Source organism: Streptomyces sp. PsTaAH-137, from assembly GCF_003259365.1.
Taxonomy (GTDB): domain Bacteria; phylum Actinomycetota; class Actinomycetes; order Streptomycetales; family Streptomycetaceae; genus Streptomyces.
In genome coordinates this window covers 340,473-395,376 of the sequence record NZ_QLLY01000007.1, presented here as the reverse complement: position 1 = coordinate 395,376, position 54,904 = coordinate 340,473, and the positions used below count along the sequence as shown (strand labels likewise).

The following is a 54,904-nucleotide window of genomic DNA, read 5'->3' as shown; positions in this document are numbered from 1 at the left end:
TGCCGCGCGCCGACACGTGCACGAGCGAGGGCCCGTACTCGTCGACCAGCCAGAAGCTGCCGTCCGCGGCCCGCACGATGCCCTCGGTGTCCAGACCGTTCGGGTCGTACGAGAGCGGGGTCCGCGCGTCGTACGTGTACGGCTTCTCGTCGCGGCTCTCCTGGTTCGACAGGCCGGTGACGGCCTTGCCGGACCGGGTCGTGATCGGGATCGCGTCGACCACCTTCACCCGGTCGCCGGTGACGCGGATCTTCACGATCGCCGGGTCGAAGCCGGGCACGGGGAACGTGCGGCGCTTGCTGCCGTCGACCTTGATCTGCCCGTTGGGGCCGCGGTCCGTGACGGTCCAGAACTCGCCCTTGCGGCCCGTCGGGTAGATGTCGGAGCCGATGCCGCCGAGGTCGACCCCGCGGTCGTCGGCCACGGTGCCCGGCAGCAGCCTGTTGCTGAACCCGCCGAGCGGCAGATCGCCGAGCGTGGCGCTGCCGGTGACCTCGGCCGCCCTGCCGGACGGCTTGCCGGAACCGGCCGTGGCACCCGTCGCGGTCCCGGCGACGGCGAGCGCGGCCAGCGCGGCGAGCGGCACACCCGCGGCGACGGTGCGGCGCATGCCACGGGCGGCGCTGCGTGAACCGGGGACGAGCGGGGACATGGTGCCTCCTGAGGCGCGGGAACACGGAATGGCGGACAACTGCGCGATCGGGGTGATCTGCGCACACGGTCGACCCCGGCGCCGAACGCCCGGTGACGGCAGGGTGAATGGGGGAGGTGGGCACGGGTGAACGCGTGGTCCGTGACGCGCCCGTTCCCTGGACGAAGGTGATCGATACGATGACGCCGACCCCGGCGCCGCCCGCGCCGGTCCGTGCCACGGGGAGGCCCACGTCATGCGGCAGCACGTCGACCGACGGCACGCGATGGTCCTCCGACTGGTCCAGGAACACGGCACGTTGCGCGTCGCCGACCTCGCGCGCGAACTCGGCGTCTCGCCGGTGACGCTCCGCCGCGACGTGGAGACCCTCGCCGCTCAGGGCAGGCTCCGGCGGCTGCACGGGTCCGTCGTCCGGACAGAGGAGAGTGCCGAACCGCCTGTCCCTGAAGGCGTGTTGGGCCAGGGAGTCGTCGTCGGCATGGTCGTGCCGACCACCGAGTACTACTACGCGGAGGTGGTGCGCGGCGCCCGCGAGGCCGTCGAGGCGCGCGGCGCCCGGCTCGTCGTCGCCCTGTCGCAGTACCTGCCCGGCGAGGACAGCGCCCAGGCCGACCGGCTGCTGGCGTCCGGCGCGCACGGGCTGCTGCTCACCCCCAGCTGGCAGACCGGCAGCCCCGGCCCGGGGGAGGGACTGCGGATCACCGAGCGGCCCGTGCCGACCGTCCTCGTCGAGCGGACCGCGCCGCACGGCCACCCCGCCGCCGCCCTCGACCGGGTCCGCTCCGACCACGCCCACGGCGCCGCCGAGGCCGTGCGCCATCTTGCTGCGCTCGGCCATCGCCGCATCGCGCTGGCCGCCCAGGACTCGCCCACCACCGCCGAGCTGCGGCGCGGCCACGAAGCGGCCGTCGCGGCGCTGGGCCTGGACGCGGCGCCCGTGATGGCACGCCCGCCGCAGCCCGTCGGCGAGGCCGAGCGTTTCGAGCGGACCTTCGGCTACCTGCGGACGGCCGTCGAGGAGCACGGCGTGAGCGCCGCGATCCTGCACAGCGACGTCGACGCGATCGTCCTCGTGCCCCGGCTGCGCGCCCACGGCATCCGCGTCCCCGGCGACCTGGCCGTCATCACGTACGACGACGAGGTGGCCGCCCTCGCCGATCTGCCGCTGACCGCGGTCGCCCCGGCCAAGCGGACCGTGGGCCGGCGCGCCGCCGAACTGCTGCTGTCCCGGCTCGCCGAGCCGTCAGGCGCCCGCGAGCCGGGACAACACCTCGACATCCTGCCCGACTTGCGGGTCCGGGAGTCGTGCGGCGCGTCGCTCAAGCCAGCTTCACGGTGACCTTCTGGGTCTGCCCTCCGGTCCCGCCGAGATCACCGAACGTCAGCTTCAACTCCCGCCCCACCGCCGCCCCGGTCACCGAGCCCGGCTTCGAGATCACGGACGCGACCGGCCGCCGCCACACCAGCGTGGCCGCCTTCACCGCCCGGTTCGGATCGCTGACGCACACCGTCGCCGTGCCGTCGCGCTGCTCCCTGATCTGCACGATCAGCGGCGCGTCGACGGTGACCGGGCCCGCTGTCCCCGGCTCCCAGAAGACAGCCGACGTGAGGCCGAGCGACGGCACCCGGACGCCCTGCTGCGCGGCGGAGTTGGCGGTGATGCCGGCCCAGCCGCGATCCGCCGCCCGCGCCGCGGTGCGCGCCTCGCTCGCGCCCGGCAGCAGCAGGTACGCGTACGAGGCGCCGGCCGGGTCCGTGCCGTGGTCGGCGAGCAGGGTGACGTACCGGCGGGTGACCGGGTCGTCCGAGCCGCCGCCGTTGATGCTCTTCCACGTCGCCGTACGCTCCTCGCGCAGCGCCGTGAGCGCGGCACCGCCGGGGAAGACATAGCCGGCGTGCCCGTCCAGATGTGCCCAAAGAGCGCCCTGGACCGTCGACTTAGAGCCGAGGGCGGTCGCCCGGGTCCGGCCGTCCACCGTCAGGCGGGCCGTGCCCGACGCCCCGAGGTTGCGCGTGTCCACCACGCTCTCGACGCCCGCGCCGTCCGTACCCGTGATCCCGGCGCCCAGACACACCACCGCGTCGTCGAGGAAGAACCACGCCTTCCTCGCGCGCAGCGTCGACGACAGGCCGCGGGTGTCCTGGGCCACCGCCGCGAACGCCCCGTCCGTCGTCCCGCCGACCCAGGTCGTGTCCGGCCGGGCCGCGCCCCACGTGCCGCCCTCGCCGTCCGCGAGCGCCTTGCGCGAGACCGTCGTGCCGGGCAGCCGGTACGGGTCCACGGTCGGCCAGAAGCCGTCGCTGTACTGCCCGCCGCCCGCGCTGTCGCCGGCGGCCCACCAGTACAGCATTCCCGAACCGGTGTGCCAGCCGCGGATGTTCTCGCCGTTGCCGTTCTCGTAGAACGTGATCGCCTTCGACGACATGGACACCGACGCCGTGAACCGGTTCGTGCGATGGGTCGCCCGCGCCATCGACGGGAACATCCGGTGTCCGGTCGGCTCGGCCGCCGCCTTCACCCCCGTGTCGCCGAGCAGCGCCGTGACCCGGGAGAGCGCGGCGACCCCCAGCGTGCGGCCGCTCGTCACGTCGTTGTACCGGTCCCGCGTGAACCAGCCCTTGGCGAGCGCCCGCCAGCGCGCGTTCTCCTCGGCGCTCGCGCCCTGCCCGAGCAGCAGAACCGAGGCGATGATCCCGTGGCCCCGGGAGTGGTCGTCCTGCTGGACCTTCAGGGTGTCGGTGGCGACGAGACCGCGGCTGATCGCGCGCCCGGCCACGTTGTCCATCACCAGACCGTCGTGCAGGAACGGAGCGTAGGCGGCCTCCACCGAGTCCAGGAAGATCTGCCGCCTGCTGTCGGTGATCGCCCACGTCGACCCGCCGAGCAGCGCGAACAGCTTGCCGAGGCCGTCGATCAGGACCGCTCCGTAGGAGCCGGTGTACGGCACGTACGTGTGCTGGATCAGCGAGCCGTCGGCGTACAGGCCGTCGCCCGAGGTGACGTACGGGAACACCGGCGAGACGGCGTCACGGGCCAGCGCGATCTTCGCGGCCGTGCCGTCGAGGACACCGCGCAGCGCGAGGACCCGGCACAGGTCGATGCGGTTGGCGCCGGTGCTGGTCCCCGAGTACGACGCCACCAGCGAGTCCGGGACGAAATGGTCGACGGCCTCGATCGCCGCCGTCAGCTGCGCCGCGCTCAGGTGCTCGTACATGAGGACGCAGATGTCGAGCAGACGCTGCGGCGCGCCGATCTGGAAGTTGTACCAATTGCCGTACTGCTTCTGGGTCTTGTTGTAGACCTGTGCGCCCAGGTGGTCGACGGCCGCGAGTACGGCGGTCCTGAGCGACGCGTCGCCGGTGAGGCCCGTGCCGGGCTGGCAGAAGGCCTCGGCCATCGAGCGGACGCGCTCGTAACTCGTCTGGATCTTCTCGGAGTAGCCGTACGACTCGGTGTCCGTGTCGGGATCCGGGTCGCCGAACGCGGCGTCGGGCCACAGCGATCCGGTGGCCGGTGCCATCGCGTCCTGCCAGGCCTTCGCCTGCGTGCCGAGGGCGGCGAGCTTCGACTTGAACGGTTCGGCGGTCGGGCTGAAGCCCTCGCCGAGATACAGGGCCCGCCACTTGGCCCGCAGAGCCGCGAACTCGTCGTCCACGGCTGAGGACGCGTCCGCGGCGGCGGCCGCCGGGCCGGGCGTTCCGACGGTGAACGCGGCCCCGACGGCCGCCGAGGTGGCGAGGAAGGAGCGACGGGACCAGGGCAGGGACGGCGACGTCATGAAGAGCTCCGGGATGCTGGAGGGGCCGCTGGGAGTAAGCGGTTTCTAGCACCCGGAGATTCAAACGCTCAAGAGACACGACCAAGTTGAACGTTTTGATCGTTTGGAGGGTGGTGCGACCGGAACCACTCAGGCCCCGACCCACACCGTCGTGATGTTGCAGAACTCCTTGATGCCGTGGCCCGCCAGTTCACGGCCGTAACCGGAGCGCTTGGCGCCGCCGAACGGCAGTGCCGGGTGCGAGGCCGTCATGCCGTTCACGAAGACCCCGCCCGCCTGGCTGTCCTGGACGAACCGGTCGATGTCGGCCTCGTCGCCGGTCCACAGGTTCGAACTCAGGCCGAACGGCGTGTCGTTGGCGACCTGGATCGCCTCGTCCAGATCGGCGACCCGGTACAGCGTCGCGACCGGGCCGAACGTCTCCTCACGGTGGATGCGCATCTCGGGTGTCACATCGGCGATCACCGTGGGCTCGTAGAACCAGCCGCGGTCCGCGAAGTCCTTGGGCCGCTGCCCGCCGCACAGCACGGTCGCGCCGCTCTCCACGGCGTCGTCGACCAGCTCCTCCAGATCCTCGCGCCCCTGCTCGCTGGAGAGCGGCCCCACGTCCGTCGCCTCGTCCAGCGGGTCACCGACGCTCAGCTCCCGCATCCCCGCCACGAACGCGTCCCGGAACTCCTCGAAGACGTCGTCGTGCACGATGAACCGCTTGGCGGCGATGCACGACTGCCCGTTGTTCTGCACCCGCGCCGTCACCGCCGTCTTCGCAGCCTTGGCGACGTCCGCCGACGGCATGACCACGTACGGGTCGCTACCGCCGAGCTCCAGCACCGTCTTCTTCACCTCGTCGCCTGCGATCGCGGCGACCGAGCGGCCCGCGGGCTCGCTGCCGGTGAGCGTCGCGGCGGCCACCCGCTCGTCGCGCAGGATGCCCTCGACGGCGCCGGACCCGATCAGCAGCGTCTGGAAACAGCCCTCGGGGAATCCGGCGCGCCGGAACAGGTCCTCCAGGTAGAGGGCGGTCTGCGGCACGTTCGACGCGTGCTTGAGCAGGCCCACGTTGCCGGCCATCAGGGCGGGCGCGGCGAACCGGACGACCTGCCACAGCGGGAAGTTCCACGGCATCACCGCGAGCACCACGCCGAGCGGCCGGTAGCGGACCAGGGCGCGGGCGGCTCCGGAGTCCTTCACGTCCTGGTCGGACGGATGCTCGTCGGCCAGCAGCCCCTGCGCGTTCTGCGCGTACCAGCGCATCGTCTTCGCGCACTTCAGCGCCTCGGCGCGGGCCGCGGCCACCGGCTTGCCCATCTCCGTCGTCATGACACGGGCGATGTCCGGGGCGTCCGCCTCCAGCAGATCGGCGGCCTGCTGGAGCAGGCGGGCCCGGTCGAAGAACGTACTCGTGCGGTACGTGTCGAACGTGCGGGACGCCAGAGCGAGCTTCTCCTCGACGGCCTCGTCGGAGAGGGCGTCGTACGTTCGCAGCGTCTCACCCGTGGCGGGGTTGACCGTCGCGATGGGCATGGGGGCGACCTCCTGAGCGCGGTTCCTTCGACCTTCCCGCGCCGCACTGGGCCGCGCAACGCGGGGCAGCCCCGAGTACCCGGCGCGCCGCCCGTCAGACCTGGTCCGCGAGCCGGGCCAGGAACGCCGCCTGCGCCTGCACGATCACGGCCCGCGCCGCATCGAGGCCGAACCACGCCGCACGGTCCAGCTCCGGGAACTCGGCGGTCCGGCCGCTGCCGCGCGGCCACTCCATCGTGAAGGTGCCCGGCATCACGTCCGCCGGATCGAGATCGCCCTCCACCGCCCACACGGTCACGTGCTTGCCGCCGGACTGGACCACCTCCCCGAGCGACAGCGGCGCCCCGGCCGGCGCGGGGAGCCCCAGCTCCTCCTGGAACTCGCGCCGCGCCGCGTCCCAGGGCGTCTCGTCGTCCCCGTACTCACCCTTCGGGACGGACCAGGCGCCCGCGTCGCGGTGTGCCCAGAACGGGCCGCCCATGTGCCCGAGCAGCACTTCGGGCCCGTCCGGTGTCCGGCGGAAGAGCAGGATTCCGGCGCTGCGTCTGGTGACCATGCGATCAGTCCCGGGGTAGGGGTGGACAGGGGCAGGGGGGGGATCAGGAGGCCGGCAGGTGCGGCTGCACACCGCGTGCCGTGGCGTCGGCGAGATGCTGGCCGAGGCGCAGTTGCAGGGGTCCCGGCGGTCCCGTCCGCTCCGACAGCAGGCTGAGCGAGCCGACCGCCCGCTCCGCGGTGCGCAGCGGCACCGCGACCACGCACGCGAAACCCAGGGAGCGCGCCATCGCCGTGTACGACGGCCAGTTGGCCCGCGCGTACGGATGCGCGAGCGGCACTCCGCGGATCGGCTGCGCGGAGGCGCGGCAGTCGGCACCCGGGCCCTCGCCCCAGGACAGCGCGGCCCGCTCCAGACGCAACCCGCGGTTGTCGGATGCCGCCACCTCGACCCGCCCGGTGGGCGGCTTGAGCACGGCCGCGGCCGACTGCACCTCCAGCAGGGTGACACAGCAGGTGACCAGGGTCGCGAGGGCCTGCGGGCCGCCGCGCACCGAGGCGTCGGCCACTTCGACGAAAGCCGTCGCCAGCCGTTCGCTGTCCACCTGGTACACCTCGTACGGCACACCGCGCATGACGTCCCCCTCGCTCCACACCGAGCCCCGCCACCGCACCGCCGCCCGCCCGGTGCGCACCCGGGACGGGCGGACTTTGCAGAGGGGGTATGCCCAGTGAATGGAGTAGCCGAACCGTTCACCTGCCGGGTGAACGGCTCCCTACATGTGCACGGCGCCGCCGTCGCCGGACATCTGCCGGGGCGGCCCGGGATGGTAGAGCACCAGTGTGACCACGAAGCCCACCGCGAAGAAGATCGCGGACCATGTGTACGCGGTCGAGTAGCTCTCCATCGCGGCCTTCGCCTGCACCTGCGGGGTGGGCTGCTTGCCGACCAGGTAGTTCGTGGCGGCGCTCGTGGCCAGCGTGTTGAGCAGCGCCGTTCCGATCGAACCGCCCACCTGCTGGCTGGTGTTGACCATCGCGGAGGCGACGCCCGCGTCGTGCGCCGCGATCCCGGACGTGGCCAGGTTCATGGCGGTCGCGAAGATCAGACCGAGACCGACACCGGCCACGAGCAGCGGCGGCAGCACGTGCGGCGCGTAGCTGCTGTCGAGGTCGAGCGCCGTCAGCCAGGCCATGCCGGCGGCGGCCAGCGCCATGCCCAGCGGCACGATCGGCTTCGGGCCGAGCCGGGGGACGAGGTAGTTGGTGGCGATGACCGACGAGACGACCATGCAGGCCACCATCGGCAGGAACGCCACACCCGTGAGCACCGGCGAGTACTGCAGGATCTGCTGGAGGTAGTACGTCAGGAACAGGAACACGCCGAACATGCCCGCACCCGAGATGAACATCGCGAGATAGGACGCGCCGCGGTCCCGGTCCAGGATCACCCGCAGGGGCAGCAGCGGATGCGTGGCCCGCGTCTCCCACCAGGCGAACGCCGCCAGGAGCACCACGCCGACCACGAGGAAGCCCCAGGTCAGGACATCGCCCCAGTCGTGCGTCTCCGCGTTGCTGAAGCCGTACACGATGCAGAAGAGACCCACCGACACCAGGATCGTGCCGGGCACGTCCAGCTTGGGCCGGTCCGCGGGCCGGCCGCCGTGCAGCAGCCGTGCCCCGCCGAGCAGCGCGACGACGGCGAACACCAGGTTCACGTACAGGCACCAGCGCCAGTCCAGGTACTCGGTGAGGACACCGCCGAGCAGCAGGCCGACGGCGCCGCCCGCGCCCGCGATGGCGCCGTAGATGCCGAACGCCTTCGCGCGTTCCTTCGGGTCCGTGAACGTCGTGGTCAGCAGCGACAGCGCGGCCGGCGCGAGCAGCGCGCCGAACAGGCCCTGGAGCGCCCGCGCGAACACCAGCATCCCGAAGCTCGTCGCGGCACCGCCGAGCGCGGAGGCCGCGGCGAACCCGACGAGGCCGGTCAGGAAGATGGCCTTGCGGCCCACCAGGTCGGCGACGCGCCCGCCGAGCAGCAGCAGGCTGCCGAACGCGAGCGCGTAGGCGGTGACGATCCACTGCCGGTTGCCGTCGGAGAAGCCGAGATCCTTCTGCGCCGACGGCAGGGCGATGTTCACGATCGTCGCGTCCAGCACGACCATCAGCTGCGCGAGCCCGATGACTCCGAGGATCAGCCAGCGGTGCTCGTGGTTGCCGCCGCCTGCGTACGGAACCTGAGCTCCGCCCGCCGATGGTGTTCCTGTACCGGCCTCGGTGGTGGCACCGGCAGATTCGGGCGTGCGATCCATTGGTGGCCTCCAGACACCCAGGGACACCCCCCGACCTCGCCACCCACGCTAAGCGCCGCGCTCACGGACGGCGACCGGGGAGAGAACGAGCCCGTTCTCTCCCCGGTCGCCGTCCGTGCGGGCGGTCCCGTGTCAGCGGATCTGCTCGTCGACCTGGGTGGTCTCCTCGGCGGCCCGCGGCGCCGGCACGGTCACGGGCTCGGGCGTCCTCGCCCGGAAGAACCGCTGGGCGAGCGGCTGCGTGTACCGGGCGGTGAGCGGTCCGACGATGACGAGGATCAGGACGTACGCGGTCGCCAGCGGACCGAGCCGGGGCTCGATGCCCGAGGTCACCGCGAGACCGGCGATGACGATGGAGAACTCGCCGCGCGCCACGAGCGCGCCGCCCGCCCGCCACCGGCCCTTCACCGAGATACCGGCCCGCCGCGCGGCCCAGTACCCGGTGAAGATCTTCGTGCACGCCGTGACCACGGCCAGCAGCAGCGCGGGCAGCAGCACCGGCGGAATGCTCGCCGGATCGGTGTGCAGTCCGAAGAAGACGAAGAAGACGGCCGCGAACAGGTCGCGCAGCGGCAGCAGCAACTGGTGTGCGCCCTCGGCCACTTCACCGGAGAGCGCGATGCCGACGAGGAAGGCCCCCACGGCGGCGGACACCTGCAACTGCTGGGCGAGCCCGGCCACGAGGATGGTCAGGCCGAGCACCACCAGGAGCAGCTTCTCCGGGTCGTCGCTCGACACGAACCGCGATATCTGCCGCCCGAACCGGACGGCGCAGAACAGCACCACGCCCGCCGCGCCGAGCGCGATGGCGAGGGTGACCCCGCCGGCCGCCCAGCCGACTCCGGCCAGCAGGGCGGTGATGATGGGCAGATACACGGCCATCGCCAGGTCCTCGAGGACGAGGATGCTCAGGATGACCGGTGTCTCACGGTTGCCGAGCCGTCCGAGGTCGCCGAGCACCTTGGCGATGACGCCGCTCGACGAGATCCAGGTGACACCCGCGAGCACCACGGCGGCGACCGGGCCCCAGCCCATGAGCAGCGCGGCGGCCGCGCCGGGCAGGGCGTTGAACGTCATGTCGACGAGCCCCGCCGGGTACTGCGTCTTGAGGTTGTTGACGAGGTCGCTCGCCGTGTATTCGAGCCCGAGCATCAGGAGCAGCAGGATGACCCCGATCTCGGAGCCGATCTCCACGAACTCCTCGCTCGCGCCGAGCGGCAGCAACCCGCCCTCGCCGAAGGCGAGACCGGCCAGCAGATAGAGCGGGATCGGCGAGAAGCTCAGCCGTCCGGCCAGCCTCCCGAGCAGCCCGAGGGCCAGGATGATCGCACCGAACTCGATGAGGAAGACAGCGGAATGCATCCGATCACTCCCGCCCCAGGATCGCGGCCGCCGCCTCGACGCCCTCACGGGTACCGATCACGATGACGGTGTCCCCGCCCGCGAGCCGGAAGTCCGGCGCCGGCGACGGTATCGCCTCGGCGCGGCGCAGCACGGCCACGATGGAGGCGCCGGTCTCGGTCCGCATCGCGGTCTCGCCGAGCAGCCGGCCGTTCCAGTAGGAGGCCCCGGGTATCTCGATCCGCTCGGCCACCAGGCCCAGATCGGTGGTGTGGAGCAGATTCGGGCTGTGGTGCGAGGGCATCAGCGCGTCGATGAGATACGCCGCCTCACCCGAGGTCAGCTTCATCGACAGGGCGCACGCGTCGGGATCGTCGGCCTGGTACGCGCTGAGCGTCCGGCCCCCGTCCCGGTGCGCGACGACCGAAAGCCGGCGCTGTTCGCGGGTGGTCAGGTCGTAGCGATGGCCGATCCCTGGCAGTGGTGTCCTGCTGAGCCGTGAAGCGGGCACGTCTCTCCCCTTGTCCGTGCGTGCATCGTGTGAGGGCTGCTCGGGCCGCGGCCCGGCGCCCGTTAATTGGCGAATGCATCTTTCAATGTCGCAGTCACCTTATACGGCTCATCTTTTGGCAAAGAAAAAGTCAGGTATCGGTGCCCGCATCCGCGTCGAGCAGGTGCGGGTGGGCGGCGAGGACGGCGTCGACCGTGTCGGCCTGCTCGGCCGTCTTGTCGTCGCGGTACCGCACCACACGCGCGAACCGCAGAGTGACGCCCGCCGGATAGCGCGTCGACCGCTGGAGCCCGTCATAGGCGATTTCGACGACCAGCTCCGGACGGACGGTGACGACGTGCCCGTCGTCCTCGACGGCCAGTTCCCCCAGCCGCACGGTCTGCCAGGCCAACAGCTTGTCGGTGAGCCCCTTGAACGTCTTGCCGAGCATCGCGTACGAGCCGTCGTCGCGCCGGGCCCCGAGATGCAGGTTGGAGAGCTTGCCGGTGCGCCGCCCGTGCCCCCACTCGGCGCCGAGCACCACCAGGTCCAGGGTGTGCACGGGCTTCACCTTCAGCCAGGACGCGCCCCGGCGGCCCGCGCTGTAGGGCGCGTCCACCTCCTTGACGACGACACCTTCGTGCCCGCGGGCGAGGGTGTCGGCGAAGAACCGCCCGGCCGCGGCCCGCTGCCCCGCGTCGGCACCGTCCTCGACGACGTACCGGCGCACCCGCATCGGCTCCGGCACCAGCCGGACGAGGCGGTCGTGCCGCTCACCGAACGGCAGGTCCAGCAGATCGGGCCCGTCCGCCTCCGCTCCCGCCTCCGGTTCCGCGTAGAGCACGTCGAAGAAGACGGGGGAGAGGGGGAGCGCCTCGGCGGCGCGGGCCACGTCGACGCGTGAGCCGACCCGCCCGGCCACCTCCTGGAAGGCGCGCGGTCTGCCGGTGGCGTCGAGGGCGATGACCTCACCGTCGAGGATCAACCGCCGGCCCGCGAACTCCCGCACCGCGGCCGTCACTTCGGGCAGGCGCTCGGTGATGTCGTCGAGCGTGCGGGTGTAGACGTGCACGTCGTCCCCGTCCCGGTGCACCTGGACCCGGATGCCGTCGAGCTTCTCCTCGACCACGCACGCCCCGAGCTTGTCGAGCGCGGCCTCGACCGTCGCCGCGCTGTGCGCCAGCATCGGCTGCACCGGGCGGCCCACGGTCAGCCGGAACGCGTCGAGCGCGCCGGGCCCCTCCGCGAGCAGGGCCTGTGCCACCGGTTGCAGCCCGCCCGCGAGCATCACCGCCCGCCGCACGTCGGCCGAGGGCGCGTCCGTCGCCCGGGCGAGCCCTTCGAGCGCCACCGCGTCCAGCGCGCCCTGGCGCACCTCGCCGGTGACCAGGCCGACGAGGAACCGCTGCTCGTCCGCGGTGGCCGCGCCCATCAACTCGGCCACCAGCCGCTTGCGTTCCGCCTGTGATCCGGTGCCGGAGACATCGCCGACGGTGCTCAGTGCGGCGTCCACGTCCTGCACGCTGAGCCGCGGCTCCTCGGCGGGCGGGACCGGGTCGGCGAGCACCCGCCAGCCGATCCCGAGCCGTCCCTGCGGGAGGCGTCCCGCCAGGTAGGGGATGACGATCGGGACGTCGTCGGGCGAGGCGTCCCGGAACAGCTCGGCGAGCAGCGCGATCTTCCGCGTGCGGGCCGAGGTGGCGGCGACGTCCTGGGACACCTGAGCGAGCCGGGCGAAGAGCATGAAGCCATCGTGCAACGGGGTGGGGGGCGGCGCATGGCGCGCGCGTGATCGGTCTTCTCGGGCCGAGGAGTCGACCGCGGAGGGTGATTTATCCGCTCAGGCGACTTTTGTCGGATGATGGAGGGGTGAGTGGCGCAGGTCACATCGGCTTTTCGCCCAACGCCGTAACGCGTCTCCCGCCCGCCGCGTCGAACCGGCATCGGGAAGCCGCAGCGCAGCAGAAAGGGAGCCTGCCATGACGACCACCCTCCCCGTCACGCTGGAACAACCGACGCGCGCCCGGCTCGTCGCCGCCGGGAACACCGCACCGGAACGCGGCCTCACCGTCGCCCTGCGCTACGCCTCGGCCGACCCGCTGGCGATCAGCCTGGTGTTCCCGGCCGAGGTCACCCTCACCGGAACCGAGGTCACCTGGGCCTTCGCCCGCTCGCTCCTCGACGAGGGCCTGCGCGCGCCCTCGGGCGCCGGTGACGTGCATGTCTGGCCGAGCGGCCGGACCCGTACCGCCGTCGAGCTGCACGCGCCGCGGGGCCTCGCGGTCGTCGAGTTCGGCAGCTCGGCCCTGCGGCGCTTCCTGCGCCGTACGTACGCGCTCGTGGCCGCCGGTGACGAGGACCTGACGGACCAGGTCCACCGGGCGCTCAAGGCGTTCTTCGGGCCCGACGGCGGCGGGGCCGCCGGCTGAGCCCGGGCGCGCGGGCGAGGATCTGGACGCCGGTCGACCGGTGACCGTTCATCGTGGCCACGGGGACGGCCCGGGTGGCCACGACGTCGAAGGCGCCGAGCAGGGTGGTGAGCCACTCGCGCGAGTGGTGTCGGCAGACGGCCCCGTCGGAGGTCTCGAACACGCCGTAGCGGCCGTAGCGATCGGCGTCGCGGTCGTAGCGGGCGCGATCGCGTTCGTCGTCCTGGAACAGCAGGTCGCTGACGTAGAGGACTCCGCCCGGCCTGAGGACGCGGCGGAGCTCGCCGACCAGCCGGCGCTGGGCATCGTCCCCCGGAACGCAGGTCAGCACGGCGAACAGCAGGACCGCGTCGAAGGCGGCATCCTGAAACGGCAGCTCCGGCGGCGCGTCCAGGACGGCGAACCGCATCGTGAGGTGCAGGCGCCGGGCCCGTTCGATCATCCCGGGCGAGCTGTCCACACCCGTGAGGTCGCGGAAACCGTGTCCGGCCAGCTCACCCAGGGTGCGCCCGTAGCCGCATCCGTAGTCGAGCACGGCGGTGCGCCCGCTTTCATCACCGGTTCCGCCGAGCTCGTTGAGCCACGGTGGATGAAGGGGATGAGTGAACGTCTTCGAGGCGGCGACCCCGTCCCAGTACGGGACTTGGCTGTCGAGATCACGCATGGCGGACACCTCCCTGGAGCGGGCCGGGATCGTGCCGTGCCCGTGCCATGTCCCGTTCACGACGACCGTGACGGGACCATGGCGGGCGCGCGGTCAGGCGGCGTCGAGTTCCTTCTCGACGGCGGCGACGACCTCGGGCGCGTCCGGGACGGTCTGCGGCGAGAAGCGGGCCACGACGTCGCCGGACCGGCCGACGAGGAACTTCTCGAAGTTCCAGCGGATGTCACCGCTGTGCCCCTCGGCGTCCGCGGTCTCCACCAGGTTCGCGTACAGCGGGTGCCGGTCGGCGCCGTTGACGTCGACCTTCTCCGTCATGGGGAACGTGACGCCGTACGTGGCCGAGCAGAACTCGGCGATCTCGTCGGCGCTCCCGGGCTCCTGCCCCATGAACTGGTTGCAGGGGACGCCCAGCACGGTGAAACCCCGCCCCGCGTACTGCTTCTGGAGCTCTTCGAGCGCGGTGTACTGCGGCGTGAGGCCGCACTTGGAAGCGACGTTGACGACCAGGACGGCCTGACCCTCGTACTGCGCGAGGTCGGCGTCGCCGCCCTGGAGCGAAGCGATCTGGATGTTCTCGTAGACAGACATGATCCGGAGCGTACGCCGTTTGTTCCGCCCACCCCTTGTGCCGTGTGGTTCGGCTGGGGCTTGCTTGTGGCGATCCGCGCAAGATCCGTACGCGATATCCAGGAGAGACATGACAAGCAGGTTCACGGAACTCGTCGTCGACTGCCACGACCCGGAGAGGCTCGCGGCCTTCTGGTGCGCGGTGCTGGACTTCGAGGTGATCGACCGGACGGAGGGCCAGGTCGAGATCGGCTCGTGGGAGCCGACGGTCGAGGAGGTGCGGGCGCGGCAGATGCCTCCCACCGTGGTCTTCATCCGGGTGCCCGAGGACAAGGCCGTGAAGAACCGGCTCCACCTGGACGTCAGCCCGATCGACCGCAGCACCGACGACGAGGTGGCCAGACTGGTCGGCCTCGGTGCCACCAAGGCCGATGTGGGTCAGGGCTCCGGCCGGAGCTGGGTGGTCATGAACGACCCCGAGGGCAACGAATTCGACGTCCTGCGCACTCTGGCGCCGGAGAGCTAGGCCGTCGCACGGGCGCCCCCGGGCGTCCGCTTGCACTGAAAATCGAACACGTGCTCTATTGAGGGCATGCGGAACTCCGTCACCGATGACCTTGTCCAGACACAGCGGGAGTGGACCGAGACGTACGAGCGACTTGCGCGGGAGCCCGGCCGCACGGCGTTGCGGCGGCGATTGCTGCACCTGTCCCGGGTGCTGGCCGGTGAGCGGCTCAGCCCCGGGGACCAGGCCGAGCTCAGGCGCAGGGCGCGGCAAGGGACCGGTCGCTCATGACGGGGGCGCGCGCGGGTGACGGGTTCCCCGAGATCGTCGTGCAGCGTCCGGCGCCGGGCGGGGGCCGCCGGGTCACCGTCGGTGCCGTGCGGCTCGGGCTCGCGCACAGCGACCGCGATGTGATCGAGTTCCTGCGGCGCGCCGGGCTCGACGACGCCGATCAGCTCGTGCTCGGGGACTCACCGGCCATCCAGTGGCAGGGCGGGCGTCCGCACGAGTACGGCGCAGGCTGAGGCGTTCACGGGCGCAGCGCCACGAACACGAACTCCCTGCCCGGACGGTCGGGAGCGTCCCGCACCTCCTCCACCACGTAGCCATGGCTGACCAGGTCCTGCTCCACCTCCTCCCGCTCCCGGAATCGCAGCGTCGAGTCCGAGACGAGCGTCCGGCCGTCGGCCGCGAAGTGATAGGTCCAGCGGAACGTCACCATGGGCGGGCTCACATCGAGGACCTGCACCCAGGACGTGACCGTGCCCATCCCCGGGACGTCCGTCACGCGGTGGGAGTGCTCCCGGGTCCACCGCTCCCACGCCCGGGCGGCCGGCACCCGGGTCTCGAAGGCCAGGCGGCCACCGGGACGCAGCGCGTCGAAGGCCGCGCGCAGCGTCGTCCGCCAGGCCGGCGGATCGACGATGCCCTGGGCGACGTTCGCCGTCATCGTCGCGAGGTCCATGCGCAGCGGAGGCAGCGCCGACGCGTCGCCGAGGAACCAGCGCACCTGCTCGCCGCCCGGCTTGGCCCGGGCCACGTCGAGGGAGCCCGCGGCGGGATCCACCCCGACGACCTCGATCCCGCGCCCGGCCAGCAGCAGCGCGAAGACGCCCGTACCGCAGCCGATGTCGAGGACCCGGCGCGCCCCGAACTCCCGCGCCATCCCGAGGTAGAGCGCGAGGTCGCCCCGGTCGGGATCGAGCGCGTCGTAGATCGCCGCGAGCCGGGGATGCGCATAGCAGTCGTCGGTCATGAGCCCGAACGTAGGGCGCGCCCGGCACCCGCGACCAGAGAATTCCGGGACCGGTTCACGCACTCGTCACCGGTGGACGGCGCAGATGGCCACGCGCGATCAGTTCCACGGTCGTGGCCACCGCGACCGCCTGCACGGCCAGCAGGGCGACCAGGACGAAGAGCTGCACCGCGCCCGCCATCACCGGCGACGCTCCGCCCAGCAGCATGCCGACGAACGCGCCGGGGAGCGTGACCAGACCCACCGTGCGGGTCTGGTCGAGGCCGGGCAGCAGCGCGTCCGACGCCGCCGGGCGGGCTATCTCCAGGCGCGCCTCGTGCGGGAGCAGGCCGATGGCCAGACACGCCTCCACCTCGCCCCGGCGCGCCGTGAGCTCGTCGAGGGCGCGGCGGCCCGCCAGCACCGTCGCCGTGAGCGCGCCGCCGATGAGGATGCCGGTCACCGGGATCAGGGCGATGCCCCGCGCCGGGAGGAGCCCGCAGCCGATCAGGACGCCGACCACCGGCGCCACCGGCGCCGCGATCGGCACGGCCGCCCAGGCCCAGCCGCGGCCCGCGGTGATGCGGCGGCCCGCCGTCCGGGCCGCCACCGCGAACATGAGCAGCACGAAGCCAAGGAGCGCCGCCCCGTGCTGCACCACCCAGCCGATCACCAGCGAGACCACCCCCAGTTGCAGAGCGGCCCGCAGCCCCGCCACCGCGATGTCCCGCGCGCGGGACCACGAGGCGTCGGGCGCGAGCCGGAAGACGGCGGCCACCCCGGCCGCCACCAGCAACAGGGCGACGAGGACCACCGCCAGGGTGGCGTTCACGGGCAGCAGGGCGGACGAGGCGACGGCGGGAGGAGGCACGCGGGAAGCCTAGAACGGCCGTGCCCGCGTACCGGAACTGTGCCGGGTCATGATCATGGGTGAGGATGGGGGACGTAAGAACGTGTGCGGCAACCGCGAAGAGAAAGAAGGCTGACCGTCATGGCGCAGCAGGTGCAGGGCGTGATCGCGCGGGCGAAGGGTGCTCCGGTGGCGATCGAGACGATCACCGTGCCGGACCCCGGTCCGGGCGAGGCCGTGGTGAAGGTCCAGGCGTGCGGGGTCTGCCACACCGATCTGCACTACCGGGAGGGCGGGATCAACGACGACTTCCCGTTCCTGCTCGGGCACGAGGCGGCGGGCGTCGTCGAATCGGTGGGGGAGGGGGTCACCGAGGTCGAGCCCGGTGACTTCGTGATCCTCAACTGGCGTGCGGTGTGCGGGCAGTGCCGGGCCTGTCTGCGGGGCCGCCCGCAGTACTGCTTCAACACCCACAACGCCAAGCAGAAGATGACGCTCGCCGACGGCACCGAGCTCAGCCCGGCCCTCGGCATCGGCGCCTTCGCCGAGAAGACCCTCGTCGCCGCCGGCCAGTGCACCAAGGTCGACCCGTCCGCCTCGCCCGCCGCGGCCGGACTGCTCGGCTGCGGCGTGATGGCCGGCATCGGCGCCGCCATCAACACCGGCGGCGTCGGCCGCGGGGACTCCGTCGCCGTCATCGGCTGCGGCGGCGTGGGCAACGCGTCGGTGGTCGGCTCCCAGCTGGCCGGCGCCTCGAAGATCATCGCCGTGGACGTCGACGACAAGAAGCTGGAGACGGCCCGAAAGCTCGGCGCCACGCACACCGTCAACTCGCGCACCACCGACCCGGTCGAGGCCGTGCGCCGGCTGACCGGCGGCTTCGGCGCCGACGTCGTCATCGAGGCCGTCGGCCGCCCCGAGACGTACGAACAGGCCTTCTACGCGCGCGACCTCGCGGGCACCGTGGTCCTCGTCGGCGTGCCCACCCCCGAGATGCGCATCGACCTGCCCCTGCTCGACGTGTTCGGGCGCGGCGGCGCGCTCAAGTCGTCCTGGTACGGCGACTGCCTGCCCTCGCGTGACTTCCCGATGCTCATCGACCTGTATCTCCAGGGCCGCCTCGACCTGGACGCGTTCGTCACCGAGACCATCGCGCTCGAGGACGTGGAGAAGGCGTTCGAGCGGATGCACCACGGTGACGTGCTGCGTTCGGTGGTGGTGTTCTGATGACCGACGGCAACAGCACCGGCGCGCGCATCGAGCACCTGGTCACCTCGGGGACGTTCTCCCTCGACGGCGGCACCTGGGACGTCGACAACAACGTCTGGCTCGTGGGTGACGACGAAGAGGTCGTCGTCATCGACGCCGCGCACGACGCGGACGCCATCGCCGCCGCCGTCGGCGACCGCCGGCTCGTCGCCGTCGTGTGCACCCACGCCCACGACGACCACATCGACGCCGCGCCCGCGCTGGCCGAGCGGACCGGCGCGCCGATCCTGCTCCACCCGGCGGACCTCGACCTGTGGAAGCTGACGCACCCGGACCGCGGGCCCGACGGCGAACTCGCCGACGGGCAGCGGCTCACCGTGGCGGGCGTCGAGCTGACCGTGCTGCACACCCCGGGGCACTGCCACGGAGCGGTCAGTCTGTACGCGCCCGCGCTCGGCATCGTCTTCACCGGAGACACCCTCTTCAAGGGCGGACCGGGAGCGACGGGCCGCACGTTCAGCGACTTCCCGACGATCGTCGACTCGATCCGCGAGCGGCTGCTCACGCTGCCGCCCGAGACCGTCGTGCGCACCGGACACGGTGACAGCACCACGATCGGGGCGGAGGCGCCCGACCTCGACGACTGGATCACGCGAGGTCACTGAGCGGCGGAAGCCGCCGGGAGGCGACGTCCGCGGGCGGTGCTCAGCAGGGTGCGAGCACCGCCCGCACCGTCTTGCCGCCCTGCGGATGCGGCTCCACGCTCCAGCGCCGCGACAGCGCGCGGACCAGCGTGATCCCGCGGCCCGACTCGGCGGACTGCGACGGGGGCCTCAGGCGGGGCAGCCCCGGCCCGTCGTCGTGCACCGCCACCGTCAGCTCGTCCGCGTCGATGCGCAGGCTCATCCGGCAGTGGCTGTCGGACGCCCGGGTGGCGTTGGTGACCAGTTCCGTCACCACCAGCTCCGCGTCCGCCGCCGTGTCGTCGGTGCACCCCGCCAGGAACGACCGGGTCAGACGGCGGGCCAGACGAGGGGCTCCGGCCCCCTGCGGCATCAGATACTCCACGCGTGCGGTACGCCCCTGAGCGTCCGTGAACGCACGCATGACGATCACTCCCCTTCTCCATGAGCCTCTGTGGGTCTTGTCGTGCTGTGCCCTGCTGCGACAACGAGGCCCATTCCCGGGGAACGTGATCCCCATGCGGGTTCGTTTCGAGGGCTCGGCCATCGGCCTGCCTTCGCCGACGTCCTGTCCTTCGCCTGCCCGCATCCCGCGGAATCAGGCGGTGTCAGTCACTCTCGGTGGGGTGGGCCAGCGCGTCGAGAAAGCGCTCCAGGGCCGGTGAGGACGCTCCGTCGCCGCAGCGGGCCCGCTCCACCTGCGGAATCGACGGCTTGCCGGGCTGAAGGGCCTGCGTCTCGATGGCCTCGGTCAGGTGCAGCCGCTCCAGGGCCCGTTCCGCGGCCGAGCGGCGAACGTACTCGATGACTGGCACACCCAGGTGATCCGCATGTCTGCGGACCGCGTCGTACTCGTCGGGCGTGAAGAGCTCCCGCAGGAGCGCGGTACCGTCCATGGCCGCATGATGCCGGTCAGGTTCCCGCCGTGTGGGCGGATGGCATATTCACCCCCCGTTCGCGTGGAGTTGGCGCATGCGGGTGGCGCGCGGGATCAGAACCGGTCGGGGTCGGCGGCCGCCCAGTCGGACGCCCAGGCCGGGGGCGGTCCGGCGGTCAGCTCACCCGGCTCCAGCCAGTCGTAGAGGCGTGCGTAGGGGCGCAGTTCGTGGGGTGCGATGCGCCGGATCAGCTGGTGCGGGCCCAGCTCGCGCGGATCGCGCACGCCCATCGCGGCCATGATCTGACCCGCGCCGCGCACCGTGGCCCGCTGGAAACGGTGGACGCGCTCCGCCTTGTCCGGCACGTCGAGCGCCCGCGCCCGGCGCGGGTCCTGGGTCGCCACGCCCACCGGGCAGGTGTTGGTGTGGCAGCGCTGCGCCTGGATGCAGCCGACCGCGAACATCATGGCGCGGGCCGCGTTCGTGAAGTCCGCTCCCTGGAGCAGGCGTTTGACGATGTCGGCACCCGTGGCGACCTTGCCGCTCGCGCCGATCCGGATCCGGTCGCGCAGCCCGGTGCCGACGAGGGCGTTGTGCACGGTGATCAGGCCCTCGGTGAGCGGCATGCCGAGGTGGTCGGCGAACTCCAGGGGAGCCGCGCCGGTGCCGCCCTCCGCTCCGTCCACGACCACGAAGTCCGGGGTGACCCCCTCGGCGAGCATCGCCTTGCAGACGGCGAGGAACTGCGCGCGCGAGCCCACGCACAGCTTGAAGCCGACCGGCTTGCCGTCGGCGAGTCGCCGCAACTCGGCCAGGAAGAGCACCAGTTGGCGTGGCGTGTCGAAGGCGCGGTGATAGGGCGGCGACACCACCGTCTCGCCCTTGGGCACCCCGCGTACGCGGGCGATCTCGGCGTTCACCTTGCTGCCCGGCAGCACCCCGCCGATGCCCGGCTTCGCGCCCTGCGACAGCTTCACGGACACGCACTTGACCTGCTCGCGCGCGGCCTTCTCGGCGAACTGGGCGCGGTCGAATCCGCCGTCGTCCGTGCGGCACCCGAAGTAGCCGGTGCCGATCTCCCACACCAGGTCGCCGCCGTGCGCGAGGTGGTGCTCGGACAGGCCGCCCTCACCGGTGTCGTGCGCGAAGCCGCCCAGCGCCGCCCCCTTGTTGAGCGCGCGGATCGCGGGCGCCGACAGGGCGCCGAAGCTCATCGCGGAGACGTTCAGGAGGGCCATGTCGTACGGGCGTGAGCAGTCGGGTCCGCCGATCCGCACCGTCGGCGGACGCTCGGGCGGGTCCACGGGCCGCAGCGACGGCACCAGGAACTCGTATCCCTGCTCGTACACGTCGCGCTCGGTGCCGAACGGTTCCTCGGCCGAGCGGTTCTCGGCGTACTTCGCCCGCTGGTAGACGATGTCGCGCACGTCCCGGTCGTAGGGGCGCCCGTCGTAGTTGCGCTCGATGAAGTACTGCTGCATCTCCGGCCGCAGCGCCTCCATGAGAAAGCGGAAGTGCCCGAGGAGCGGATAGTTGCGCAGCACGGAGTGCCGGGCCTGGACGAGGTCCCACGCGCCCAGCGCGGTGAGCGCGAGCAGCGGGCCCGCCGCGCACCACCACCAGGGCGAGACGAGCAGCGACAGGGCCAGCGCCCCGGCCGCCGCGGCGGTGACGAGGACGAACACGAGGTAACGGCGCACGGACCGAGTCAAACGCACGCGGCGCCGATCCGGCCGCGCCGACACAGCGCGGCGGGGTGGACCCTCGGCGACGATCTCCGCTAAGTTAGGTGAGGCTTACCTAAGGGAGGTTCGGATGGGTGTCCGACAGATCGCTACCGCCGTCCCCACCGCGGCGGCCCGCGCGCGCTCCGTGCTCGCCGCCGCGTGGACCTGCGGTGTCACCACCGATGTGGGGCAGGACGACCTCGTCGGCGCCCATCGCGTCGCCGCGGAGGACGGCACGGTACGCGTCAGCCCGCCGCCGGACAGTGTGCTCGCCGCGGCCGTGCTGTGCGCGCCGCACGGACGGCCCACGACCCTCCTGGAGTTCGCCGACGCGGCGCCCGTCCCGGTCCGCGACCGGGTCCGCGCCCGCCTGTGGCTCTCCGGCGAGCTGGTCCCGGACGGTGAGGAGTTGCTGCTGATCCCCGAACGGGCCGTGCTCCAGACCCGCACCGAGCGGATCGGCATCGACCTCGACGACCTCGCCGCGACCGCCCCCGACCCGCTCGCCCTCGCCGAGTCGCGCCTGCTCACCCATCTGGCCGAGGCGCACCCCGAGGCCATCGAGCAACTGACCCGCCTGATCGCGCCCGACAGCCTGCACGGCGTCGTCCGCGTCCAGCCCCTCGCCGTCGACCGGCACGGGCTGACACTGCGTCTGGAGCGTACGCGCGGCCAGGCGGACGTCCGCATCCCCTTCCACACCCCCGCCGACGACCTGGGCTCCCTCACCGAGCGCATGCACTGCCTGCTCGCCTCCGCGCAGTCCGTCACCCGCCGGATGAGGTGACCTTCTCCCGGGGCGCCCGGGGCTCGGCCGGAGTCCTCGGCCGGGGCCGGCGGAACGCCCACTCCATGCGTGGCTCGACGACCGGACGGAACACGCGCCGCACCGGCTCCGTGCACAACACCGTGATCAGGGCGACGGCCGCCACTGTGACGGCCACCTCGCCCAACGGAGTGTGCAGCCACGGGTGGGCGTACCAGTCCCCGAACCGGGACGCCTTGATGACGAACCCGTGCAGCAGATAGGCGTAGATCGTCCCGGTGCCCAGCGCCGTGAACCACAGACGCCGGCCCGGTACCCAGGCCAGGAAGCAGGCGGTCAGGACGAGCGCGAGGACGAACAGCGCGGGCGTCGCCCACAGGCCCGCCCACGCCGGCACCCCGCGCCCCACCACGCTGCCGCGGTGGTAGAACCAGCCCGCGTCGAACCAGGGCGCCACCCAGTACGCCGCCACGACGGCGGCGAGCAGCACCGGCAGCGCGGCCAGCCGGAACCGCCAGGTGCGCACCCACGAGAAGTGCTCGGGCCGCAGCACCAGACCCACCACGAAGAACGGCAGGAACTGCAAAACGCGTTGCAGTGCCAGATCCCCGCCGGCCCCCGGCCACATCGACACGGCCGTCCCCACGGCCAGCGCCACCGGTACGGGATGGCGCAGTTGCAGCCAGAGCGGCGTCGAGAGCCGCCAGACGAACAGCGCGGCCAGGAACCACATCAGGTACCAGGGATCCAGCAGGCTGATCGGATAGCCGGGATCGTCCTGCGCCCACCGGTAGAACAGCGTGTACGCCACCTCGAACACGACGTACGGCACGACGACCCCGGTGAGCAGCCGCTTCAGGCGCCGGGGCGCCATGTCGAAGCTGCGCGAGAAGTAGCCGGATATCAGGGCGAACGCCGGCATGTGGAAGGCGTACACGGTGAGATAGAGCGCCGTCACCGCGCGCGAGCCGTAGGTCAGGGGTTCCCAGGCGTGCCCGCACACGACGAGCACGATCGTCAGGTACTTCACGTTGTCGAAGTACGACTCGCGCGCCCTGCCCGTGGTGGCTGTGGCCTGTGCTTCCTGCTGTCGCATGGCGATGCCGCGCCCCTCCTGCCGCATGGGTCAAGTCCCACGCCTGCCCAGCCGGGGCCGTTCCATGACTCGGAGCATGGGGAGGGCCCCCGGCGACGAGAGACGGAACGTCGCCGGGGGCCCTGGACCGGAGGGGATCAGACGGCGGTGTAGGCGCCGTCGACCAGGTGGTAGCTGCCCGCGATGAACGAGGCGCGGTCCGACAGCAGGAACACGATCAGCTCCGCGACCTCCTCGGACGTGCCCAGGCGGCCCGCCGGGTGCAGCGAGACCAGGCCGTCGTGGGCGGCCTTGTCCATCTGCGCGAGCAGCGGGGTCTCGATGAAGCCCGGGCCCACCGCGTTGACCCGGATGCCCTTGGCGGAGTACTCGGCCGCGGCCGTCTTCGTCAGGCCCACGACACCGTGCTTCGCCGCCACGTACGCGGGGGAGCCGGCGAAGCCGACCGAGCCGAGGATCGACGCGACGTTCACGATCGCGCCGCCCTTGCCCGCGGCCTCGATGACGGGCAGCTCGTAGCGCAGGGAGTAGAAGACGCCGTCCAGGTTGGTGCGGATCACGCGGTTGTACGCGTCGATGTCGTACGCGCCCGTGGGGGCGCTGGGGCCGCCGATACCGGCGTTGTTCACGGCCAGGTCGAGCCCGCCGAAGGTGTCGACGGTGAACTTCACGGCGGCCTCGACGGACGCGGCCTGCGTGACGTCGAGGGCGACGGCGGCCGCCTTGATGCCCTCGGCGGCCAGGGCCTCGGCGGCCTCCTTGGCGCCCTGCTCGTTGAAGTCGGCGATGACGACATTGGCGCCGCCACGGCCCAGACGGCGGGCGGTGGCCAGACCGATGCCCGAGGCGGAGCCGGTGACCAGGGCGGTCTTCCCGGCGAACTCGGTGGCGTAGTCGGTCGATGCGGGGGCGGGGGTGGTGCTCATGGTGCGTGTCACTCTCTGGTTGCTTCCTCGGAGGTCGCCGCCGATCGGGCGGCCTCCCCAATGAGGGCGTCGTAGGCCCGCGCCACCAGGTCGGCGAGGTCTTCGGCGTCCGTGCTGTCGTCGCGCGCCCAGGTGCGCAGCGCGGCGGTCAGCACGCCGGCCGCGGCGCCGACCACGACCTCGGGGCGCAGGTCCCGGGCCGGATCGGTGCCGAGCCGGTCGGCGATGATGCGTACGGACTCGTCCTGGGCGTCGACCCGGATCCGCTCGTACGCGGCGAACAGGGTGGGCTCGCGGTCCACGGCCGCGTACAGCAGACGCTGCTCGGGCCGGTGGTGCCAGCCGACGGCCGCACGGTCGGCGAGCCAGTCGGCGACCGCCCTGCGGTAGGCGAGCAGCGGGGGCTCGGCCGCGGGGCGCTCGCGCAGCGCCGCGTTGATCCGGGCGCCGTCGGCTCGGGTGAAGTCGAGCGCCGCGTCCTCCTTGCCGGAGAAGTGCCGGCTGAAGGTGCGGCGCGTGACGTCGGCGCGCTCGGCGATCGCCTCGACGGTGACCTCCGCGAGGCCCCGCTCGAGCACCAGCGCGACGGCTGCCTCGGCCAGCGCCTCACGCGTCCGCCGGGCCTTCAGCTGCCGGCGGTCCGCGGGGGGCGGGGTGGTGGGCTCGTTCGCCTTCATGCCTCCGAGGGTACACCTTTGTGTCCCGATGGGACACGAGTCTCAGGGGGACATTTTTGTGGGCCGGGGGTCAGCCGTGGATCAGCCGTGCCAGTGGCCGTGGAGAGCGGCGGTGGTGAAGCCGGGGCCGTAGGCGACGACTACGCCATGGCTTCCCGGGGGCGGCGGTGCCGTGTGCGTACGTTCGAGGACGCGGAGGATGCTGACCCCGCCGATGTTGCCCTCGTCGGCCAGCGTGTCCATCGAATGTCGTGTGTGCTCCGTACCGAGTTCCAGGGCGTCCGCCGTGTCGCTCACCATGCGCGGGCTGCCCGGGTGGATCGCCGCGAAGTCGACGGGACGCCCGTCGAGCCAGTTGAGCAGTGCGGGGAAGGTCGCTGTCGGTGCCTTCGGGGCCTGCTTCGTGGAATCGAAGTGCATGCCGTGGGCGTCCAGGCGCCCCCGGTACCGGTCGAAGCTCTCGGGCAGCGTGTATTCGAGGGTGTCCTCGATGGCGAGGCCGGCGGCGAGCGGGGCGGCGCTGACCACGGTGGCTGCGGCCGCGTCGGCGAAGAGCGCCTTGTAGATCATGGCCTCGATGGTCGACGCAGTGTGGTTGTACGCGGTCGACAGCACCTCCGCGGCCACGACCAGGACCTTCTCGTTCGGTCGCAGGGCCACCAGGTCTGCTGCACGGAGCAGGGCGTGCGCTCCGCCCGCGCACGCCATGGTGGTCAGGGCGATGCGGCGAGTGGTGGGACGCAGGCCCAGACGGTGAATGAGGTGCACGTCGAGGTTCGGGACGGCATAGCCGGTGGCGTGGGTCGTGACGATGGCATGGATGTCCCCGGGAGCGAGGTCCACCGCCTCGAGTGCGGTGAGCGCCGCCCGCTCGGCCATGTCGACGGCGTCGTCGAAGGCCACTTGAGTGCGGGTGTGCACATCGGCTTCCCCCGAGACGGTGGGCGAGTCGAGCGGTCGGCTGAAGTACCGGGTGCGCACACCGCAGTTGTTGACGACGCGCAAGAAGGCGCCGAGGCGTGGATGCTCGCGGTGGTGCGCCCGTATGTCGTCTGCTATCTCCTCCGTCGTGACCTTGTGGGTACCGAGGACGGAGCGAGGTGGTGAAACGTAGGCGGGCATGCGACTGCTCCCACTGTGCCGGGCGGAGTGCGGGGGGTGCGCTCAAGGTACTTGACACCCGGCGTCATACGTCTAGTGGTCAGAGCCGTCCATCACCGAGGCGGGAGCGCGGAGCAGTTGCCGGTGGTGGACGGGTCGTTGGTACCCAGGCCGGAAGACCAGGATGAAAAGCCGCGATCCGGGGGCGGTCATGGGCTGTGCCGCGCAGATCGACACCCAACCCGGCCCGTTGATCGCATGCTGGATCGGCCGCTCGTGACCGTCCGCGTGGATGAGGGTCGCGCCCGTCTCGTAGGTCGCCGAGGTCTCCGGATCGGCGAGGACCTCTTTCTCGATCTGCAGCAGCGTCTCGTCGTCGGGGCGCGTGGCGAGGGCGGCGCGAAGTTGAGGCAGTACCCATGGCGCCCACGCGTTGTGCCAGTCGATGAGCAACTCCCGTCCCTGGGGCTCGAGGAGCATCCACCGCATGGTGTTGCTCGGCACGCGAAGGTCGGGGAACAGCGCGGCGAACGCGCTGTTGTAGGCGATGAGGTCCCAGGAGGCGTCCGAGATGTACGCCATGTGACTCATGCTGTCCAGCGCGTCCTGCCAGAAGCCCGGAATCTCCTTGCCCGACGACTGGTGCAGCGGTCCGGGCGGGTCCTGAAGCAGGGCGTAGCGGCACAGGGAAACCCACTCCTGCTCGTCCAGGTCGAAGAGCAGGGCGACATCGCGCAGCAGAACGGTGGGCGGGTTCGGATAGCTCCCCGACTCCAGCCGGTGGTACGTCCCCAGCGTCCGGTGCAGCAACTGGTCGACCTGGTGCTGGGAGAGGCCCGGTGCGCGGCGGCCCTGGCCCGTGGGGCGGGTGAAGCCGTGGGACTCGGGGGCTATGAGGGCGCGCCGTTCACGGAGCAGGGCGCGGAGCGCCTTCTTGTTCATGTGGGTAATCCCTCTTCGTACACGCTGAGTTGAGCGTCAGCAGTCTAAATACTCCCAACATCTTTGGTAATAAACATTGCCCGAAGAAAACGATCAGACGGTCCGTCATGATGGGCCGTGCGGGGTTGTTCACCAGGCAGTTTCATCGACTGTGTGCAGGTAGACACAGTGATGCGGCACCTGTGCCGGGCGGTTGGAGAATGGCCGAAATTTCCTGGCGGAGAGTAACCCGCGAGCCTCTGGGCCGCCTGAGGAAGAGAGTGCTGGACCGGGCCACGTATTTCGCCGGATGTGGCCGGAAAATGCGTTGCACGACGCACGTCCCGCACTTGGCCGAAGACGGATCCGGAGGTCACTGGCTGCGGCCGGTGCCGTCACTCGCCATTACGTAGCGGCCACGGCACCGGCCGCGCCCGGTCATCCCGGCGCTTTTCGGCCCCGCCCTCACTCCTCCGGCTTGCCGACCTGCCGGACATAGTCCTCCGCCGCCGCGTCCAGACCGATGTCGTGCTGCGCCCGTTCGGACATGTACCAGCGGTGCTCCAGGAGTTCGTGGTACAGCTCGGCCGGATCCATCGGGGTGGGCAGCCGGTCGCGGATCGCGCGGACCGTCGGCCGGAACACATCGCGCACCCAGCGGTGGGCCAGGACCTCGGGCCGGGCGTCCGGGGCGTCGTCCTGGGTCGCCATCCAGCTCTCCAGATCGCTGAGGAGCCGCCGCGCCTGGTTCTCCTCCGCGTCCATGCCGGTCAGCCGCAGCAGTTGCCGCTGGTGGTGCCCCGCGTCGACGACCTTGGGCACGAACGTGACCTCGTCGCCGCGCGGGGAGCGCGAGATCTGCATCTCGGCCACGTCGAACCCGAGATCGTTCAGCCGCCGGATGCGCCGTTCCATGTAGTGGTGCTTGCCCGCCGGGTACACCGAGGTGCGGGTCAGCTCGCTCCACAGGTTCGTGTAGCGCTGCTCGATCTCCGCGCCGAACTCGATCGGGTCGATCGACGGGTGCAGCGCCCCGGAGGCCTCCAGGTCGAGCATCTCGCCGCTGATGTTCACCCGCGCCAGCTCGATGTCGTACTCCCGCTGCCCCTGGCTCAGTTTCGGGTGCAGCTCGCCCGTCTCGGCGTCCACGAGATAGGCGGCGTACGCGCCCGCGTCCCGGCGGAAGAGCGTGTTGGACAGGGAGCAGTCGCCCCAGGCGAACCCGGAGAGGTGGAGCCGGACCAGCAGGACCGCGAGCGCGTCCATCAGACGGTGCACGGTCGTCGGGCGCATCGTCGTCTCGAACATCGAACGGTAGGGCTGCGAGCCGCCCAGGTGCCGAGTGATCAGCACCGGTTCGAGGGGCGCGCCGTCCGGTTGCTCCCGCCCGGTGACCACGGCCAGCGGGTCCACCGAGGGTATGCCGAGGCGGTCCAGGGTGCGCAGCATCTCGTACTCGCGCAGCGCGGGGCGCTCGGCGAGCTCCTTCACGGCGACGACCTCGTCACCGGCGCGCGCATAGCGCACCACGTGCCGGGATATACCGCGCGGAAGCGGCACAAGGTATTCCTCGGGCCATTCCTCCAGCGGAATGTGCCAGGGAAGGGCGAGCAGGAGCACCGGGTGCTCGGGGTTGGTGGCGCTGATCTCGAGCGGCATGCGCACAGGGTAAGTCGATTGTCGGGCGCGCCCCGGCGGCCTACCCTGCCGATCATGCTGCCGCGCGTGGACACCGACGAAGCCTGGAGCCGGATCGTCCCGGACGAGCCCCTGCTGCGCCCCGGCGTGCTCGACCTCTGCACCCGGCTCGGGTTCGCCGGCGTGGACCCCGTGCGCTTCACCGAGGGCAGCCAGCCGGTCTACGCGGTCGACGCCGCGCACGTCCTGAAGCTGTTCCCGGCCATGGCCGCCGGGGACGGGCTCCGTGAGGCCCGGACGCTGGAGTTCCTGCACGGCCGGCTGCCGGTCGCCACACCGCAGCCGCTCGCCTCGGGCCCGTACGAGGACGGCTGGCACTACGTCCTCATGTCCCGGCTGCCCGGCCGGGACCTCGCCGTCGCCTGGCCCGGCCTGACGCCCGCCGAACAGGACCGGCTCGTCGACACCGCGGGTGAACTCCTCGCCGCGCTGCACGCCCTCGACCCCGCGCCGCTCGCCGACGCCATCGGGCCCGGCGACTGGGACGGCTTCGTCGCCGCGCAGCGGGCCGGGGCCGTACGGCGGCAGCGCGCACGGGAACTGCCAAAGGAGTGGTGCGCGCAGATCGACGGCTTCCTCGACGCCGCCGCGCCACGGGCGGGCGACCGGCGGGCGCTGCTGCACACGGAGTTCATGCGGCAGCACCTGCTCGTCGCCCCCGACGGCGCCGGCCGGGCCCGGCTCACCGGCCTGCTCGACTTCGAGCCCGCGATGACCGGCGACCCGGACTACGACCTCGTCGCCGTCGGACTCTTCGTGACCCGCGGCGACCGACGCCTCATGACCCGCTTCACGAAGGCGTACGGCCGCACGCCCGACCCGCGCACCGTCATGGCGTACACACTCCTGCACGTGTACAGCAATCTGCCCCGGTACCTGCGGGAGGTGCCGCCGCCCGACGGGGTGCGCGACCTCGCGTCACTCGCGGATACCTGGTTCGGCACCGGCTGACGGCAGCGCGCGTTCGGCGGCGCTCAGGATCTCCGTGAGCCGCAGCCCGAACCGCGCGTCGCACGGGGCCGGCACCCCGGTGCGCGCCGACTCCAGCAGGACGTCGACCGCCACGGCGAGGGACTCCTGCGCATTGCCGCGACCGGACGGCATCGTCGACACGCCTGCCGTGCTCCGCAGTTCGACCGTGACCCCGGCCGCCTCCGGCGGAGCGGTCAGGCTCAGCGCCGCGCTGCTCGACGCGCCGGAGTCGTGCCGCAGCACCAGGTGCACCGTGTCGCCGGGGCCCCGCCCGGCCGTCACCGACGTCACGTCGCCGAGCAGCGGCAGCAGCACCGACAGGGCGTGCGGGCCCACGTCCCACAGGGCGCCCCGCTCCGCACGCCACGGAGTCGTCGCCCGGATCTCCGCGTCGTCACCCGGCGTGTACAGCGCCCCGAACCAGTCGGCCCGACCGGTGAACCAGCCTTCCACGGCTGCCTGTTCGGCGATCCAGGCCGCCGTGGCGGGGGAGTAGCGCATGGTGCAGAACACCACGGACGCCACCCCCGCGGCGTCCACGGCGTCGACGACCGCGCGCGCCGCCACCGGCTCCGTGGCGAGTGGCTTGTCGAGCAGCAGATGACAGCCCGCCGCGGCGGCCCGCGCCGCCAGCGGCGCCTGCACGTCCGGCGGCACGGCGAACGCCACCGCGTCGCACGCCGCGAACAGCGCGTCCACGTCGTCGTACGCCGTCGTCCCCTGCGCCGCGGCGAGCTCTGCCGCGGCCTCGGGCCTGCGTCCCCAGACGCCGACGAAATCCGTGTTCTTGTGGTCCTTCAGGACCGGGGCATGGGTGCGGCCGGCCCACGAGCCGGTGCCGACAAGTCCGCAGCGCAGGACGTCTGGTGAGGTCATTGCGGCAGTATGGCGCGACCGGGGCGGATCCGCGCGGGGGCGGGGTGGCGACAGGCGGGCACCGGCTGGTGAATACTGATTCACCAGCCGGGTGAATGAGCATTCACCCGGCCCGTTCACCCGCCTCGTCGGCCCGGCGCCGCGCCTCCCGCGCCGCGCCCGCGCACCCCGCAGGAGCCCCATGGACCACGTACCGATACCGACGCTGCCCGAGCAGGCCGTCCGGCCCCGCCTGCCGGAACGGCTCACCATCCCCGTCCTCGCCTTCGGCGGCATCCTCATGGCCGTCATGCAGACAGTCGTCGTCCCGCTCCTGCCCGACCTGCCGAAGCTCACCGGCGCGTCGCCCTCGGCCGTCTCCTGGATGGTCACCGCCACCCTGCTCGCCGGCGCCGTCCTCACGCCCGTACTCGGCCGGGCCGGCGACATGTACGGCAAACGCCGCGTCCTGCTGATCGCCCTCGCCCTGATGACCACCGGCTCCGTACTGTGCGCGCTGACCTCCGACATCCGCGTCCTCATCGCGGCCCGCGCGCTCCAGGGCGCCGCCGCGGCCGTCGTACCGCTGTCCATCAGCATCCTGCGCGACGAACTCCCGCCCCACCGCACCGGATCCGCCGTCGCCCTGATGAGCTCCACCGTCGGCATCGGCGCCGCCCTCGGCCTGCCGCTCGCCGCGCTCATCGTCCAGTACGCCAACTGGCACGTGATGTTCTGGGCGACCGCCGCGCTCGGCGCCCTCGGACTCGCCGCCGCCTGGTGGGCCGTCCGCGAGTCGCCGGTGCGCAACCCCGGCCGCTTCGACGTCCTCGGCACGCTGGGCCTCGCCACCGGCCTGGTCTGTCTCCTGCTCGGCGTCTCGCAGGGCGGGCAGTGGGGCTGGGGCAGCACCCGGATCCTCGGCCTGTTCACCGGCGCCGTCCTGGTCCTCGCCCTGTGGTCCTGGCAGCAACTGCGCGCCGCCCGCCCCCTGGTGGACCTGCGGCTCGCCGTCGGCCGCCGGGTCGGCCTCCCGCACGTCGCGGCGCTCTTCACCGGCTTCGCGTTCTACGCCAACTCGCTGGTCACCGCGCAGCTCGTGCAGGCGCCCGTGGAGACCGGCTACGGCCTCGGCCTGTCGATCGTGGCGACCGGTCTGTGCATGCTGCCCAGCGGCGTCATCATGCTGTTCTTCTCCCCGGTGTCGGCCCGCATCTCCGCCGCCCGCGGCCCGCGCGTCACCCTCGCCGTCGGCGGTGTCGTCCTCGCCCTCGGCTACGCGATCCGGGTCGTCGACAGCACCGACCTGTGGGTGATCCTCGTCGGCGCCGCCGTCGTCTCCACCGGCACGACCCTGGCGTACTCCGCCCTGCCCACCCTGATCCTGCGCGCCGTCCCGCCCACCGCCACCGCCTCCGCCAACGGCGTCAACGTGCTGATGCGCACCATCGGACAGGCCGTCTCCAGCGCCGCCGTGACCGCCGTCCTCGTCCACCACACCATGCGCCTCGGGAGCACCGACGTGTCGACCCTGCACGGCTACCGGCTCGCCTTCGTCATGGCCGGTACGGTCGCGCTGGTGGCCGCCGCCGTCGCCCTGTGCGTACCGTCCGACCATGGGGCCGAGCGGACCGGCGCGGGCGCACCGGCCCCGCTGGCGACGGCGAAGGGAGCATGAGGCGATGACCACGGCGCGGCCCGCCGTCCGGCGCGACGCGGAAGCGAGCAGGGCCGCCATCGTGAAGGCGGCCCGGCATCTGCTGGCCCGGCATGCGCACGGCGACATCACGCTCAGGGCGATCGCCGACCGGGCCGGTGTCAGCCCGCCCCTGATCCTCAAGTACTTCGGCAACAAGGACGCGCTCTTCGCGAGCGTCATGGACTTCGAGGCCGACGTCGACATCCTTCTCGACGCACCCCTTCAGGACCTGGGCCGGCACATGGTCCGCTGCGTCCTCAGCGGCCAGTCCGAGCGGGGCGCCGACCCGATCCTGCGCATCGTGTTCGCCCCGCTGCACGGCGCGCAGGGCGACATCCTGCGCGCCAACTTCCGTACGCAGGTCAGCGAACGCCTGGCCGCCCGGCTGCCCGGTTCGGACGCCGGGCTGCGCGCGGAACTCGCCGTGTCGCTGCTGCTCGGCCTCGGCGTGATGTACGGCATCGCCCGCGGCCCGCAGGTGCGGGCCGCGGACATCGAGGCGGTCGTGGACCGCTACGCCCCGGCGGTCGAGGCGCAGCTGGTCCCTCCGTCGTGACGTCAGCCGCAGCGCACGGTCAGCGACTCGCCGAACTCCACCACGGTCTCGAACCCGTCGGCCCAGCGCACGGTCAGCTCGCCGTCCGTGACGGTGGTCCCGGCCACGGCACCGTCGAGCTCGGTGGTGGAGTCGGCCGCGCCGAGCAGGGCCAGCGCCGCGAACACCGCCGTCCCCTCCACCTGCGCCGACAGCCGGGGCACCCGCACCCAGGGCTCGTACGCCGTGCCTTCGGGCGCCCGGACCCGGTCCCCGGGGCCCCAGCCGTGCAGCCCGGTCAGCTCCGAGCGGAGTGCCTCCGTCGCCCAGCCGGTCAGCGTCACCCGGGAGCCGTGCGGCGCGCCGACGACCCGGTGCACCCGCAGCTCGTGGGCGCCCCGCGCCACGGTCACGCTCTCGACGCGCAGCCCCGGATGCATCGGCGGCCCCGACGCGAACGTCGGCCGGAACCAGGACGCCGCCCAGCCCCACCCGTCACCGTGCCCGGCGCCGAGCGGATGGAGCCGCCTGCGCACACCGGCGACGCCCCCGATCTCGACGGACAGATGGTTGTCCGCGACGTTCGTGAGGGACGTCGGCCCGGTGTGCGTGGAGTACGCCTGACGGCCGTAGTGCGCGTCGTTCTGGGCGGCGAACTCGCCCTCGTGCGGCCGGACATGGTCGCTGCCGTGGTTGTGCAGCCGCACGATCCCGTCGGCCTGCGTGGACTGCACGAGGAGCCCCGGCGCGGGCAGCGCGAGCACCCGGTCGGGGCCCTCGCCGGGCTGGGCCTCCTCCGGCGCCGTCCATAGCGGGTCGCCCTCCGGGGCGAGCAGCGCCACGAACCCCTTCGACGCCCAGTACGGCGACGCGGGGCCCGAGTACGGCTGGAGCGTGGCGGCGTGCGGGCCGTGCCAGCCGAGGCTCAGCAGCCCCTCGTCCGTGACCGCGCCGCGTTCCAGGAAGTAGCGCAGGTTGCCGCTGATGAGACGCCGTGACGCGCCCGGCGACAGCGGCGTGTCCCCGGTGACCGCGCCCAGGCCGACCGCCGCCGACGCGGCGAAGCGGTAGGCGAGCGAGCGGCCGTAGTGGAGCGGGGCGCCGTCGCCGCCGAACATCAGGGCGAAACCCTCCAGGTGCTCGCGCAGCCGCGGGCCGAAGCGCGCTGACAGCGCCGCGTCGCCCGACAGATGGGCGTGCAGCAGCGGATACAGGTGCAGCGCCCAACCGTTGTAGTGGTCGAAGGCCCGGCCGTCGCCGTCCGCGTACCAGCCGTCACCGCGGTACCAGGTCTCCATCAGCTCCAGGGCGCGGTCCGTGGCGCGGGTCGTCGCCGCGTCGCCGCGGCCGACCTCCTCCAGGAACGACGCCACCATGAAGGGGAAGAGATACCAGTTGTTCGGCGCGGGCGTGTGGTCGATCGCGCCGCGCAGCCACTTCTCCGCCCGGTCCTGCGTCGCGTCGTCGAGCCGGTCCCACAGCCACGGCCGGGTCAGCTTCAGGCCGAGCGCCACCGACGCCGACTCCACCATCGGCTGGCCCTGCACGTGGTGGTCGAGGATCAGCGGCCAGGACTCCGCGTCGTCCCCGCCGGGGGTGCGGGTCCCGGCGGTCAGTCCGCTCGCGTACCGCTCCAGCCAGTGGTGCGGGTCCTTGCCCTCGGCGCCCGCGACCCGGAAACCGGCCGCGAGGAACGTCCGCGCGTACCCTTCCAGGCCGTCCGAGCGGACCCCGGAAGCGGAGGGCCGGCCCGGCAGGTCGAGGAAGGCTCCCTCGGGCGTCGCCCAGCGCCAGGCGGCGCCGAGAAGACCGTCCGCGACGGCCTCCCAGTGGGCGCGGGTGAAGCCGGTGAACGGGCTCAGCTCGCGGTTCTCGTCGGGCAGTTCGAACGGAATGGTCATGCCAGGAACGCCAGCCTCTCGCGTCGTACGGGATGGGCGAAACCGTCGCCCGCGGCCCAGCGCGCCACCTCTGCCACGGCCGTGTCGGCCAGCCGCTCCCACTCACTGCCCTGGGAACCGGCGAGGTGCGGGGTGATCAGGGCGTTCGGGCAGTCCCAGAGCGGGTGCTCCGGGGGCAGCACCTCGGGGTCGGTCACGTCGAGGACCGCCCGGATGCGGCCCGCGCGCACCACGTCGGTGAGCGCGTCCTGGTCGATGACGGCGCCGCGCGCGGTGTTGATGAGGACGGCGTCCTGGCGCAGCGAGCCGAGCAGCGGGCCGCTGACGAGACCGCGGGTGGCGGGCAGCAGCGGCGTGTGCACGCTCAACACGTCGCTACGGGTGAACAGTTCGGGCAGTTCGACCCAGGTGACGCCTAGCTCGGCGGCTTCGGCGGGGGACACGTACGGGTCGTGCAGCAGCACCTCGAAGTCGAACGGCTTCAGCAGCTCGATGACCCGGCGTCCGACCAAGGAAGCGGACAGAATGCCCACGGTGCGGCGGTAGTTGCCGACGTGGCCCGTCGTGAGCAGCCAGTTGTCGCGGGCGCGTGTCGTACGGAACTCGCGGGCCCGCTCCAGGACGTGCTTGCCGTGGAGCAGGATCATCGCGAGGGTGTACTCGGCGACCGGCAGCGCGTTCGCCGCCGCCGCGGACGACACCGCGATGCCCCGCTCCCAGCAGGCGTCGGTGACATGAGCGCGTACCGAACCGGCCGCGTGCACCACCGCCCTGAGCCGCGGCGCCCGCGCGAGGACGTCCGCGTCGAGCTTCGGGCAGCCCCAGCCGGTGACGAGGATCTCGGTGTCGGCCAGCACCTCCGTCGCCCGGGCGGTTGACAGGTCGGACAGGGCGGGCAGCGGCGCGACATCGCCGACCTCGGTGAGCGCGGCCAGCGACCGCGGCGAGAAGACGGCCGCCGCGGCCTGGGGGGACATGGCCAACGCCACGCGCGGCAGGGTCATTTGACCGCCCCCGCCGTCAGGCCGGCCTTCCAGAACCGCTGGAGGAGGATGAACGCGAGGACAAGGGGGAGCACCGCGAGGAGCGAGCCCATGATCACCACCGGGTAGTACTCGGGAGAGACGGTCGCCTGGCTGTTCCACTGGAACAGGCCGAGGCTGACGGGGTACAGATTCTGATTGGACAGCATCACCATCGGCAGGAAGAAGTTGTTCCAGATCGCGGTGAGCTGGAAGAGGAAGACCGTGATCAGGCCCGGGGCGAGCATCCGCAGGGAGACCCGCGCGTACGTGGTCAGCTCGCCGGCGCCGTCGACGCGGGCCGCCTCCAGGACCTCGTTCGGCACATAGCCCTGGGAGAAGATGCGGCCCAGATACACGCCGAACGGGTTGAAGAGGACCGGGATGAACACCGACCAGAAAGTGTTCACCACGCCGACCTCGGACGCGATCAGGTACAGCGGCAGCGCGAGGACGGTCTGCGGCACCATCACCGCCGCGAGGACCAGGCCGAACAGCTTCTCCTTGTGCCGGAAGTGGTACTTGTCGAAGGCGTAGCCGCAGGCGACGGAGATCATCGAGCCGATCGCGGCGCCCAGCACCGCGTACAGCAGACTGTTTCCGTACCAGCGGCTGTAGAGGCCGCCGTCCATCGCGAACAGCTCCTTGAGGTTCTGGACCAGGGAGAAGTCGCTGAGGGAGAAGATGCTGCTCTGGAAGAGCGCGTCCCGCGTCTTGGTCGAGGCGAGGACCAGCCACAGCGCGGGCAGCACGGTGTACATCACGGAGATCACGACGACGACGTTGACCACGGCACGGCCGAGGAAACGCGGACGCAGCAGGGACGAACGGCTCAACTCGGCGGTGCTCATCGGGCGTTCTCCTCTGCGGCCTCGACACGGTTGGTCCAGCGGGTGACGCCGTAGGACACGGCGATCGTGATGACGAGGAGGATCACCGAGGCGGCCGCCGCGAGCGAGTAGTTGTTCCGGCTGAAGGCCGCGTCGTAGATGTACATGCTCGGCGAGAAGCGGGCGCCGACCATCGCCGACGACTGGTGCAGCAGCGCCGGTTCGGTGAACAGTTGCAGCGCCCAGATCAGGGTGAACATCGCGACCATGACGATCGACGACCGCACCAGCGGGGTCTTGACCTGGAGCGCGGTACGCACCGGCCCGGCCCCGTCGACGACCGACGCCTCCAGGACCTCACGGGGGACGGCCTGCAAAGCCGCGTAGAAGACGACCATGTTGTAGCCGAGGTTGGACCACAGGGCGATGTTCACGATCGACGGGATCGTGGTGTGCAGGCCGAGGAAGTCGACGGTGATGTCGCCCTTGGCGAACGCCTCGATGATCGGGCTGATCCCCGGGGTGTACAGGTACAGCCAGATCAGCGCGGCGATGATCCCGGGCACCGCGTGCGGCAGGAAAAGGCCCAGCTGGGCCCAGGCCCGCAGCCGTACGACGCCCGAGTCGAGCAGCAGCGCCAGCGCGAGCGAGCCGATCACCATCAGCGGGATGTAGATCAGGCAGTACAGGCCGACGGTGGCGAGCCCGGACAGGAACGTCGGGTCGGTGAGCACGGCCGCGTAACTGCGCAGGCCCACGAAGACCGTGCGCTCCGGGCCGAAGCCGAGGCCGGGCTGGTCGTCGCTGAAGAAGCTCAGCCACACCGCCGTGGCCACCGGGATCAGGAAGACCAGGACGAGCAGGACGAAGAAGGGGGCCATGAGGACGCCCGCGGCGCCGCCTCGACGGCGGCCCGCCGTGCGCTGCGCCCGGCGCCCCGAGGCGTCCTCGTCGCGCGGCGGTGCGGACGCCGTCGCGGGGGCATGGGTGGTCGCGGTCATGGGAGTCACCTGCCTTTCGGAGTGCGGGCGTTCATGTCGTGTGCTGGGTGGTCCTGAGGCCGAGCGCCTTCAGGTCGGGCATCGTGCCGACCTGGGTCGCGCGCATCGACGATTCGAGCGTTCCCGAGCCGGCCGCGGCGCGGGTGAAGGCGTCCTGCATGACCGACGCCGTCGCGGTCATCCGCGGTCCCCACACCCAGCCGTCGCGGATCTTGTGGGCCTCCTGCTCGAACAGCGTGTAGATGTCCTGGCCGCCGTAGTACGTGCGGTCGAACGCGGCGCGGCCGACCGGGATCAGCTCGGAGACAGCCGGGTACTGGCTGCTGGCGCCGCTGGAGAGCCGGGCCTTGAGCGCGTCCGGGCTGGAGACCTGCCACTCGATGAACTCCATGGCGGCCTCGGGGTGCGCGCTGTCCTTGGTGACGGCGAAGGTCGAGCCGCCGTTGGTGCCGAGGGCGGGCCGGTCGGGGTCCCACTGCGGCTGCGGGGCGATCCGCCACAGCCCCTTCTGCTCGGGGCGGGCGTTCATCTGCGCGCCCGCGTCCCAGGCGCCGCTGTGCCGGGTGAGGACCAGACCGTTGCCGATCTGGGCGTCGTTGGCGCGGCTGTTGGGGTTGTTGGCGTAGACGAGGTCCTCGTCGATGAGACGCTGCCAGTACGTCGACACGCGGCGGGTGGGCGCGTCGGCCAGCGAGACGTTCCAGGCGCCCTTCGACGTGTCGAACCACTGGGCCCCGGCCTGCCAGCAGAGCCCCGAGTACAGGCCCATGTCGAGGGAGAAGATGCACACCTTGCGCTTCCCGCCGGTGCGGCGCACGGCGCGGGCGAGGTCCGCGTACGCGTCCCAGGTGACCGGCACCTCGAAGCCGTACTTGTCGAACAGGTCCTTGCGGTAGTGCAGCACCGTCGGCTCGACGTCGAGCGGCACGCTGAACGTGCGGCCTTCGAACGTGGTCTGGCCGAGCGCCTGCGGCAGCAGCTTCTTCCGCAGGTCGTCGCTGATCAGCGAGGTGATGTCGCGGGCGACACCGTCGATCGCGAACCCCGGCACCTGCGGGTACTCGATGGTCGCGACGTCGGGGGCGTTCCCCGCCCGCGCCGCGTTGCTGAGCTTGAGATAGCCGCCCGCGTTGCCGGAGGGTATCTGCTCGAAGCGGACCTGGATGTGGTCGTGGGTCCTGTTGAACTCGTCCACCACTTCCTGGCTGCCGCGCAACGCGGACCAGAAGGTGATGGTGGTCGTGCCTCTGCTGCCTTTGGTACCGGTCTTGCTGCTGCTCTGCGGCGACGCGCTGTCCGATCCGCTGCAGGCGCCGAGGGCGCCCGTCAGCGGCAGCGCGGTGATCGCGGCGAGCATGGATCGACGGCTCTGTCGACCAGGCATGGGCGCCTCCCGCGGCTCCTGCGTGTTCGAGTCACGGGAATCCTGATCGGCTGAGCGGTCTCGGTCAATAGATCGATCAGAAGAAAATGAAGCGGTCAAACGCTCATTGCTGAAGGTCAGTTGTGGCGGCCTGCTGCGTGGAACCGCGCACCTTCAGATCCGGCAGCACCTCCATGCGCCGGGCCGGACCCGACGACGCTCCCCGCTCCAGGCGGCGCAGCAACAGCTCCGCCGCGGCCCGGCCGATCTCCGCCTTGGGCGGCGACACGGCCGTCAACGGCGTGCTGCCGAGCCCGGCGACCACGTCGTCGTACGCGATCGCCGAACAGTCCTCCGGCACCCGCACCCCGCTGTCCCGCAGCTTCTGTACGAGCATCAGCGCGTCCACGTCGCCGTGCAGGAGTGCGGCTGTCGCATCCAACTCCGCCAGTAGAGAGGGGAGTTCGACGGGCTGTTCGGCCGCGGCCGTGTCCGGGTCGGGCGCCGCCGCCGGGGTGCTGAGCGCCACGGCCCACCGGTCGATGTCCGGGTGCGCGGCGGCGATCTCGGTGAATGCCGAGCGCAGGGCGCGCGCGGTCGGACTGTCGTCGCGCGCGGCGAGCACGATCCGCCGGTGGCCGAGACCGGTGAGGTGGTCGAGCGCGAGATGGACGCCGTACCAGTGATCCGTGCACACGGTGTCGACGGCATGCAGCGCGCTGCCCGCCCGGGGCCTGCGCTCCATCAGGACCGCGGGCACGGACAGCCGTGCCAGCCACGTGTAGTCGGCCTCTTCCGTGGCCCGGCTGCGCCAGCGCGGGGCGATCAGCAGGCCGCGCGCGCCGTCCGCCAACGCCCGCTCCACGATGGGCTGTTCGGCTCCCGCGACGGGCGGCGCGATGTGCAGGCCGATCCGGATGCCGGCTTCCTCGAACGTGGTGCGGGCGCCGTGCAGCATCTCGTACAGATACGCGTGCCGCTCCGGCACCACCACGGCGACCGGCCCGCCGTCGGACGGCGGGTCGGCCGGCGGGGCGGCCTGCGCGGTCTCCGGCAGCATCGGGCGCGCGACGCCGTGGCCGCGGCGCAGCTTGCCCTCGCGGGCGAGTTCCTCCACGTCGCGGCGGAGCGTCACCACCGACACCGCGAGTTCCGCGGCGAGATCACTGACCCGTGTCGCGCCGCGCGACTGCACCACGGCGAGGATCCGTTGCCGCCTGAGATCGACCGGTTCGCGCATGCTGATGGCCCCCTCGCAACCCGCTGTTCGTTTGAGCGTTTTCCTGAACGGTTCGGCGGCAGCATAACCAGCGGACCGGAGGCAGGGTCAGCCTTCGGCGGACTCGGGTTCCGGCGGGAGGGTGTCGAGAACGATGCCGAAGCGCTGGTCGTACGCGGCGAGCACGGCGGCGTCGGTGTCGAGGACGGTCTGCGTGCGCGCACCGGCGGCCGTCGTCGTGAGCGTATGACCGCTCAAGGTGATCCGTCCGTCGTCGGTGGGGAGCGAGCAGACCAGGGACTGGGTGAAGTGCGAGGCGGGCGAGGTGCGGTGGTACCAGGAGCCCGCCTCGAAGTCCCGCAGCTCGCGCGGCCGCTGGTCGAGGAGGTACTGCGGGCTGCCGTCCTGGAGCACGAGCAGATCGCCGTGCGCGGCCTCCTCGACCCGGAAGACACCGCCCGGATCCCGCTGCTCGCCCCGCTCGCCGTACCCCAGCGGCTCGGCGCAGAACGCGCCGAAGCCGACGTCCGCCAGCAGCTCCGCGCCGTCCGCGGTGCCCACGCGCAGCGCCATGTGGTCGTAGGGGATGCCGGGCCGGCCGTCCTTGCCGACCACGCGCGCCTGAAGCAGGGTCACCGCGAAGCCGAGGGCTTCGAGGAGCGCCGCGAACGCCCCGTTCAGTTCGTAGCAGAAGCCGCCGCGGCGCCGGTCGACCACCTTGGAGACGAGCGCCGCCGGTTCGAGCACGACGTCCTCACCCAGGTGCACCGACAGGTTCTCGAACGGCACCGACCCAAGATGCGCCCGGTGCAGCGCGCGCAGCGCCTCGGCGGTCGGCGCGGCGGGGCGCTCGGCCCCGATGCGGTGGAGGTAGGCATCGACCCGGCTGTGATCCATGAGCCCAGTGTGACGTCAAGGGGAGGTGTCGTCCGGCCCCAGGTCGTAGATCCGCTCCAGCAGCCACGCCTCGTTGCCCGCGAGGCCCGCCCTCGCGAGCGCCTCGTCCGCCTCGGCGATCGGCACGGCGAGGACCGAGGCGGTCCCGGGTGGCTCCGTGCCGGACAGCGCGGCGCGCGCCGTGTGCAGCAGCCGCAGACAGGCTTGGGCCGCCGCCAGCTCGTGGTGCTTCGTCGGCCGGTCGTGTGTGTCGAGATTCCAGGTTCCCTGCATGACACCACTCTTGCGCAGGGGTCTGACAATCCCTCGCCAATGGGGCGGGACTAGGCTCGTACACGGTTGAAGAGTCCATCGGGAACCGACCGGGCAAGGAGGAACGCACTCGTGTCATCGCAGGCACTGCCGCTGTTCGATCCCGCGGCGGGGCAAGGCGCCCGGCAGTTCGCCGAGTTGGCGCTCGCGCTCGTCCTGTCGACGCTGATCGGCGCCGAGCGCGCCGTGCAGCAGAAGAGCGCGGGCCTGCGCACGCACACGCTCGTCGGCGTGGGCAGCGCCCTGTTCATGGAAGTCTCCCAGCACGGTTTCAACTCCGTCCTGGGCATGGACGGAGTCGCCCTCGACCCGTCCCGGGTCGCGGCGCAGATCGTGTCGGGCATCGGATTCATCGGCGGCGGCCTGATCTTCGTGCGCCGGGACGCCGTCCGGGGCCTGACCACGGCCGCGACCGTCTGGCTGACCTGCGCCATAGGGATGGCCTGCGGCGGCGGACTGCCGCTGCTCGCGATCGCCGCGACGGTCTGTCACTTCCTCGTGGTCCGGGGCTATCCCTGGGTGAGCCGCCGGATCCCCGCCCTGGCGACCGAGCGGCGCACGGGCCTGCATCTCGCGTACGAGGTCGGCGGCAGCGTCCTGACGCGTGTTCTGGAGGAGTGCACGGGCCGGGGTTTCCGCGTCCTCGAAGTGCGTACCGACCGCACCGACTGGGACGGCGGGTCGTCGGGCCGGCGCGGCACCATCGCCGTCCGGATGGAGATCGAGGGCGCGGCGGAGGTGCCCGGACTCGTGGCGGTGCTCGCCGAGTTGGACGGGGTGCTCGACGTCGCGTCGCTGGAGACCGCGGCGGACGAGTAGCGGGCCCCCGCGCCCGGACCTCCGGAGCCGTCAGACCCCTCCGTGCCACGAGCGCCACAGCGCCGCGTACGCCCCGTCGGCCGCCACCAGATCGTCGTGCGGCCCGAGTTCGGTGAGGCGGCCGTCCTCCATCACGGCGACCCGGTCGGCGTCGTGCGCCGTGTGCAGCCGGTGGGCCACCGCTATGACGGTGCGGCCGCGCAGGACGGCGGCGAGAGCGCGTTCGGTGTGCCGGGCCGTGGCCGGGTCGAGTAGCGCGGTGGCCTCGTCCAGGACGACGGTGTGCGGATCGGCGAGCACGACGCGGGCCAGCGCCAGCTGCTGCGACTGCGGTCCGTCGAGGCGCAGGCCGCCCGCTCCGAGCTCGGTGTCAAGGCCCTGCGGCAGGGTGTCCGCCCAGTGCGCGCCGACCGCGGTGAGCGCGGACATCAGCCGGCCGTCGTCGGCGTCCGGCGCCGCCAGGCGCAGGTTGTCGCGGACGGAGCCGAGGAACACATGGTGCTCCTGCGTGACGAGGACGATGTGCCGGCGCAGCCGTTCGGGCCCGAGCGAGGTAACCGGGACGCCGCCCACGGCGACCGTCCCGGAGTGCGGTGCGTCGATCCCCGCGAGCAGCTTGCTCAGCGTGGTCTTGCCCGCTCCCGAAGGCCCGACCAGCGCGAGCCGTTCGCCGGGCCGCACCTTCAGGTCGACGCCCCGCACCACGTCGCGCCCGCCCTCGTACGCGTAGTGCACCCCGCGCAGCTCGACGGCGTCACCGGCCGGCTCAACGGGGTCGTACGACGGCGCGGACGCGGCTGTGCCGATGCCCTCCACGCGGGCGAACGAGGCGCCGCTGCTCTGCAGTTGCTCCACCCACAGCAGGATCGTGTCCAGCGGCGCCGACAACTGGCGCAGATACAGGGCGCAGGTGACGACCGCGCCGACGCTGAGCACCCCGTGGGCGTGCAGGGTGCCGCCCACCAGGAGGACGGCGACGACCGGGAGCACGTAGGAGAAGTCCACCGAAGGGAACAGCACGCTGCGCAGGTGCAGGGTGTGCATCCGGGTGCGGTGGCTGTGCCGGATCGCCCGCTCGGAGGCCGCGACCCGCCGGTCCTGGAGTCCGAACGCCTCCACGGTGCGGGCCCCGGCGGCGGTCGCCGCGAACTGCTCGGCGCGGTGCGAGTCCGCCTCGCCCTGCGCCAGATACGCGGTGCGGGCCCGCCGCAGATACCAGCGCACCGCGACCGGGATGCCGGCGAGCGCGAGCAGCGCGACCGCGCCGAGCGACGGGGCGACCACCCACACCGCGCCCGTCAGGATCAGCGCCTGCGCGAGGGACACGGACACGTCGGGCCCCGCGTCGCGCAGGGTCGTCGCGACGATGGCGATGTCCTCCGTGCCGCGGTTGGTGAGGTCGCCGGGTCCCACCCGGTCCACCACGGAAGCGGGCAGGGCCAGCGCCCGCTCCACGAACCGGTCCCGGATCCGGGCCGCCGCCCGCTCCCCGAACCGGTGCCCGACCAGCCGGGCCCAGCGCGCGCACAGGAGTTGCGCCACGGCGAAGCAGAGGATGGCGAGGGCCGCCCGGTCGACGTGGGTGACCGTGGTGCCCGCCCGCACGTCGTCGATGATCCGGCCGAGCAGATACGGGCCCACGGTTCCGGCGCCCGCGGCGAGGCAGTTCAGCACCACGACGCCCGCGAAGGCGCCACGATCGGCCCGTACGAGGTCCAGAGCGGCGCGGCGAACGGCGGCCCGTCCCGCGACGGGGAGCGGGGAAGAGGTACTCACGCGGCGCCTCCTTGTGCGGGCACGGTGTCGTCGTCCGGGGCGGGGCCGTCCGGCCCGGTCTCGCCCGCGTCGCGGGCCACCAGCGCGCGGTACTCGGCGTCGCGGGCGAGCAGTTCACGGTGCGGGCCCACGGCGCGGACCGTCCCGTCGACGAGGAAGCACACCATGTCGGCCCGGTCGAGCAGCAGCGGGGACGTGCCGGTGACCAGGGTGGTGCGGCCCTGCCGGGCGGACCGCAGCCGCTCGGCGACTCGCGCCTCGGTGTGGGCGTCCAGGGCCGAGGTCGGCTCGACGGCGAGCAGCACCTCCGGATCGGCGAGCAGAGCCCGCGCCAGACGTATCCGCTGGCGCTGGCCGCCCGACAGATTGCGTCCCTGGGCGAACAGTTCGGCGTCGGCGCCGCCGGGCAGACCCGCGATCACGTCGTCGGCGGCAGCGGCGTGCAGGGCCCGGGTCACCGTGTCGTCGTCCGGCGTGTGCCGTCCCGCGACGCTCTCCCGGACCGTTCCGGAGAACAGGTCCGCCTCGGCGTCGGCCACGAGCACCCGGCGCCGCACCTCCGCCGCCTCGATCGTGTCCAGGGGGACCCCGCCCCACGTGGCCGTCGACGGCGCGAACCGGCCGAGCCGGTCCACGACCGCCGCCGCGTCCCCGGGCCGGGCCGTCGCCAGGACCGTCAGCCGGCCCGGCGCCACCCGCACCCCGGAGACCGGATCGTGCAGCGGCGCGCCGACGGGCGGCCCGACGACGGGGGAGCGGTGCTCCGGCGACTGCGGCGCGAGCGTCAGGAACCGCAGCACGCGACGCGTGGCGACGAGACCGCGCCCCAGGTCGTAGCCGCCCTCGATGAAGAACTCCACCGGGATCACCAGCATCGCCACATAGCCGTACACGGCGACCAACTGCCCCACGGAGATCTCGCCCCGGGCCGCCATCCGCGCGCCGAGCCAGGTGACACAGGCGAGGAAGAGCGCGGGCAGCCCGACGGCCAGAGCCTGGATCCAACTGCTCACCCGGGCCACCCGATAGCCCTCGTCGCGCAGCAGGACCGTGTCCCGGCGCAGGCGCCGCGCGTACACGTCCTTGCCGCCGAGCCCGCCGAGCACCCCGAGCCCGCCCACGAGATCGGCGAGCCTCGCCGCCAGCACGCCCTGCTGCTCGCGGTACCCCGACTCGGCGCCCTGGAGACGCGTCAGGAGCGGCCCGAGGCAGCAGGCGAGCAGCGGCACTCCGAGCAGGATCACCGCCGCGAGCAGCCCTGATATCGACAGCAGCAGTACGGCCACCACGACGTACGCGACGACCGCGCCGACGCCGGGGCCGGCCATCGTCAGGGTCTGGCTGATCCGGGCCACGTCGCCGACGCCGAGGGCGACGGCCTCCCCGGCCGCGACCCGGCGCGGCAGCACCGCGCCCAGGACGGTCGCGTGCCGGGTCAGCAGCCGTGTCGTGCGGAACGTGGCGTCGAGCCGGACCCGGGTCATGGTGCGATGCCGCATGATCGCCAGCCAGGCGGTGACGGCGCCGACCCCGAGCAGCACACCGCACCAGCCGTACAGAGCACCGGAGTCGCCGGTCAGCAGCCCCTCGTCGATCGTCCGCGACAGCACGTACGGAGGCAGCGTCAGCGCCACCATCCACGCGCTGCCGAGCAGCGCGCCCGCCGCGACCCGCCCGCGCTGCCGGGCCATCAGCCACCACAGATAGCGCAGCGGGCCGCGCAGATCCGGTGTACCTGGAGGACCTCCGAAGGGGACCTCGCCGTCACCGGCGCCCGGATACGTGTCAGGGTCACTCATGTGCGCACCCTAACCAGGTACGCGCGGGCTACCGCCGGGTGAGGTGCAGCCGCAGCCCGTGCGGCATCAGCGTCAGCCGCTCCGTCACCTTCAGCCGGTAGGCGGGCTCGGGCCGCAGGTCGTAGCGGCGCAGCAGCAGACCGAGCACCAGCGTGGCCTCGTGCAGGGCGAACTGGCGCCCGATGCAGGCCCGCGCGCCCGTCCCGAACGGCTTGAAGACATGGCCGGGCCGGGCCCGTACCGCCTGCGGCGCGAACCGGTCCGGGTCGAAGGACTCCGGATCGTCGCCCCACGCCACCGGGTCGCGGTGCAGCATCGTCGTCAGGACCAGCGCCCAGGCGCCGCGCCGCATCGGGTGCGTCCCGCCGAGCGTCGTGTCGGTGATCGCCTCGCGCGCGAACGCGGGGGCCGTCGGCCACAGCCGCAGCGACTCGTCGAGCACCCGCCGCAGATAGCGGAGCTTGGCGACCTGCTCGTACGCGGGGACGTCCACATCGCCCCAGACACGGTCGACCTCCTCCTGCGCCGCCGCCAGCACGGCGGGGTTCTGGGCGAGGTAGTGCAGGGCGAAGGAGAGTGCCCCGGACGTCGTCTCGTGGCCGGCCACCAGGAACGTGATGACCTGGCGGCGGATGTTCTCGGGCGCGAGCCGTTCACCCGTCTCCGGGTGCGCCACCTCCAGCATCCGGTCGAGCAGATCACCGGGGCCGTCGCCGGAGGCGCGGCGCGCGGCGATGACGTCGTCGACGGTGCGGTTCAGGAAGGCGCGGTCCGCCGCGTTGCGCCTCTCGGCGCCGCGCTGGAGCGACGCGAGCAGCGGCGGCACCACGTTGCGGCGCTGCGCGAACGACAGCGCGCCCACCATGGCCGTCACGAACGGATGCAGCCGCTCCCGCTCGAAGGACCCGAAGTCGTGCCCGAACCCGGTGCGCGCGATCGTCTCCAGGGTCAGCTTGGTCATGTCGCCGGGTACGTCCACCGAGCGGCCCGCGGCCTCGCTCGCGTCCCACGCCTGGGTCAGCTGCCCCGCCACGTCCAGCATCAGCGGGTGATAGCCCTCCATCGCCTCCCGGCTGAACCCGGGCGCCAGGATGTCGTGCGCCAGCTGCCAGTTGGGCTCGTGGTTGTACGCGGTGAACAGGCCGTCCCCGGCGACCGGACGCAGATTGGCGACGCCGAGCCCCACGTGCTTGGCGAACCGCGACTCGTCGGCCAGCTCCGCCGCGAGCTCCGCACCCCACACGAACACGATCTCCTTGCCGAACGCCTTGCGGCGGAAGATCGGCCCCAGGTCGGCGGCGATCCGCATGGAGTCCTGCAACGGCGTACGGACATTGGCGCCCACGACATCACCGATCAGCGGCACCCGGCGCGGCGGGTGCGGGATCCGGTCCAGGCGCGGCCAGCCCTGCTCCGCACTGCGAAAGCCCCGCGGCAGCGTGGCGCCGGCCAGCTGTGTCATCTGAGCCATCGAGCCCATCTCCCCTGCGCCACCGATGGATTGAGGCACCGAAGGCAGCTTGTTAGACGTGGATTCAATAATGCGCCTCAGTGTGCGGCTGTTATTGAACTCACGTCAAGTAAGGAGGCGTTCGTCCAGTAGGGTGCGGCCATGACGGCAGAGCGGACGACCCGGCGCAGAATGAGCACGGAGCAGCGCAGGGAACAACTCCTCTCCGTGGGCGCCTCGTTGTTCGCGCAGAGTCCGTACGACGATGTGTGGATCGAGCGGGTCGCCGAGATCGCGGGCGTCTCCCGCGGGCTCCTCTACCACTACTTTCCGAACAAACGGGACTTCTTCTCCGCGGTCGTGCGCCGTGAGAGCGAGCGGATGCTGCGGCTCACCGCCGCGGTCCCGGGCATCCCGGTGCGCGAGCAGCTCGGCGCGGGGCTCGACACCTTTCTCGGCTATGTCGCCGCGCACGCCGAGGGCTTCCGCGCCTTCCACCGCGCCGAGTCCGCGGGCGACCCGACCGTGCGCGCCGTCTACCGCGACGGGCTCGCCGCGCAGGAGCAGCAGATCCTGGCCGCCCTCGCCGCCGACCCCGAGATCACCGGCACGCTCCCGGAACCGGCCGCGCTGCGCCTTGCCGTACGCGGCTGGCTCGCCTTCCTCGTCGCCGTCTGCCTGGACTGGCTCGATGAACCGGAACTCACCCGCGAGCAGGTGCGCGATCTGTGCGCGCGAGCACTTCTCGGGGCGCTCTCCGGCCAGTCATAGGAGGGCCTGCCCGGCCTGAGGTGGTAAGGAAAACTTGCAAGGCTTCCTGTCTATCTCCTACGGTGGAGGCATGTCAGGAACGCAGGGATCCGCAGCCCCCGAGCCGCACGGCGAGCGCGTCGCCGCCGACCTCGCCACCGTCGTCGGCCGGCTCTCCCGCAGGCTGCGCACCGCGTCGCCGGACAGCCTGCTCACCCCGACCCAGCGCACCGTGCTCGCCCGCCTCGACACGGAGGGCCCGGCCACCACGGCGGCGCTCGCCCGCTCCGAGTACGTGAAACCGCAGTCGATGCGACTCACCCTGGGCGCCCTGGAGGAGCGCGGCTTCGTCGCCCGCACCCCGGACCCGAACGACGGGCGGCAGTCCGTCGTCTCCATCACCGACGACGGCCGCGCCACCCTCGTCGCCGTCCGCGCGGCCAAGCACAGCTGGCTCGCCCAGGCCATCGACGCCGAGTTCGACCCCGCCGAGCGCCGTCTCGTCGCCGAGGCGACCGTGCTGCTCGGACGGCTGGTGGAGCGGTGAGCGGGGACATAGCGGAGACGGTCACCACCGCACCCGCCCCCACGGGCGGAGGCTTCCGCGCCCGCCTCACCGCACCGCTCCTGCTGGGCTCGGTCCTCAACCCGCTCAACACCACGATGATCTCCACCGGCCTGGTGGCGATCGGGCACCACTTCGGCGTGGGCGCCGCCGACACCGCCTGGCTCATCTCCGTGCTCTACCTCGCCAGCGCCGTCGCCCAGCCCGTGCTCGGCAAGCTCGCCGACGCGCTCGGCCCGCGCCGGGTGTTCCTCGTCGGCCTCGTCGTGGTCTGCGCCTCGGGCCTCGTCGGCATGTTCGCCTCCGCCTTCGGCTGGCTCGTCGTCTCCCGGCTGCTGCTCGGCATCGGTACCTCGGCCGCGTACCCCGCGGCGATGGCCGTCCTGCGCGACGAGGGCCGCCGGGTCGGCCGCCGCCCGCCGCGGCCCGTCATGGCCCGGCTCTCCTTCGCGGCGCTCGGCAGCGCCGCCGTCGGCCCCACACTCGGCGGACTGCTCGTCACGGTCGTCGGCTGGCGCGGCATCTTCGCCGTGAACGTGCCGGTGTCCGTGATCGCGTTCTGCTGCGCCGTGCTGTGGATCCCCGCCGATCCGCCGCGCGGCACGTCCGGCGAACCGGCCCCCAGGCTCGCCCTCGACCCGCTCGGCATCGGCCTGTTCTCCACGGCCCTGACCGTCCTGGTCTTCTTCCTCCTCGACCTGTCCCACCCCCTGTGGTGGCTGCTCGCCCCGTTCGCCGTGCTCACCGCCGCCCTGCTGTGGTGGCAACTGCGCTGCCGGACGCCCTTCATCGACGTACGGATGCTCGCCGGGAACGGTCCCCTCGCCCGCACCTACCTCCGGCACGGCCTGAGCTATCTGCTCATCTACTGCGTCATGTACGGCTTCACCCAGTGGCTGGAGGAGGGCCGCGGCTACTCCTCCGGGCACACCGGGCTGCTGATGCTGCCCATGTCACTGGCCGCGCTGTCCTGCTCCCTGATCGGCGCCCGCACCAAGGGCATCCGCGCCCCGCTGATCGTCGCGAGCGCGCTGCTGACCGGGGGAGCGGCCCTGCTCGCCTTCGTCTCCGGCTCCACACCGCTGGCCGTGCTGCTCCTCGCGGGCGCCTGCTTCGGCATCCCGCAGGGCCTCATCGGCACCAGCAACCAGGCGGCGGTCCAGGAGTACGCGCCCGCCGCCGACATCGGCGCCGCCGCGGGGCTCCAGCGCACCGCCCAGTACATCGGCGCCATCACCGCGTCGAGCCTGATCGCCCTCGCCTACGGGCAGCGCGCCGACGACGCGGGACTGCACCTGATGGCGACGGTCTCCGCCGTCCTCGGCGTCCTGCTCGTCGCCCTGACCGTGACGGACCGGGCCCTGCGCAGGCAGCGCTGAGTCCCTTCGGCCTCTTCGTCACCCGGTGAAGAACAGATCGCCCGCGGGCTCCTGATGTCCGTCCGCCTGATGCCAGTAGTCGCGTGTCTCCACCGCGAGGCCGTCCGCCCGGAACCGTACGAACACACACCCGGCCAGCGTCGTGGGCCTGCCGTCCTCCTCGGCCAGCACCCGGAACTCGGCCACCGCCACCGGCCCGGGACCCACCACCGGCGCCGCGAACCGCACGTCCACCGGCCGCTCCTGCGCGAACGACCACCGCAGATACGCGGCCAGCGCGTCCCGCCCGCGATGCGGCTCCCGGAACGGCATCGACCGGTGCACGCAGTCCGGCGCGTACAGGGCGAGCAGCGCCTCCACGTCGTGCTGCGCCCAGCCGTCCTGCCACACGTCGACGAACCGCCGCGCGGCGACCTCGGCGCTCTCGCTGTCCATACGCTGCTCCCGGTGTCGCTCCCGCCGTCCCGTCGCGCGCCACAGTAGCGGGGAAGCGGAGGGATCAGTCCGGTGCCGGGTGCGGTGCGGTAGTGTGACCGGGCCCCACAGCGCCACGAGGGAACGAGGAGGTGAGCCCGATCTTCGCTGTACCAGGTCAGGAGCTCCCTGCTCGCGCCGCGCGCCACGACCGCTCGCGCTGAGCCGTCGCGCGACCGCGCGACGGCCGGGAGCCCCGTCGGCGTCCCGAGAGGTCACACCACACCCATGTCGCTGTCCCCGTCACCCGTACCGCCCCCGCCCGCCTTCCTCGTCTCGGCGCTGCGCGCCGCCGGCTGTGTCTTCGCCGAGGACGAGGCCCGGGTCCTGCACGCCTCCGCCCGCGACCCCGCCGAACTGGCCGCGATGGTCGAGCGGCGGACCGCGGGTCTTCCGCTGGAGCACGTCGTCGGCTGGGCCGAGTTCTGCGGGCTGCGGATCGCCGTCGACCCCGGGGTCTTCGTGCCGCGCCGCCGCACCGAGTTCCTGGCCCGCCAGGCCCTTGCCCGCACGCGGCCCGGCGCCACCGTCGTCGACCTGTGCTGCGGCACCGGCGCCGTCGCCGCCGTCCTCGCCGCACGCGCCCCGGGACGGCTGCACGCCGCCGACCTGGACCCGGCCGCCGTGGCGTGCGCCCGCCGCAACCTCGCCCCGCTGGGCGGCGAGGTGCACGAGGGCGACCTGTACGACCCGCTGCCCGCGGATCTCGCGGGCCGCGTCGACATCCTCATCGCCAACGGCCCCTACGTCCCCACCGGCGACCTGCCGCTGCTCCCGTCCGAGGCCCGCGACCACGAGCGGCAGCTCGCCCTCGACGGCGGCAAGGACGGCCTCGACGTGCTGCGCCGGGTGGCGGAGCAGGCGCCGCGCTGGCTCGCGCCGGGCGGCCGGCTCTTCGTGGAGACCAGTGAGCGGCAGGCCGACACCGCGCTGGCGGCGGTACGCGCCGCGGGCCTCGCGGCCCGCCTGGTCGAGGACGACGACCTGTACGCCACGGTCGTCGTCGGCACCCGTACGGCACGCTGACGGGCTCCGCGCACAGGAGTGGTCCCGGTGTCCGGAGTACTCCGGACACCGGGACCACGGTGGGAAGGCGGGGACTTCACGTCCCGGCCCGAGCGGTCAGGTCCCGTAGGTGACCTTCACCTTCTCGAACCCCAGTGAGTGCAGCAGCCCCTCCAGCATGTCGGTGGTGTTGCCCTCGGCGCGCCCCGTGAGTCCGCTGTCCTTCGCGGCGTCCCCGATGTGGCGGGCGGCCAGCTTGCGCACCGCCTGCTCGTCGTTGGGGTTGTCCGAGAACAGATCGCCGAGCCGGTCGAGGAGCCCGCGCTGCTTCGACACCGCGTAGGAGCGGTCCGTGTCCAGGGCGGGCTTGCCGAGCTTCGCGTGCGGCAGATGCAGCGTCGCCGACGTGCGGTCCTTGTTCACCTGGACGTCTCCGGGGTCCACCTTTCCGAGATCGACGTACGCGTCGACGGTTCCCGCCCCGATGTACAGGGTCCGGGTCCCGCGGATCGCGTCCGGCAGGTACTTCGTGTCCTTCTCCAGATCGACGACGACCTGGAAGTTCCCCGATGCGGCGTCGTAACGGCTCATGTCACGCACCGACTTGAGCAGCGCGGGGCCCGACCGGTCGTGGGTCTCCGTGCCGAAGAAACCGTCGAGACGGTTCATCAGGCGCAGCCCGGTGGCGACCAGCGCCACCACGACGACGACCACGACGGCGATCTTCGCCCACGGGGGGAGCGCAGCAACAGCCCTGGGCTTCATGTGGGAAACCTCCTTACCCATGGAGCCCGAGTTCCCGCGCCGTGCTCAGATCACGCCTGCCGCGATGCCGCCGTGCCCAAGTCGTTTCCCTGCCGGAGCAGTTCGTCCGAGAGGTCCCAAAGGCGGCGCGCCCCCTTCGGGTCGACGGCGTAGCGGGCCACGTCGTTCAGTGTGCCGGTCCTGCGGTCGACGACCTCCGCCTCCTGGCAGTCGGCGAAGTACCGTCCGCCGACGCCCTCCAGGAGCGGTGAGACGGCGAGGAGTACTGATGTCGCGGCGCCCTGTTCCACGGTCTTGATCCGTTCGGCGGGGATCCGGCCGCTGCCCCGGCCGTCGGTGTGGCGCTGGAGATTCGTGTAAATGGCCCCCGGCATCAGCGCGTTGGCGGTGATGTTGTCGTCGGCCCAGCGGCGGCTCGCCTCCACCGCGAAGAGCGCGTTGGCCGTCTTCGACTGACCGTAGGCGAGCCAGGGGTCGTAGCGGCGGAAGGCGAAGTGCGGGTCGTCCCACACGATCGGCGACAGCTGGTGCCCCGAGGAACTGACCGCCACTACACGGGCGTTGCCGTCGGCGGCCAGCGCCCGGTGCAGTCCGGTGGCGAGGGCGAAGTGCCCCAGGTGGTTGGTGGCGAACTGCCATTCCCAGCCCTGCTCGGTGTACCGCTCCGGGCAGGCCATGACGCCGGCGTTGTTCACGAGGAGGTGCAGCGGTCCCTGCCAGGCGTCGGTGAACGCCGTGATCGAGGCGGGGTCCGTGAGGTCGAGCGGTGCCGCGCGCACCGCTCGGTTGCCGGTCGCGGCGGTGATCTCCCCGGCGACGCGGTCGCCCGCCGCCGTGTCGCGCACCGCGAGCGTGACCTCGGCGCCGGTCGCGGCCAGGGCGCGGGCCGTCTCCGCGCCGAGCCCCGACGAGGCGCCGGTGACGACGGCGCGGCGGCCGGTCAGATCGATCCCGTCCGACACCTCGGCCGCGGTGCTGGCGAATCCGAACGGGGTGGTGAGGGTGTTCATGTGCGTACTCCTGCGGATGCGGTCAGGGGGTGAGCAGATGGTCCTGCTCCGTCGACGGGGTGCCGGAGTGCCAGTCCAACGCCGTGCCGAACCGGACCAGTTCGCCGTAGTGGGCGGGATCGACCCGCTCGGAGAGGAGCAGGCTCAGCACGGCCTCGGCCGCCCGCGCGGGCGACTGGGCGTGGCTGAAGTCCTCGAACCACGGGCGTGAGGTGGCGGTGTCGACCATGCCGGGGCACACGGCGGCGATCAGGGTGCCGGCGGCCAGGTCCCCGTCGCGGCGCTCGGCGGCGACCGCGCGCACGGCCGCCACCTGGGCCACCTTCGACGGCACGTTCAGCCACAGCGGCCAGCCGTCCTCCGCCGCCGTCCCCTGGTGGACGGCGCTGCGCCAGGACTCGACGGCGTACTCGACCTGGTCGAGGTCCGCGCCGTCGAAGAGGTGGTGCAGGCGCTTCGGCAGATGCCCGAGGGTGCCCAGGCTGCTGGCCACCACGAGGAGACGGCCGCCGGGGCGCAGGACGGGCCCGAAGGAGCGCAGGACCGCGTGGGTGGCCGTGTTGGAGACGTCGATGTACTCGTCGGCCCGCTCGGCCTGCGACTCACCGGGCAGCAGCCGGGCCACCGCGTTCGACACGACGATGTCGACCCCGCCGTGCCGGACCCGCAGCTCCTCCGCGAGCCGGGCGACGGCGTCGGTGTCGGTGACGTCCAGGACCTCACCGCTCACGCGGGCCCGGGTCGCGGGCGCCGCGGCGACCTCCCGCGCGGCGTCCGCCACCCGCTGCCGGTCGCGGCCGGTGAGCAGCACCAGATCGTCGGGGTTCAGACCGGCGGCGAGTCCTTCGGCGAGGGCCCGGCCGAGACCTTGGTTGGCGCCCGTGACGAGGGCGATTCGAGAAGCGGTCATGGCTCCACGCTAGAAAGCCTGCCTCCATGAGTCCAACGAAAGTTCGGCACTCGTGGTATGCGTAAACGTCATGGACTTCACCGATGTGTCGCTGACCGCGCTGCGCGTGCTGCGTGCCGTGGCGGAGCAGGGCACCTTCACGGCAGCCGCCGCCTCCCTCGGCTACACCCAGTCGGCGGTCTCCCGGCAGATCGCCGCCATCGAGCGCGCGGCGGGCGCGGAACTTCTGGAGCGGCGCCGTGACGGCGTCCGGCTCACCGACGCGGGCCGCATCGTCATGCGCCGCGCCACGACCGTCCTCGACGAGATCGACGCCACCGCGCGCGAGTTGTCCGGGCTGCCGGAGCAGGGCGGGACGGTCCGTCTGGGATGGGTGCCGAGCGCGGGCGCCGTCCTCGTGCCCCGGGCCCTCGCCGAACTGCGCCGCACCGACCCCGGACTGCGGGTTGTAGGGCGCGAGGGCGGCACCCCCGCCCTGGCCCGCGCCCTGCGCGCCGGCAGCATCGACCTTGCCCTCCTCGCCTCCGGCCCGCCGTTCCGCGCACCGGACACCGAGTCGCCCCCGCTCGCCCTGCGGACGCTGACCGAACGCGCCCTGTGCCTCGCCGTGCCCGCCACCCACCCGCTGGCCAGGGGCGCGTACGTGGACGTGGCCGATCTGCGCGGACAGCGGTGGATCGCCGGTTCGTCCTCGGGGGAGGACCGGCTGATGGGGGTGTGGCCGGGCCTGGACGAACGGCCCGAGATCGTCCTCACCGCCCGCGACTGGCTGGCCAAGCTGCACCTCGTCGCCGCGGGCTGCGGCCTGACCACGGTCCCGGCCACGCTGGCCGCCGTGGCGCCGCCCGGGGTCCGCATCCTGCCCGTGCGCGGCGGCCCCCAGGAACAGCGCCGCCTCCTCCTGGCCCGGCTCCCGCACGCAGCGGCCCCGGCCGTGACCCGCGTCGCGGCCGCCCTGCACACCGAAGCACTCGCCGTCGCCACGGCGTCCCCGACGCCGCCATAGCCGTCAAGCGCGCCACCGTCGTGGCTGGTCGCGCAGTTCCCCGCGCCCCTGAGGCTTGCGCTGACG

The 54,904-nt window shown here is 72.4% G+C and carries 54 protein-coding genes (1 of these 54 running past the window's edge); 16 read left to right on the top strand and 38 right to left on the bottom strand.

What is annotated here, in order from left to right; genetic code table 11:
* On the bottom strand, nt 1-652 hold the beginning of the coding sequence (locus K377_RS18810) for an esterase-like activity of phytase family protein (RefSeq protein WP_111664543.1). 725 nt of this gene lie to the left of the window's left edge; 652 of the gene's 1,377 nt are visible here — the first part of the coding sequence; it begins with the start codon at nt 650-652; the stop codon falls past the left edge of the window.
* Between the two features lie 235 nt (nt 653-887).
* Here K377_RS18810 and K377_RS18805 point away from each other — a divergent pair, with 235 nt between their 5' ends.
* On the top strand, nt 888-1,991 hold the full coding sequence (locus tag K377_RS18805; RefSeq protein ID WP_111664542.1) for a substrate-binding domain-containing protein: 1,104 nt from the start codon (nt 888-890) through the stop codon (nt 1,989-1,991).
* On the opposite strand, the gene K377_RS18800 is transcribed toward K377_RS18805, so the two are convergent.
* The 8 genes from K377_RS18800 to K377_RS18765 form a co-directional block, all read right to left on the bottom strand.
* Nucleotides 1,972-4,431, bottom strand: coding sequence for a polysaccharide lyase 8 family protein (locus tag K377_RS18800; protein WP_111664541.1), 2,460 nt, complete (start codon nt 4,429-4,431; stop codon nt 1,972-1,974). The two genes, K377_RS18805 and K377_RS18800, sit on opposite strands and share 20 nt — an antisense overlap.
* A 129-nt stretch (nt 4,432-4,560) precedes the next feature.
* Nucleotides 4,561-5,955: an NADP-dependent succinic semialdehyde dehydrogenase gene (locus K377_RS18795; RefSeq protein WP_111664540.1), complete on the bottom strand. Its 1,395-nt coding sequence runs from the start codon at nt 5,953-5,955 to the stop codon at nt 4,561-4,563.
* 94 nt (nt 5,956-6,049) lie between these two features.
* Entirely contained in the window at nt 6,050-6,511 is a 462-nt protein-coding gene (locus K377_RS18790) for an NUDIX domain-containing protein (protein ID WP_111664539.1), read from the bottom strand.
* A gap of 43 nt (nt 6,512-6,554) precedes the next feature.
* Nucleotides 6,555-7,085 (bottom strand): GAF domain-containing protein, encoded by a 531-nt coding sequence (locus K377_RS18785; protein WP_111664538.1) that lies wholly within the window; start codon nt 7,083-7,085, stop codon nt 6,555-6,557.
* A 141-nt stretch (nt 7,086-7,226) separates the two neighbouring features.
* Complete coding sequence (locus tag K377_RS18780; protein ID WP_111664537.1) at nt 7,227-8,762, bottom strand: MFS transporter; 1,536 nt, start codon at nt 8,760-8,762, stop codon at nt 7,227-7,229.
* Between the two features lie 132 nt (nt 8,763-8,894).
* Nucleotides 8,895-10,124: a cation:proton antiporter gene (locus tag K377_RS18775; protein WP_111664536.1), complete on the bottom strand. Its 1,230-nt coding sequence runs from the start codon at nt 10,122-10,124 to the stop codon at nt 8,895-8,897.
* A gap of 4 nt (nt 10,125-10,128) precedes the next feature.
* On the bottom strand, nt 10,129-10,614 hold the full coding sequence (locus tag K377_RS18770; protein WP_111664535.1) for a cation:proton antiporter regulatory subunit: 486 nt from the start codon (nt 10,612-10,614) through the stop codon (nt 10,129-10,131).
* Nucleotides 10,615-10,744: 130 nt separating this feature from the next.
* A complete protein-coding gene (locus K377_RS18765; RefSeq protein WP_111664534.1) occupies nt 10,745-12,337 on the bottom strand; it encodes an ATP-dependent DNA ligase in 1,593 nt (530 codons plus the stop codon).
* A gap of 235 nt (nt 12,338-12,572) precedes the next feature.
* Here K377_RS18765 and K377_RS18760 point away from each other — a divergent pair, with 235 nt between their 5' ends.
* On the top strand, nt 12,573-13,022 hold the full coding sequence (locus K377_RS18760; RefSeq protein WP_111664533.1) for an SsgA family sporulation/cell division regulator: 450 nt from the start codon (nt 12,573-12,575) through the stop codon (nt 13,020-13,022).
* Here the strand turns inward: K377_RS18760 and K377_RS18755 are convergent.
* Nucleotides 12,979-13,686: a class I SAM-dependent methyltransferase gene (locus tag K377_RS18755; RefSeq protein ID WP_111664532.1), complete on the bottom strand. Its 708-nt coding sequence runs from the start codon at nt 13,684-13,686 to the stop codon at nt 12,979-12,981. The genes K377_RS18760 and K377_RS18755 overlap by 44 nt on opposite strands.
* Before the next feature lie 93 nt (nt 13,687-13,779).
* Nucleotides 13,780-14,274 carry a glutathione peroxidase gene (locus K377_RS18750; RefSeq protein ID WP_111664531.1) on the bottom strand — a complete coding sequence of 165 codons (495 nt, stop codon included), beginning with the start codon at nt 14,272-14,274 and terminating at the stop codon, nt 13,780-13,782.
* A gap of 109 nt (nt 14,275-14,383) precedes the next feature.
* On the opposite strand from K377_RS18750, the gene K377_RS18745 reads away from it, so the two are divergent.
* Together K377_RS18745 and K377_RS18735 are read left to right on the top strand one after the other, a co-directional pair.
* Complete coding sequence (locus tag K377_RS18745; protein WP_111664530.1) at nt 14,384-14,779, top strand: VOC family protein; 396 nt, start codon at nt 14,384-14,386, stop codon at nt 14,777-14,779.
* 266 nt (nt 14,780-15,045) lie between these two features.
* Complete coding sequence (locus K377_RS18735; protein WP_111664528.1) at nt 15,046-15,282, top strand: hypothetical protein; 237 nt, start codon at nt 15,046-15,048, stop codon at nt 15,280-15,282.
* A gap of 5 nt (nt 15,283-15,287) precedes the next feature.
* Here K377_RS18735 and K377_RS18730 read toward each other — a convergent pair whose 3' ends face one another.
* Both K377_RS18730 and K377_RS18725 read right to left on the bottom strand, forming a co-directional pair.
* Nucleotides 15,288-16,013 carry a bifunctional 2-polyprenyl-6-hydroxyphenol methylase/3-demethylubiquinol 3-O-methyltransferase UbiG gene (locus K377_RS18730; protein WP_111664527.1) on the bottom strand — a complete coding sequence of 242 codons (726 nt, stop codon included), beginning with the start codon at nt 16,011-16,013 and terminating at the stop codon, nt 15,288-15,290.
* A 55-nt stretch (nt 16,014-16,068) separates the two neighbouring features.
* Complete coding sequence (locus K377_RS18725) at nt 16,069-16,863, bottom strand: ABC transporter permease (protein ID WP_111664526.1); 795 nt, start codon at nt 16,861-16,863, stop codon at nt 16,069-16,071.
* Nucleotides 16,864-16,983: 120 nt separating this feature from the next.
* Between K377_RS18725 and K377_RS18720 the strand changes: the two genes are divergently transcribed.
* Together K377_RS18720 and K377_RS18715 are read left to right on the top strand one after the other, a co-directional pair.
* Entirely contained in the window at nt 16,984-18,069 is a 1,086-nt protein-coding gene (locus K377_RS18720) for an S-(hydroxymethyl)mycothiol dehydrogenase (protein ID WP_111664525.1), read from the top strand.
* A complete protein-coding gene (locus tag K377_RS18715; RefSeq protein WP_111664524.1) occupies nt 18,069-18,716 on the top strand; it encodes an MBL fold metallo-hydrolase in 648 nt (215 codons plus the stop codon). Before K377_RS18720 ends, K377_RS18715 begins: the two co-directional genes overlap by 1 nt.
* A 40-nt stretch (nt 18,717-18,756) precedes the next feature.
* Here the strand turns inward: K377_RS18715 and K377_RS18710 are convergent, their stop codons facing one another.
* From K377_RS18710 to K377_RS18700, 3 genes are all read right to left on the bottom strand, one after another.
* Complete coding sequence (locus K377_RS18710) at nt 18,757-19,158, bottom strand: ATP-binding protein (protein ID WP_161195138.1); 402 nt, start codon at nt 19,156-19,158, stop codon at nt 18,757-18,759.
* Nucleotides 19,159-19,342: 184 nt separating this feature from the next.
* Entirely contained in the window at nt 19,343-19,630 is a 288-nt protein-coding gene (locus K377_RS18705) for a hypothetical protein (protein WP_111664522.1), read from the bottom strand.
* Nucleotides 19,631-19,725: 95 nt separating this feature from the next.
* Nucleotides 19,726-21,297 (bottom strand): FMN-binding glutamate synthase family protein, encoded by a 1,572-nt coding sequence (locus K377_RS18700; protein WP_375605930.1) that lies wholly within the window; start codon nt 21,295-21,297, stop codon nt 19,726-19,728.
* A 130-nt stretch (nt 21,298-21,427) separates the two neighbouring features.
* On the opposite strand from K377_RS18700, the gene K377_RS18695 reads away from it, so the two are divergent.
* Entirely contained in the window at nt 21,428-22,126 is a 699-nt protein-coding gene (locus tag K377_RS18695; protein ID WP_111664520.1) for a DUF2470 domain-containing protein, read from the top strand.
* Here the strand turns inward: K377_RS18695 and K377_RS18690 are convergent.
* From K377_RS18690 to K377_RS18665, 6 genes are all read right to left on the bottom strand, one after another.
* Nucleotides 22,107-23,201: an acyltransferase family protein gene (locus K377_RS18690; protein ID WP_111664591.1), complete on the bottom strand. Its 1,095-nt coding sequence runs from the start codon at nt 23,199-23,201 to the stop codon at nt 22,107-22,109. The genes K377_RS18695 and K377_RS18690 overlap by 20 nt on opposite strands.
* Nucleotides 23,202-23,338: 137 nt before the next feature.
* Entirely contained in the window at nt 23,339-24,127 is a 789-nt protein-coding gene (locus K377_RS18685) for an SDR family NAD(P)-dependent oxidoreductase (RefSeq protein ID WP_111664590.1), read from the bottom strand.
* An 8-nt stretch (nt 24,128-24,135) separates the two neighbouring features.
* The gene (locus tag K377_RS18680; protein ID WP_111664519.1) at nt 24,136-24,804 is read right to left on the bottom strand and encodes a TetR/AcrR family transcriptional regulator; all 669 of its coding nucleotides are present in this window, start codon (nt 24,802-24,804) and stop codon (nt 24,136-24,138) included.
* An 81-nt stretch (nt 24,805-24,885) separates the two neighbouring features.
* A complete protein-coding gene (locus K377_RS18675; protein WP_111664518.1) occupies nt 24,886-25,926 on the bottom strand; it encodes a PhlD in 1,041 nt (346 codons plus the stop codon).
* Nucleotides 25,927-25,998: 72 nt separating this feature from the next.
* Entirely contained in the window at nt 25,999-26,847 is an 849-nt protein-coding gene (locus tag K377_RS18670; protein WP_111664517.1) for a helix-turn-helix domain-containing protein, read from the bottom strand.
* Between the two features lie 444 nt (nt 26,848-27,291).
* Nucleotides 27,292-28,485 carry a DUF4032 domain-containing protein gene (locus K377_RS18665; RefSeq protein WP_111664589.1) on the bottom strand — a complete coding sequence of 398 codons (1,194 nt, stop codon included), beginning with the start codon at nt 28,483-28,485 and terminating at the stop codon, nt 27,292-27,294.
* A 54-nt stretch (nt 28,486-28,539) separates the two neighbouring features.
* Here K377_RS18665 and K377_RS18660 point away from each other — a divergent pair, with 54 nt between their 5' ends.
* Nucleotides 28,540-29,475 (top strand): phosphotransferase family protein, encoded by a 936-nt coding sequence (locus tag K377_RS18660; RefSeq protein ID WP_111664516.1) that lies wholly within the window; start codon nt 28,540-28,542, stop codon nt 29,473-29,475.
* On the opposite strand, the gene K377_RS18655 is transcribed toward K377_RS18660, so the two are convergent.
* Nucleotides 29,443-30,372 carry a Gfo/Idh/MocA family protein gene (locus K377_RS18655; RefSeq protein WP_111664515.1) on the bottom strand — a complete coding sequence of 310 codons (930 nt, stop codon included), beginning with the start codon at nt 30,370-30,372 and terminating at the stop codon, nt 29,443-29,445. The genes K377_RS18660 and K377_RS18655 overlap by 33 nt on opposite strands.
* 181 nt (nt 30,373-30,553) lie before the next feature.
* Here K377_RS18655 and K377_RS18650 point away from each other — a divergent pair, with 181 nt between their 5' ends.
* Both K377_RS18650 and K377_RS18645 read left to right on the top strand, forming a co-directional pair.
* Entirely contained in the window at nt 30,554-32,029 is a 1,476-nt protein-coding gene (locus K377_RS18650) for an MFS transporter (protein ID WP_111664514.1), read from the top strand.
* Between the two features lie 4 nt (nt 32,030-32,033).
* Nucleotides 32,034-32,606 (top strand): TetR/AcrR family transcriptional regulator, encoded by a 573-nt coding sequence (locus K377_RS18645; RefSeq protein WP_111664513.1) that lies wholly within the window; start codon nt 32,034-32,036, stop codon nt 32,604-32,606.
* A gap of 2 nt (nt 32,607-32,608) precedes the next feature.
* Here the strand turns inward: K377_RS18645 and K377_RS18640 are convergent, their stop codons facing one another.
* The 8 genes from K377_RS18640 to K377_RS18605 form a co-directional block, all read right to left on the bottom strand.
* The gene (locus K377_RS18640) at nt 32,609-34,486 is read right to left on the bottom strand and encodes a DUF2264 domain-containing protein (protein ID WP_111664512.1); all 1,878 of its coding nucleotides are present in this window, start codon (nt 34,484-34,486) and stop codon (nt 32,609-32,611) included.
* Complete coding sequence (locus K377_RS18635) at nt 34,483-35,490, bottom strand: hydroxyacid dehydrogenase (RefSeq protein ID WP_111664511.1); 1,008 nt, start codon at nt 35,488-35,490, stop codon at nt 34,483-34,485. The genes K377_RS18640 and K377_RS18635 overlap by 4 nt, the downstream gene beginning before the upstream one ends.
* Nucleotides 35,487-36,359: a carbohydrate ABC transporter permease gene (locus K377_RS18630; RefSeq protein ID WP_111664510.1), complete on the bottom strand. Its 873-nt coding sequence runs from the start codon at nt 36,357-36,359 to the stop codon at nt 35,487-35,489. The genes K377_RS18635 and K377_RS18630 overlap by 4 nt, the downstream gene beginning before the upstream one ends.
* Nucleotides 36,356-37,339: a carbohydrate ABC transporter permease gene (locus K377_RS18625; protein ID WP_111664509.1), complete on the bottom strand. Its 984-nt coding sequence runs from the start codon at nt 37,337-37,339 to the stop codon at nt 36,356-36,358. The genes K377_RS18630 and K377_RS18625 overlap by 4 nt, the downstream gene beginning before the upstream one ends.
* 31 nt (nt 37,340-37,370) lie before the next feature.
* Entirely contained in the window at nt 37,371-38,723 is a 1,353-nt protein-coding gene (locus K377_RS18620) for an ABC transporter substrate-binding protein (RefSeq protein ID WP_111664508.1), read from the bottom strand.
* Between the two features lie 103 nt (nt 38,724-38,826).
* Nucleotides 38,827-39,942: a substrate-binding domain-containing protein gene (locus K377_RS18615; protein ID WP_111664507.1), complete on the bottom strand. Its 1,116-nt coding sequence runs from the start codon at nt 39,940-39,942 to the stop codon at nt 38,827-38,829.
* A gap of 87 nt (nt 39,943-40,029) precedes the next feature.
* The gene (locus K377_RS18610; RefSeq protein WP_111664506.1) at nt 40,030-40,818 is read right to left on the bottom strand and encodes an arylamine N-acetyltransferase; all 789 of its coding nucleotides are present in this window, start codon (nt 40,816-40,818) and stop codon (nt 40,030-40,032) included.
* A 15-nt stretch (nt 40,819-40,833) separates the two neighbouring features.
* Nucleotides 40,834-41,091 carry a hypothetical protein gene (locus K377_RS18605; protein WP_111664505.1) on the bottom strand — a complete coding sequence of 86 codons (258 nt, stop codon included), beginning with the start codon at nt 41,089-41,091 and terminating at the stop codon, nt 40,834-40,836.
* A gap of 111 nt (nt 41,092-41,202) precedes the next feature.
* Between K377_RS18605 and K377_RS18600 the strand changes: the two genes are divergently transcribed.
* Nucleotides 41,203-41,949, top strand: a complete 747-nt coding sequence (locus tag K377_RS18600; RefSeq protein ID WP_111664504.1) for an MgtC/SapB family protein — start codon at nt 41,203-41,205, stop codon at nt 41,947-41,949.
* 30 nt (nt 41,950-41,979) lie between these two features.
* Here the strand turns inward: K377_RS18600 and K377_RS18595 are convergent, their stop codons facing one another.
* Genes K377_RS18595 through K377_RS18585 form a run of 3 tightly spaced genes read right to left on the bottom strand, consistent with a single transcriptional unit; the run spans nt 41,980 to nt 46,995 of the window.
* A complete protein-coding gene (locus K377_RS18595; RefSeq protein ID WP_111664503.1) occupies nt 41,980-43,725 on the bottom strand; it encodes an ABC transporter ATP-binding protein in 1,746 nt (581 codons plus the stop codon).
* Nucleotides 43,722-45,524 (bottom strand): ABC transporter ATP-binding protein, encoded by a 1,803-nt coding sequence (locus K377_RS18590; RefSeq protein WP_111664502.1) that lies wholly within the window; start codon nt 45,522-45,524, stop codon nt 43,722-43,724. The genes K377_RS18595 and K377_RS18590 overlap by 4 nt, the downstream gene beginning before the upstream one ends.
* A 28-nt stretch (nt 45,525-45,552) precedes the next feature.
* Entirely contained in the window at nt 45,553-46,995 is a 1,443-nt protein-coding gene (locus tag K377_RS18585; RefSeq protein ID WP_111664588.1) for a cytochrome P450, read from the bottom strand.
* Nucleotides 46,996-47,136: 141 nt separating this feature from the next.
* Between K377_RS18585 and K377_RS18580 the strand changes: the two genes are divergently transcribed.
* From K377_RS18580 to K377_RS18570, 3 genes are all read left to right on the top strand, one after another.
* Complete coding sequence (locus tag K377_RS18580; protein WP_111664501.1) at nt 47,137-47,745, top strand: TetR/AcrR family transcriptional regulator; 609 nt, start codon at nt 47,137-47,139, stop codon at nt 47,743-47,745.
* A 70-nt stretch (nt 47,746-47,815) separates the two neighbouring features.
* Nucleotides 47,816-48,271 (top strand): MarR family winged helix-turn-helix transcriptional regulator, encoded by a 456-nt coding sequence (locus tag K377_RS18575; protein WP_111664500.1) that lies wholly within the window; start codon nt 47,816-47,818, stop codon nt 48,269-48,271.
* Entirely contained in the window at nt 48,268-49,668 is a 1,401-nt protein-coding gene (locus tag K377_RS18570; protein WP_111664499.1) for an MFS transporter, read from the top strand. Before K377_RS18575 ends, K377_RS18570 begins: the two co-directional genes overlap by 4 nt.
* A gap of 18 nt (nt 49,669-49,686) precedes the next feature.
* On the opposite strand, the gene K377_RS18565 is transcribed toward K377_RS18570, so the two are convergent.
* Complete coding sequence (locus K377_RS18565; protein ID WP_111664498.1) at nt 49,687-50,103, bottom strand: nuclear transport factor 2 family protein; 417 nt, start codon at nt 50,101-50,103, stop codon at nt 49,687-49,689.
* Nucleotides 50,104-50,370: 267 nt separating this feature from the next.
* Here K377_RS18565 and K377_RS18560 point away from each other — a divergent pair, with 267 nt between their 5' ends.
* Complete coding sequence (locus K377_RS18560; protein ID WP_111664497.1) at nt 50,371-51,168, top strand: putative protein N(5)-glutamine methyltransferase; 798 nt, start codon at nt 50,371-50,373, stop codon at nt 51,166-51,168.
* A gap of 96 nt (nt 51,169-51,264) precedes the next feature.
* Here K377_RS18560 and K377_RS18555 read toward each other — a convergent pair whose 3' ends face one another.
* Genes K377_RS18555 through K377_RS18545 form a run of 3 tightly spaced genes read right to left on the bottom strand, consistent with a single transcriptional unit; the run spans nt 51,265 to nt 53,832 of the window.
* Nucleotides 51,265-51,912, bottom strand: coding sequence for a DUF4230 domain-containing protein (locus K377_RS18555; protein ID WP_111664496.1), 648 nt, complete (start codon nt 51,910-51,912; stop codon nt 51,265-51,267).
* Nucleotides 51,913-51,962: 50 nt separating this feature from the next.
* On the bottom strand, nt 51,963-52,922 hold the full coding sequence (locus tag K377_RS18550; protein ID WP_111664495.1) for an SDR family NAD(P)-dependent oxidoreductase: 960 nt from the start codon (nt 52,920-52,922) through the stop codon (nt 51,963-51,965).
* 22 nt (nt 52,923-52,944) lie between these two features.
* Complete coding sequence (locus K377_RS18545) at nt 52,945-53,832, bottom strand: SDR family NAD(P)-dependent oxidoreductase (protein WP_111664494.1); 888 nt, start codon at nt 53,830-53,832, stop codon at nt 52,945-52,947.
* 70 nt (nt 53,833-53,902) lie between these two features.
* On the opposite strand from K377_RS18545, the gene K377_RS18540 reads away from it, so the two are divergent.
* Nucleotides 53,903-54,838 carry a LysR family transcriptional regulator gene (locus K377_RS18540; RefSeq protein ID WP_111664493.1) on the top strand — a complete coding sequence of 312 codons (936 nt, stop codon included), beginning with the start codon at nt 53,903-53,905 and terminating at the stop codon, nt 54,836-54,838.
* The last annotated feature ends 66 nt before the right edge of the window (nt 54,839-54,904 follow it).

Bases quoted from the DNA above. Each gene is read 5' to 3' on its own strand.
- K377_RS18805 (WP_111664542.1), top strand. From the start codon at position 888: ATGCGGCAGCACGTCGACCGACGGCACGCGATGGTCCTCCGACTGGTC.
- K377_RS18800 (WP_111664541.1), bottom strand. From the start codon at position 4,431: ATGACGTCGCCGTCCCTGCCCTGGTCCCGTCGCTCCTTCCTCGCCACC.
- K377_RS18795 (WP_111664540.1), bottom strand. From the start codon at position 5,955: ATGCCCATCGCGACGGTCAACCCCGCCACGGGTGAGACGCTGCGAACG.
- K377_RS18790 (WP_111664539.1), bottom strand. From the start codon at position 6,511: ATGGTCACCAGACGCAGCGCCGGAATCCTGCTCTTCCGCCGGACACCG.
- K377_RS18785 (WP_111664538.1), bottom strand. From the start codon at position 7,085: ATGCGCGGTGTGCCGTACGAGGTGTACCAGGTGGACAGCGAACGGCTG.
- K377_RS18780 (WP_111664537.1), bottom strand. From the start codon at position 8,762: ATGGATCGCACGCCCGAATCTGCCGGTGCCACCACCGAGGCCGGTACA.
- K377_RS18775 (WP_111664536.1), bottom strand. From the start codon at position 10,124: ATGCATTCCGCTGTCTTCCTCATCGAGTTCGGTGCGATCATCCTGGCC.
- K377_RS18765 (WP_111664534.1), bottom strand. From the start codon at position 12,337: ATGCTCTTCGCCCGGCTCGCTCAGGTGTCCCAGGACGTCGCCGCCACC.
- K377_RS18760 (WP_111664533.1), top strand. From the start codon at position 12,573: ATGACGACCACCCTCCCCGTCACGCTGGAACAACCGACGCGCGCCCGG.
- K377_RS18755 (WP_111664532.1), bottom strand. From the start codon at position 13,686: ATGCGTGATCTCGACAGCCAAGTCCCGTACTGGGACGGGGTCGCCGCC.
- K377_RS18750 (WP_111664531.1), bottom strand. From the start codon at position 14,274: ATGTCTGTCTACGAGAACATCCAGATCGCTTCGCTCCAGGGCGGCGAC.
- K377_RS18745 (WP_111664530.1), top strand. From the start codon at position 14,384: ATGACAAGCAGGTTCACGGAACTCGTCGTCGACTGCCACGACCCGGAG.
- K377_RS18735 (WP_111664528.1), top strand. From the start codon at position 15,046: ATGACGGGGGCGCGCGCGGGTGACGGGTTCCCCGAGATCGTCGTGCAG.
- K377_RS18730 (WP_111664527.1), bottom strand. From the start codon at position 16,013: ATGACCGACGACTGCTATGCGCATCCCCGGCTCGCGGCGATCTACGAC.
- K377_RS18720 (WP_111664525.1), top strand. From the start codon at position 16,984: ATGGCGCAGCAGGTGCAGGGCGTGATCGCGCGGGCGAAGGGTGCTCCG.
- K377_RS18715 (WP_111664524.1), top strand. From the start codon at position 18,069: ATGACCGACGGCAACAGCACCGGCGCGCGCATCGAGCACCTGGTCACC.
- K377_RS18710 (WP_161195138.1), bottom strand. From the start codon at position 19,158: ATGCGTGCGTTCACGGACGCTCAGGGGCGTACCGCACGCGTGGAGTAT.
- K377_RS18705 (WP_111664522.1), bottom strand. From the start codon at position 19,630: ATGGACGGTACCGCGCTCCTGCGGGAGCTCTTCACGCCCGACGAGTAC.
- K377_RS18695 (WP_111664520.1), top strand. From the start codon at position 21,428: ATGGGTGTCCGACAGATCGCTACCGCCGTCCCCACCGCGGCGGCCCGC.
- K377_RS18690 (WP_111664591.1), bottom strand. From the start codon at position 23,201: ATGCGACAGCAGGAAGCACAGGCCACAGCCACCACGGGCAGGGCGCGC.
- K377_RS18685 (WP_111664590.1), bottom strand. From the start codon at position 24,127: ATGAGCACCACCCCCGCCCCCGCATCGACCGACTACGCCACCGAGTTC.
- K377_RS18680 (WP_111664519.1), bottom strand. From the start codon at position 24,804: ATGAAGGCGAACGAGCCCACCACCCCGCCCCCCGCGGACCGCCGGCAG.
- K377_RS18675 (WP_111664518.1), bottom strand. From the start codon at position 25,926: ATGCCCGCCTACGTTTCACCACCTCGCTCCGTCCTCGGTACCCACAAG.
- K377_RS18670 (WP_111664517.1), bottom strand. From the start codon at position 26,847: ATGAACAAGAAGGCGCTCCGCGCCCTGCTCCGTGAACGGCGCGCCCTC.
- K377_RS18665 (WP_111664589.1), bottom strand. From the start codon at position 28,485: ATGCCGCTCGAGATCAGCGCCACCAACCCCGAGCACCCGGTGCTCCTG.
- K377_RS18660 (WP_111664516.1), top strand. From the start codon at position 28,540: ATGCTGCCGCGCGTGGACACCGACGAAGCCTGGAGCCGGATCGTCCCG.
- K377_RS18655 (WP_111664515.1), bottom strand. From the start codon at position 30,372: ATGACCTCACCAGACGTCCTGCGCTGCGGACTTGTCGGCACCGGCTCG.
- K377_RS18650 (WP_111664514.1), top strand. From the start codon at position 30,554: ATGGACCACGTACCGATACCGACGCTGCCCGAGCAGGCCGTCCGGCCC.
- K377_RS18645 (WP_111664513.1), top strand. From the start codon at position 32,034: ATGACCACGGCGCGGCCCGCCGTCCGGCGCGACGCGGAAGCGAGCAGG.
- K377_RS18640 (WP_111664512.1), bottom strand. From the start codon at position 34,486: ATGACCATTCCGTTCGAACTGCCCGACGAGAACCGCGAGCTGAGCCCG.
- K377_RS18635 (WP_111664511.1), bottom strand. From the start codon at position 35,490: ATGACCCTGCCGCGCGTGGCGTTGGCCATGTCCCCCCAGGCCGCGGCG.
- K377_RS18630 (WP_111664510.1), bottom strand. From the start codon at position 36,359: ATGAGCACCGCCGAGTTGAGCCGTTCGTCCCTGCTGCGTCCGCGTTTC.
- K377_RS18625 (WP_111664509.1), bottom strand. From the start codon at position 37,339: ATGACCGCGACCACCCATGCCCCCGCGACGGCGTCCGCACCGCCGCGC.
- K377_RS18620 (WP_111664508.1), bottom strand. From the start codon at position 38,723: ATGCCTGGTCGACAGAGCCGTCGATCCATGCTCGCCGCGATCACCGCG.
- K377_RS18615 (WP_111664507.1), bottom strand. From the start codon at position 39,942: ATGCGCGAACCGGTCGATCTCAGGCGGCAACGGATCCTCGCCGTGGTG.
- K377_RS18610 (WP_111664506.1), bottom strand. From the start codon at position 40,818: ATGGATCACAGCCGGGTCGATGCCTACCTCCACCGCATCGGGGCCGAG.
- K377_RS18605 (WP_111664505.1), bottom strand. From the start codon at position 41,091: ATGCAGGGAACCTGGAATCTCGACACACACGACCGGCCGACGAAGCAC.
- K377_RS18590 (WP_111664502.1), bottom strand. From the start codon at position 45,524: ATGAGTGACCCTGACACGTATCCGGGCGCCGGTGACGGCGAGGTCCCC.
- K377_RS18585 (WP_111664588.1), bottom strand. From the start codon at position 46,995: ATGGCTCAGATGACACAGCTGGCCGGCGCCACGCTGCCGCGGGGCTTT.
- K377_RS18580 (WP_111664501.1), top strand. From the start codon at position 47,137: ATGACGGCAGAGCGGACGACCCGGCGCAGAATGAGCACGGAGCAGCGC.
- K377_RS18575 (WP_111664500.1), top strand. From the start codon at position 47,816: ATGTCAGGAACGCAGGGATCCGCAGCCCCCGAGCCGCACGGCGAGCGC.
- K377_RS18565 (WP_111664498.1), bottom strand. From the start codon at position 50,103: ATGGACAGCGAGAGCGCCGAGGTCGCCGCGCGGCGGTTCGTCGACGTG.
- K377_RS18560 (WP_111664497.1), top strand. From the start codon at position 50,371: ATGTCGCTGTCCCCGTCACCCGTACCGCCCCCGCCCGCCTTCCTCGTC.
- K377_RS18555 (WP_111664496.1), bottom strand. From the start codon at position 51,912: ATGAAGCCCAGGGCTGTTGCTGCGCTCCCCCCGTGGGCGAAGATCGCC.
- K377_RS18550 (WP_111664495.1), bottom strand. From the start codon at position 52,922: ATGAACACCCTCACCACCCCGTTCGGATTCGCCAGCACCGCGGCCGAG.
- K377_RS18545 (WP_111664494.1), bottom strand. From the start codon at position 53,832: ATGACCGCTTCTCGAATCGCCCTCGTCACGGGCGCCAACCAAGGTCTC.
- K377_RS18540 (WP_111664493.1), top strand. From the start codon at position 53,903: ATGGACTTCACCGATGTGTCGCTGACCGCGCTGCGCGTGCTGCGTGCC.